This is a genomic window from Pseudomonas sp. TWI923, from assembly GCF_039673365.1.
GTDB classification, from domain to species: domain Bacteria; phylum Pseudomonadota; class Gammaproteobacteria; order Pseudomonadales; family Pseudomonadaceae; genus Aquipseudomonas; species Aquipseudomonas sichuanensis.
This window is the reverse complement of record NZ_JBDJLM010000017.1, coordinates 1-57,671: the sequence shown is the minus strand read 5'-3', so window position 1 is coordinate 57,671 and position 57,671 is coordinate 1. Positions and strand designations below refer to the sequence as shown.

The following is a 57,671-nucleotide window of genomic DNA, read 5'->3' as shown; positions in this document are numbered from 1 at the left end:
GGGCTGACCACCTGCAGGGTCTGCAGTTGCGCCTGGAAGCGCTGGCGACGGTCCTTGAGCACTTCGCGCATGGCCCGTGGCAGGCGTTCGCCAAGGCTGTCCAGGCGTTGCTTGAGCAGCTTCAGCGAACGGCCTGGGTGTTGCGCGGCCAGGCGGGTGTCGAGACGGCCCAGGCGCTCGTGGCGGCGTTGCAGGCTGAGCATGAAGGCGCGGCGCATGCGCATGTCCAGGTCATCCAGGCGCTGTGCCTGCTGGCGCAGGCGCTCGCCCGGGTGGCGCAGGCGCCGGGCCAGGCCATCGACGCGCAGGCGGTCGTGGGCCAGGCGGTTCTGGATGCGCAGCAACAGGCGCCGCTGCAGGCTGTCGAGGCGCTGTTGCAGGCCGCTGCTGTCGGGAGCCAGCAGTTCGGCGGCCGCCGACGGGGTGGGGGCGCGCACGTCGGCGACGAAGTCGCTGATCGACACGTCGGTCTCATGGCCCACGGCACTGACGATAGGCGTCACGCACGCCGCCACGGCGCGGGCCACGGCTTCTTCGTTGAAGCACCAGAGGTCTTCCAGCGAGCCACCGCCACGGGCCAGGATCAGCGCATCGAAACCCTGGCGGTCGGCCAGCTGCAGGGCGCGGACGATCTGCCCGATGGCCTCGCGGCCCTGTACCGCGGTGGGGATCAGGTTCAGCTCGACCTGCGGCGCACGGCGGCCGAACACGCTGATGATGTCGCGGATCACAGCGCCGGTGGGCGAGGTGATGATGCCGATGCGTTGCGGATGCACCGGCAAGGGTTTCTTGCGCTCGGTGCTGAACAGGCCTTCGGCGCCGAGTTTTTCCTTAAGGGCCTCGAAGGCCAGGCGCAGGGCGCCGTCACCGGCCGGTTCGACGGTGTCGAGGATCAGTTGGTAGTCGCCACGGCCTTCGAACAGCGAGACTTTGCCGCGCACCTTGACCGCCAGGCCGTCGCGCAGCGCCTGGCGCACGCGCAGGGCGTTCTGGCGGAACAGCGCGCAGCGGATCTGCGCGCCGCTGTCCTTGAGGGTGAAATACAGGTGGCCGGATGCCGGGCGGGCGAGGTTGGAAATCTCGCCTTCCACCCAGACGCTGCGGAACACGTCCTCGAGCAGTACGCGGGCGCGGCCGTTGAGTTGGCTGACGGTGAGGACCTCGCGGTCCAGGCCGAGTCGTTCGAAAGGGTCTCTGATCATGCCGGGCATCATAAAGGAGCCATCGCGCGGATGCACTGTGCCGGCTGCTGGCACGCCCAACCTTGGGAGCATTTCCGGCTGCCGGCCCCGACACCCGGCGATGCAGTCTGGGCGCCTGATTCCATGAGGAGATCCGCCATGTACCCCATAGACGCCCACACCTACCGCTCCAAGGCTTCCAACCGACGGGTGCGATTCCTCGTGCTGCATTACACAGCCGTCAATTTCAACGGCTCGATCAATGCGCTGGTCAACGGCACTCAGGTCAGCGCCCATTACCTGGTGCCCGACCCGTCCGATCCGAGCTTCGCGAGAGCAGGTTTTGACGCGATGCGCACCTTCAGCCTCGTCGACGAGAACGAGCGCGCCTGGCACGCAGGTGTCAGCGGCTGGGCAGGACGCAGCAACCTGAACGATACGTCGATCGGCATCGAGATCGTCAACCAGGCGTCGGCGAGCAACGGCCAGCTCATGTTCCCGCCCTATCACCCCCAGCAGGTGGAAGCCTTGATCCAACTTTGCCAGGCGATCCTGCAGCGCTATCCGGATATCACGCCGACCCAGGTGGTCGGCCATAGCGACATTGCCATTGGCCGCAAGAGCGACCCTGGCGCCGCTTTCCCCTGGCAGGCCCTGCACCAGGCCGGTATCGGTGCCTGGTACGACGAGGCACGCAAGGCGCACTACCAGCAGCGGTTTGCGGGTTGCCTGCCGCAGCTCGAGGTCGTCCTCGACAAGCTGCGTACGTACGGGTACAGCTTCCCGACCAGCCCCGGTCCGGCCCAGGTGCGAGCCTTGCTCAGGGCGTTCCAGCTGCATTTCCGGCCGGGCAACTTTGACGGTGTGCTCGATGCCGAGACCGCGGCGATCGCCTTTGCGCTGGTGGAGCGCTACATGCCCTGATCGCCCTGTGGCGAGCGCAGGCTGTCCAGCAGCTTTCTCGACAGCGCTCCCGCGTCGCGTCGGCAGGCCAGGGCCACGGTGCTCTGGCAGGCCTCGGTCAGCGGCACGAAGGTGACCGAGGGCGGGGCAATCTCGCGCATGCTCAGGGGCAGCAACGCCACCCCGAACCCGGCCTGGATCAGCTGCAGTTGCGTGGTCTTGCGCGACACCACCTGCGCCGCCTGCGGGAAGAATCCCTCGTTCATGCACAACGACGCCGACAGGTAGCTCAACCCGCCGCGCTGACGATGGGGTATGGAAATGAAGCGCTCCTCGCGCAGTTGCCCCAGCCGAACACTGCCGGCCGTGGCCAGTGGGTGGCTTGCCGCCACCGCCAGCAGCAGAGGCTCGTCGAACAGCGCATGCAGCTCCACGCCTTCGTGCTGACGCAGCACCGGCAGGCGCAGCAGGCCGATCTCCAGGCGGCCTTCGGCGATGTCTTCCAGTTGCGCCTCCGACGATTGCTGGGCGATCTCCAGGGAGACGCCGGGGTTGTTCTCGAGGTAGCTGCCGAGGCGCTGCAGCAGCTGCCCTGTCAGCGGCACGGTACTGGAGTGGTTCAGCCGCAGGTTGCCGCGCAGGCCCTGGCCCACCTCGCGGGCCAGGCGTTCGGCCTTGTCCAGGTCGGCCAGCAGGCGTCGGGCGCGGTCGAGGAAGGCCAGCCCAGCGGCGGTCAGCCGTGGCTGGCGGGCGGTGCGTTCGAACAGCGCGGACCCCAGGTGCAGCTCCAGTTCCTTGATCTGACGGCTGAGGGCCGACTGGGCGATGTACAGCCGCTCGGCGGCGGCACTGAAACTGCCGGCCTCGGCGATTTCGACGAAATAGCGCAGTTGGCGGATCGAGGTCATGTCATGCCTTTTTCAGATGGCTCATGGCGTAAAGGCATATTAGTCGGCATGGCTTGTCGCTGGCTAACCTTCTGGGGTCTCCCGAGGAACTGCCGCAATGCTCGCTCAACTGTCGTTTTCCATGCTCGACTGGCTACCCATCCTGCTCGGTGTGGGGGTGGCCTATATCGTCTTCGGCATCGCTGGCTTCGGCACTGCGCTGGTCGCCGGCCCCGTGCTGATCCATTTCATGCCATTGTCGCGGATCGTTCCGTTGCTGGTGCTGCTGGACTTCGTCGCCGCCCTCGGCAACTTGCTGGCGTCGCGGCGCGACGTGGTGCGCGGCGAACTGCTGAGGCTGCTGCCGTTCATGGCCGTGGGCTGCACGCTGGGCGTGGTGTTCCTGCTGCGCCTGAAGTCAGATGTGCTGCTGTTGCTGATGGGGCTGTTCGTCACCGCTTACGCGGTCTACGGCTTGGCGGTGAAGGTGAGGCCGGCGAGGCTGTCGGGCGTCTGGGCGGTGCCCATGGGCACGGTGGGTGGGTTGTTCGGCGCCATGTTCGGCAGTGGTGGTTTCCTATACGCGATCTACCTCAGCGCACGGCTGGAGGCCAAGGAGCAGGTGCGGGCGACCCAGGTAGCCCTGATCAGTTGCAGCACGGTGGTACGCCTGTCGCTGTTCCTCATCGCCGGGGTGTATGCCGACGCTAGCCTGTTGCTGTTGGCCGCCTGCCTGTTGCCGGTGATGTTCGTCGGTACCTGGCTGGGCCGACGGCTGACCCTGAGGCTGTCCCGCGAAGCCTTCGTGCGCCTGGTCACCTGGCTGGTGCTGGCCAGCGGCCTGGCGTTGATCGGTCGCTACCTGAGCGCGTGAGCGTTAGAATTGCGCCATTACCGCAGTCCGCAGGCGCGTTTCGTTCATGAACACCCAAAGCATCATCGTCCCCAAACTGTCCACCGTGCCGTCCCACGAAGCCCGCTCAAGGGCCATCCTGCGCTGGCTGGTGCGCGAGAAGATCGTCGAGGAGCAACTGACCACCTGTGGGCGTACCGGCAACCGAATGGGCCATGCCCTGGCCGAGGGCGCGCGCAAGGTGGCCCTGCACCCGGAGAAACTGCCCTTCGGCGAGCAGGTCAACGGCCTTGAGGTGGTGCTCAAACGGTGCATCTACACCCCCACCGACGGTTTCCTCGAAGAAGCTGGCTGCCCGGAGTGCCGGCGCGAGGTCGGCGAGCCGCTGTTCGAGAGCCTGGAGGAGTGGACACCGGGGGTGAGCGACAACTTCACCTGCCCGTTGTGCGGCTTCGAGGACGACATCAATGGCTTTCTTTACCTGCAGCCATGTGCCTTTTCCAACCTGGGGTTCATCTTCAACAACTGGGGCGAGGCCGGGTTTACCCAGGCCTTCCTCGACAGCTTTGCCGACTGGCTCGATCAGCCGGTGGCGGTGGTGCAGGTGAAACTGCCACAAGGCTGACCGAAGGCCCTTATTTTGCATTGAGCGGCGCGCCGTGGATGAGTATAATGGCGCGCTTCCATTTTTCCCTCCCGGGAGCCCCCGCGATGCTGCGTATCAGCCAAGAAGCCCTGACTTTCGACGATATCCTCCTTGTACCTGGTTATTCCGAGGTACTGCCCAATGAAGTCAGTCTCAAGACCCGTTTGACTCGTGGCATCGAGCTGAACATTCCCCTTGTTTCCGCCGCCATGGATACCGTGACCGAAGCGCGTCTGGCCATCGCCATGGCCCAGGAAGGCGGCATCGGCATCATCCACAAGAACATGACCATCGAGCAGCAGGCCGGCGAAGTGCGCAAGGTCAAGAAGTTCGAGGCTGGCGTGGTCAAGGACCCGATCACCATCGACGCCGACGCCACCGTGCGCGACCTGTTCGACCTGACCCGCCTGAACAACATCTCGGGTGTTCCGGTGCTGGCCAACGGCGACCTGGTAGGCATCGTCACCTCCCGTGACGTGCGCTTCGAAACCCGCCTGGACGCCAAGGTCCGCGACGTGATGACGCCTAAAGAGCGCCTGGTCACAGTGCGCGAAGGCGCCGACAAGAACGAAGTCCGCGAGCTGCTGCACAAGCACCGTCTGGAAAAAGTCCTGATCGTCGACGACAAGTTCGCGCTCAAGGGCATGATGACCGTCAAGGACATCGAAAAAGCCAAGGCCTACCCACTGGCGAGCAAGGACGACCAGGGTCGCCTGCGCGTCGGCGCTGCCGTCGGCACCGGCAAGGACACCGGCGAGCGCGTTGCCGCCCTGGTCGCTGCCGGCGTTGACGTGGTGGTGGTCGACACCGCCCACGGTCACTCCAAAGGCGTGATCGACCGCGTACGTTGGGTCAAGGAAACCTACCCGCAAGTGCAGGTGATCGGCGGCAACATCGCCACCGGCGCTGCTGCCAAGGCCCTGGCCGAAGCCGGCGCCGACGCCGTCAAGGTCGGTATCGGCCCAGGCTCGATCTGCACCACCCGTATCGTTGCCGGTGTCGGCGTGCCGCAGATCAGCGCCATCGCCAACGTCGCCGCCGCGCTGGAAGGCACGGGTGTGCCACTGATCGCCGACGGCGGCATCCGCTTCTCCGGTGACCTGTCCAAGGCCATCGTTGCCGGTGCTTCCTGCGTGATGATGGGTTCGATGTTCGCCGGTACCGAAGAAGCCCCGGGTGAAGTCGAGCTGTTCCAGGGCCGTTCGTACAAGGCTTACCGCGGCATGGGCTCGCTGGGCGCCATGGCGCAGGCGCAAGGCTCCTCCGACCGTTACTTCCAGGACTCCTCGGCCGGTGCCGAGAAGCTTGTTCCTGAGGGGATCGAAGGCCGCGTGCCATACAAAGGCGCCCTGTCGGCGATCATCCACCAGCTGATGGGCGGCCTGCGTTCGTCCATGGGCTACACCGGTAGCGCGACCATCGAAGAGATGCGTACCAAGCCGGAGTTCGTGCGCATCACCGGTGCCGGCATGGCCGAGTCCCACGTGCATGACGTGCAGATCACCAAAGAAGCCCCTAACTACCGCGTAGGCTAAGGCTTCCAGCAATTACCGAACGGGGCTGTCACAAACAGCCCCGCGTCGTTTCCGATTTCCACTGACGAGATTAAGTCATGGCCCTCGACATTCACGCTCACCGCATCCTGATCCTCGATTTCGGTTCCCAGTACACCCAGCTGATCGCCCGCCGCGTGCGCGAAATCGGCGTGTACTGCGAGCTGCACCCGTTCGACATGGACGATGAAGCGATCCGCGAATTCAATCCGCGCGGCATCATCCTCGCTGGCGGCCCCGAGTCGGTCCACGAAGCCAACAGCCCGCGCGCGCCACAGGCCGTGTTCGACCTGAAAGTGCCGGTGCTGGGCATCTGCTACGGCATGCAGACCATGGCCGAACAGATGGGTGGCAAGGTCGAAGGTTCCGAGCTGCGCGAGTTCGGCTATGCCCGCGTTGACGTGGTTGGCAAGAGCCGCCTGCTCGACGGTATCGAAGACCACGTCGACGATGACGGCGTACTGGGCCTGGACGTGTGGATGAGCCACGGCGACAAGGTCACCCAGATGCCGGGCAACTTCAACGTGCTGGCCAGCACCCCAAGCTGCCCGATCGCCGGCATGTACGACGATGCCCTGGGCTACTACGGCGTGCAGTTCCACCCGGAAGTGACCCACACCAAGCAGGGCGGCCGCATCCTGTCGCGCTTCGTCCAGGACATCTGTGGCTGCGAAGCCCTGTGGACCCCGTCGAACATCGTCGAAGACGCCATCGCCCAGGTGCGTGAGCAAGTCGGTTCGGCCAACGTCCTGCTGGGCCTATCCGGCGGCGTCGACTCTTCCGTGGTTGCCGCGCTGCTGCACCGCGCCATCGGCGACCAGCTGACCTGCGTATTCGTCGACAACGGCCTGCTGCGCCTGCACGAAGGCGATCAGGTGATGGCCATGTTCAAGGAGAACATGGGCGTCAAGGTGATCCGCGCCGACGCCGAGAAGCAGTTCCTCGACAACCTGGAAGGCGAAGCGGACCCGGAGAAGAAGCGCAAGATCATCGGCCGCACCTTCATCGACGTGTTCGATGCCGAAGCCAGCAAACTGGACAACATCCAGTTCCTCGCCCAGGGCACCATCTACCCCGACGTGATCGAGTCGGCCGGCGCCAAGAGCGGCAAGGCCCACGTGATCAAGTCGCACCACAACGTCGGTGGCCTGCCGGAGGAGATGAACCTCAAGCTGGTCGAGCCGCTGCGTGAGTTGTTCAAGGACGAAGTGCGCAAGATCGGCCTGGAGCTGGGCCTGCCGTACGACATGGTCTACCGCCACCCGTTCCCGGGCCCGGGCCTGGGCGTGCGTATCCTTGGTGAAGTGAAGAAGGAATACGCCGACATCCTGCGTCGCGCCGACCACATCTTCATCGAAGAACTGCGCAAGGCCGACTGGTACCACAAGACCAGCCAGGCCTTCGTGGTGTTCCAGCCAGTCAAGTCGGTGGGTGTCGTCGGCGATGGCCGTCGCTACGCCTGGGTCGTGGCGCTGCGCGCCGTCGAGACCGTGGACTTCATGACCGCACGTTGGGCGCAGCTGCCGTACGAGCTGCTGGAAACCGTCAGCGGCCGCATCATCAACGAAATCGCCGGTATCTCCCGCGTCACCTACGACGTGTCGAGCAAGCCGCCTGCCACTATCGAGTGGGAATAAGTTGAGCCACAAGGGCGCCGCAAGGCGCCCTTGTCGTATCTGGCCTCAGCCCGCGCGGTTGATCACTGCCTCACAACGCACCGGGAAGTTCACCGAGTTGGCGATGAAGCATTCGTGATGGGCGTCTTCATGCAGGCGCAGGGCGACTTGCGGATCCGAATCGTTGCTCACCACCACCTGCGGGCGCAGCACGATCTCCGTGAAATGCCCCTTGCGTTCGCCATCGCCTTCGACCATTCGGCCCTTTGGGTTGTCGACGTACGCCAGCACATTCACGTTGTTCACCGCGCACAGGTGCAGGTACCACAGCTTGTGGCAGGCTGATACCGAGGCGAGCAGCAGGTCTTCGGGGTTCCAGCGGCTGCGGTCGCCACGAAAAGCCGGGTCGGCCGAGCCGGGCAGCGCTGGCTTGCCCTGGGCCTCGACACTGAAGTCCCGTTGGTAAGCGGTATAACTGGTGGTGCCCTGGCCGGTGTTGCCGGTCCAGTTCACGGTCAGCGCGTAGGTATGCTCTTTCATGACCCCCTCCTTGTGAGTGCGTATGGCCGGAGGATAATTGCACATCACTCGCCTGGCTTGGGGTCTTTTGCAAACAGCGCCTTCTGGTACGCGTCGTAGGACAGCAGGCGGTTCTTCAGGGTCGTGAACGCGTCGCCTTCGACCGGCTGAGGGTTCTTTTCCTGTGGGTCGTTTTCGAGGTGGTAGCGCACCAGGGTATCCGGGCTGTATTCGTAGATGTACTTGTACGGGTGCTCCACCAGTGCCGAGGACAACTGGTCGAAGAACGTCGACATGTAGAACACCCGCTTGCCGTGGTCCCTGAGCAAGCTGATGCCTTGCACGTTGAACGGCGCGTCGGCCACCGCGAAGAAGTCGGCAATGGTGGGGGCGATGTCGGTCTGCTGGCTGGTAGTCGAGATCGGCTTGGCCAGGGGCTTGCCCTTGGCCCAGAAGATCAGCGGCACGGTCACTTCTTCTTCGTGCATGGACGAGTTGTGAATGAACAGCCCGTGTTCGCCGAACGACTCGCCATGGTCGCCCACCAGCACGAACAGGGTGGAGTCGAGCAGGCCCGCCTTGTCGTACCCCTCGAGCATTTGCCCGATCAGGGTGTCGGTGGTCTCGATGCAGGTTTCGTACTTTTCCAGCGCTGACTGCGAGGCGGACGTGCCCGTGCAGTCGTAGGGGTAATGCGCGGCGCTTGGGAAGTACAAGGCGATAAACCCTTTGCCGGTTTTGCTGATGGCCTGCAGGTGGGGAATGCTGGATGTGTACAGCAGCTCGTCACTGTCGCCAAAGCTGCTGTTGTTCTGCGCCAGTGTGTTGGCGGGCGCGATGTCGGCGACGGCATAGGCGTTGGCCACACCGATGGACTTGAGGAAGCCGTCCATGTTCTCGAACTGCAGGAAGAGTGAGCTGAAGGCGATAGCCTGCATGTTGTTTTTCTGCTGCAGTTCATGGATCACGCCGGGCTGGTGCAGGGGCATCGCCTCTTTGATTTCAACGCCGGGGTAGGCGTGCTGCCCGGTGAAGATCGAGTAGTAACCCTTGGATGAATGGGGCACCGTCACATACGACTTGAACAGCATGCCCTCGCGCGCAAGCCTGTCGAAGGTGGGGTAGCGCTGGGCGGTGCGGACATCGGCGCCGAAAATGCTGTTCCAGCGCACCGACTCCATGACGATGTACACCAGGTTCTTGAAGTCTGCTGCGGGCGCGGTGTCGAGTTTGGGCAGGGTATTGATGGCGGACACGGGGTAAGCGGGTTGTTCGAAGGGCAGCAGGTTGGGGTGCAGGCTCGCATTCACCTGGGTGGCGTTCTGCAGGGCTGAGACCAGCGAGCGGGTGACGATGTTGTCGTTCAGGTCATAGCGGGCGTCCTTGGCGAAGATCGCCCCCAGCAGCAGGCCGCACAGCAATACGACCAAGCCCAGCGTGCGTGCCCTTGCCGGCGCGGCAGGCGGGCGTTTGAACGCCTGGTAGGTGGCCAGGCCCACCAGCCCCCAAGCAGCCAGGTAAGCCAGGAACAGCACGAATACGATGAAGCGGAAGGTCAGGCCAAAACCTGCCAGCTGGTTGAGGAACACCGGCGCCCCCGACGTCAGGTTGCTGGCATTCTCAAGGCTGTATTGGATCAGCGGCCAGTCCAGCGGTTTGAGCCAGAGCTCCCTCACACGCATGTCGATGAGCAACAGGAGCAGCAGGGCGCCGGCCAGGAACGCGACCAGGAAGAAACTGTACTTGCGCCTGCGCAACGTGGTGATGGCAAGCAGGTAGACCAGCGCGGCCAACAGCAGGTCCTGCAGCAGGTACAGGGCGATGCTGGACGGGCTGGTGTCGATCCAGCGATTGGCGAAGTAGTCGATCAGGATGATCTTCGGCACCAGCAACAGAGATAAGGCGAGCAGTAGGGCGATGTGCAGCGGCCAAGTCCTTTTCCACATGGTTTCAAGCCCCAGTTCGTCGAAGGGATGAATGTGCTCAACGGGCGTTGGGCAGGCCGTCGCTGGCAGGCCTCGATTGCAAGAACTTAAGCAGCCGGCCCAGAACTGCGCAAGGTCGACGAGCCGTCGTGAGGCTGGTGCCCGACTCGGAGGATGGGTACGACAAGTGCGCTATGCAGCACACTTGTCGGCATTGCCCGGTTTATTGGTCCTCAAGTGCCGATGTAGTGCATTCCGCGCAGCGCGAGGAAGGTGTGCAGGTCGGCGAGCTGCGGCAGCCGACGTTCATGTAGCGATCCCCATTCCGGTCGTTCGATGTAGATATAGCGGCCTTCGCGTTTGATCAGGGTGCGTCGCAGGGTCATGTCACGGCCTCTGCTGACCACAACCGAATTGCCACCTTCATGCTCGAGGGTGTAGTCACCTGGGCGTGGCAGTAGCGTATCGAAGTCCTTGGTGGCCGGGCGAGACGAGTCCACGGCCGCCCGCAGGCGCAGGTCGCTCTTGACCCGCAATACCTGGCCGTCGCTGATGTCGAGTCCAGGATCGGTGTCGAAGCTGTCCGGCTGGCCTACCGGTACATCCTCGACACGCAGGCCAACGGCACCTTCCGTTTCGGCAAGCCCTGCGACGCCTTCGAATGTGCTGGCATGCGTGTTGCCCACCAGGGCCACCCACCTCCCTGGACCGCGTACCGCCTGATCGGCCTGGATGATACGGTGAGCGTAGAAATTCATCATTTGCTGGCGCGCCACCTTGGACGGCGCGGTGGACCACTGCTGTCTGTAGCTCGCCATGCAGTCGATGGATTGGATCCGCACGCCGTTCTTTTGTGCCGCTACCAGTACCTGGCGGAATGTGTAGCGGCCCGAGGGGTCGGTAAAGTGGCCTCTGTCCTGGCTGCTGACATAGGTATCCAGGTCCGGGCTCATCTGGCCGGTGCGGTTGAATATGTCGAGGTCGGCCTGCTGGAAATCGATCTGGTAGTGTTCCATGTACAGCGTTTTCACTTTCAACTTGCGCAGCAAGCTCATGTTGTCGATCAGCAAGCGCTTGCTGCCGATACCGCTGTGGGCTTCCCCGACGACCAGGCCATTGGTGTTGTCATAGATCTGTCTGAACAGGTCTTTGGGTGTCGAATTGGCGACAGGCTCAGGAATCCGTGGTCGCGGCGGCAGTTCAGGCGCCTGCATGAACCTGGCCGCGTCAGCCGCCAATTGCTCGCGCAATTCGAGGAAGTGTTGAATGGCCGTATTGCGCTGTGGATTTGTGATGTCCAGCCGGTCGCCAGTGAGCTCCAGGTCGGTGACCGCTCTCAAGAGCGGGCGCTGGTTCGCCGGAACCTCATAAGGCGTCTCGGGAAGTGCAGGCAGGCTGGCCCCGTTGCCGGTGCGCCCCCAGACTTTCAGTCGCGAGAGCCCGCCTCCATTGAGACCCAGGCGTTCGAGGGGATACCACTGACCATCGGCTGCCAGGCGAATGCCTTGGCTCTTGTAGAAGGAGAACGGGTTTTCGGGATCGACGATGGTCCAGGTCTTCAGCTCGTTCACATAGCGCACCTGGTAGGGCAGCTCGTCGACCAGCACGTAGAATTGACCGTCCTGGGTGTAGACGCCTTCGAGCACGCCGGAGCCGGGTTCGCCGGTGAGCAGTACGTTGGTTTCGAAGGGGGCCAGCAGCTCCCAGCTCTCACCCGGCCAGAAGGGGCGAGGCACCCAGGCATGCAGGTCATCCGCCTCAATGGCGCGATCCTCTTCCTGGGCTTGCGTCTCGCCTTGCTCGGCTGAAGCGGCGTCTTCTTCGATGCTGCCTGCTTCTGCGGCCTCGGCAGACTCTCCCAGCTCCGCCAGAGGTTTGCCAGGGGCGCCGCGTAGGAAGGTGGCATTGAACAACGTGTTGATGGCGGCGAAGATCGCGCCTGTGACGCCGGCCTTGCGGTCGCGCGTGGTATGACCATTGATCGCCTGGTCGATGTTCAGGCCGGTCTCGGCCAGGCCCGCGCCGACCACCGCCAGCGCGACGGGCCAGTCCACAGCCGCCATAGGCCCGAACACCTGCGCGAATGCTTTCAGGTAGCCGATCCACATTTGCTTGCGCAGGTCGCTATTGGCGCGCAAGGAGAAATACGCATCATCCAGCATGCGCTGGTGAGCCTTGTCCCGTAGCCAGCTGAACGCGTCGCCCTGGATCGTCAGGTTCAGCGTATTCAGGCCCGAGTAGTCGCTTCTGCCCCAGCCTTGGTACAGCAGGTCGACCAGGTGGTTGAGCCCGACATTGCTGTCGCCTTCTTCGCGATCGGCAAGCGAGAAGTGCCCCATGAAGCGGACGCGGTTCTCGGCCTGGTTGTTGTGATTGAGCACCCACCAGAACAGTTCGTTGCTGTCCGGGAATAGCTGCAGGGCATCGACTTCGCCGGGTAAGTAGAGCAATTGCCGACCGTCTTGCATTTCCACCCGCAGAATATCGGTTGCCACATGGCCGCCGATATCCAGGGCGCACAGGCGAATTTCTGGGCTTGGGGCGACTTCCTGCTGCAACTGTTCCTGGGTGGGTGGCCAGAACTGTCCGCCAACGAGGGCCTGCGAGACCTCGCCGCAGCACCGGGCAAGCGCCGAACCCGGGTCGTGGGCGCACACTTCCAGCACCTTGCTCAGGAAGTTGGCTTTAGCCAGGGTGCGGAACTGTGTCGACTGCCCGGACCAGAACGCGCTGAGGTGCTTGTTGAAGTCGGCGGCAAAATCGATGCTCCAGAAGTAGTCCATGACTTGCCTGGCATCGAGCCTCACTTCGTTGTGTTCGTCGTACACACCCTTGTCCGGCCCATCGCTGTAGAAACCGACCAGGTAGCCGAGCAGGTCGGTATTGTCCTGCTCGCTGACGTTGAAGCGATGCATTACCAGCTGAGGCAAGGTCAGCGACTGGTAAGGGGTTTCGAAATGCTGCCATCCATTGAACGTCCTGGGGCTGCTGACGGCCCTTTTGAATCGATGCAGAAAAACTTTGTCGGGGTCCAGCGAGCGCAAGCCGTTGCGTTCGAGGACCTGCTGCGCGACATGGCGCGCCATTTCGCGCATGTCCGGGCAGTCTGCGATCAGCTGGCTTGCCAGGTCGTGCAGGGCTTTTTGTTCATTGGTATGCATGGGGTCGAGTGACATTGCTTTTATCCGTGTGGGAGGTACGGATGTCAGCCTGTCGGAAGCGTAGCCATGCTGGTGGTACATATTGCTTGGGGCCTGGACAGGCTCGGGCTTAAATGTGTCCTTTCACTTAATATTTCGCAAATGCAGGTGTATCGTATTCGCCCTTCATCGCCGGCCGTTGCCGGTGTGTTGATTGTGCAGAAACGAGGTACCCGCACCGATGTCCTTTACCCGTCGACAAATGCTCAAGGGCCTGACTGGCCTGGTGGTGGTAGGCCTGGGCGCCGGGGGCGCGGCGCGCTACTGGCTGGGCAAGGTCGAGGATGACAACGCCGGGCACGACTACGAGCTGATCGCTGCCCCCCTGGATGTCGAGCTGGTGCCGGGTTTCAAGACCGAGGCCTGGGCCTTTGGCCCGTCGGCGCCGGGTACCGAGCTGCGGGTACGTCAGGGCACCTGGTTGCGGGTGCGCTTCATCAACCACCTGCCGGTGGAAACCACCATTCATTGGCACGGCATCCGCCTGCCGCTGGAAATGGACGGGGTGCCTTATGTGTCGCAGTTGCCGGTCAAGCCGGGCGAGTACTTCGACTACAAGTTCAAGGTGCCGGATGCGGGCAGTTACTGGTACCACCCGCACGTCAGCAGCTCCGAGGAGCTCGGCCGTGGGCTGGTCGGCCCGCTGATCGTCGAGGAGCGCGAGCCGACCGGCTTCGCGCATGAGCGCACCCTCAGCCTGAAAAACTGGCATGTCGATGAGCAGGGCGCCTGGATGCCGTTCAGCGTGCCGCGCGAGGCTGCCCGCAATGGCACCGCAGGCCGGCTGATCACCATCAATGGCCAGGCCGACTCGGTCACCGAGCTGCCGGCCGGGCAGGTGGTGCGGGTGCGCCTGCTGAACCTGGACAACACCTGGACCTATCGCCTCAACCTCAAGGGCAACTGCGAGGCGATGATCTACGCCCTCGATGGCAACCCGGTCACGCCGCGCCCTCTGGACGACGATTACTGGCTCGGGCCGGGCATGCGTATCTGCCTGGCCATCCGTATCCCAGAGGCGGGCGAGGAGGTTTCCCTGCGTGACGGCTTCGTGCGCCTGGGTACCCTGCGCTCGGTGGCCAGCAACCAGGCGCCGGGCGACTGGCCCAAGGCGCTGCCGGCCAACCCGATTGCCGAGCCGGACCTGCAGAACGCCGAGAAGCTCAACTTCAACTTCGAATGGGTCGGCAAGGTCTCGGTGAACACCGACAACGGCAAGCCGCCGAGCCTGTGGCAGATCAACGGCCAGGCCTGGGACATCACCGACAAGACCTGCGCCGACCGACCGATCGCCACGCTGCAGAAGGGCAAGAGCTACATCTTCGAGCTGAAGAACATGACCCAGTACCAGCACCCGATCCACCTGCATGGCATGAGTTTCAAGGTGATCGCGTCCAATCGCCGCAAGATCGTCGAGCCGTGGTTCACCGACACCTACCTGCTGGGCAAGAACGAGCGGGCCCAGGTGGCATTGGTGGCCGATAACCCGGGGACCTGGATGTTCCATTGCCATGTCATCGACCACATGGAAACCGGCCTGATGGCCGCGATCGCGGTGGTCTGATGCGCCCGCAGATCATCGATCGCAGCCGCGATCAGGAATTCATGCGCCTGGCGCTGCAACTGGCCGCCGAAGGCGCGAGCCTGGGCGAAGTCCCGGTGGGGGCGGTGCTGGTGCAGCACGGCCAGGTGATCGGCCAGGGCTTCAACCGGCCGATCATCGACAGCGACCCCAGCGCCCATGCCGAGATGGTTGCCATCCGCGCTGCGGCGAAGTCCGCCAGCAACTACCGGCTGCCGGGCAGCACCCTGTACGTGACCCTGGAACCCTGCAGCATGTGTGCCGGGCTGATCGTCCATTCGCGGGTGGCGCGGGTGGTGTACGGGGCGCTGGAGCCCAAGGCCGGCATCGTGCAGAGCCAGGGGCAGTTCTTCGGGCAGGGCTTTCTCAACCATCGGGTGATGGTCGAGGGCGGGGTGTTGGCCGAGGAGTGCGGGGCGATTCTGAGTGAGTTCTTCAAGGCCCGTAGGGCGAAGGGGTAGCTCTGGCAGTCTTGTGTCGCCTGTGCCGGCCCTTTCGCGGGTAAACCCGCTCCCACAGGCGCCATGGGAAGCCGGGATTACATCGCCGGCGACTGCTCCGCCGGCTTGTCCTTGTTCACCCCTGGCACATGCAGGTTGCCTTCGGCCACCTGGCCCTCGAGCTGCGGCTGGGTCACCCAGGTGAGGATGTCGTAGTAACGACGGATGTTGGCCACGAAGTGCACCGGCTCACCGCCGCGGGCATAGCCGTACTTGGTCTTGCTGTACCACTGCTTCTGCGACAGGCGCGGCAGCATCTTCTTCACGTCCAGCCACTTGTTCGGGTCGAGCTTTTCGCGCTTGGCCAGGGTACGGGCGTCTTCCAGGTGGCCGCTGCCGACGTTGTAGGCGGCCAGGGCGAACCAGGTGCGGTCGGGCTCCTTGATGCTGTCGTCGAGCTCTTCCTTGATCTTCATGAAGTACTTGGCACCGCCCTGGATGCTCTGCTTGGGGTCGAGGCGGTTGGACACCCCCATGGCCTGGGCGGTGCGCTGGGTGAGCATCATCAGGCCGCGCACGCCGGTCTTGGAGGTGACCTCCGGTTGCCACATGGATTCCTGGTAGCCGATGGCCGCCAACAGGCGCCAGTCCACTTGCTCGACCTTGGCGTAGCTCTTGAAGTGCTTCTCGTACTTGGGCAGGCGTTGCTGCAGGTGCTGGGCGAAGGTGTAGGCGCCCACGTAGCCGAGTACATCGACGTGGCCGTAGTAACGGTCTTTCAGGCGCTGCAGGGTGCCGTTCTTCTGCGCCTTGTCGAGGAACTCGTTGACCTCGTTGAGCAGGCTGTTGTCGTCACCGGCGGCCACCGCCCAGCGTTGGTCGCGGCTGTCGCCCAGGTCGAAGGCCACGCGCACGTTGGGGAAGTAAACCTGGTTCATCGCCAGCTCATTGGAGTCGACCAGGGTCAGATCGATCTGGCCTTCGTCGACCATGCGCAGCAGGTCGACCACTTCGACGGCGTCGGACTCTGCGTATTCCAGCCCTGGGTTCTGCTTTTTCAGTTCCGCCAGCTGGTCGGCGTGGCTGCTGCCCTTGAGCACCATGATCTTCTTGCCCACCAGGCCTTGGGCATTGGTGGGGCGCGAACGGCCATTGCGGTAGATGACCTGGGGCGTGACCTCAAGGTAGGGGTGGGAGAACTTCGCCTGGGTGGTGCGCCGCTCGCTGCTGACCAGGCCGGCGGCGGCCAGCACCGGGCCGGACGGCTTGCCCAGCTGGTCGAACAGTTGGTCGAGGTTGTCGGCGGTCTCGATCTGCAGCTTCACCCCAAGGTCGTCGGCAAAGCGCTTGACCAGCTCGTACTCGAAGCCGGTTTCGCCGTTGCGGTCCTGGAAGTAGGTGGCCGGGCTGTTGCGGGTAATCACGCGCAATACGCCGTCCTCCTTGACGCGTTCGAGGGTGCTGGGTTTTTCAACGCAGGCACCGAGCATCAGGAAGAGTCCGGTTGCGAAGAGCCATTTGGCGCAACGCTGGCGCAAAGCAGTGTGGGCGAACATAGCGTGCAGTATACGCAAAGGACTGCTGGCGCCATATCTCGACAATGGTTGGCAGGTCTGCTAGCTGACCTGAACTGCAAGTGACAGGCTGCAGGCTGCAAGCAAAAAGCAGGGCATGCATGCTCGCTTTTTTCTTGTGGCTTGGAGCTTGCAGCTTGCAGCTGCTTTTTTGACCCCGAGGTCCGGTTCCACCGCCCGGCAGCATTGGCTTAGAGCGGGTGCCGAAAGCCTGCAAACTAGGCTAGAATGCACGGCCTCTAAGCACACCCCTTCCTGAGGCTGTCCCGACGATGTTGATCCTGCGCGGCGCTCCTGCCCTTTCTGCCTTTCGCCACGGTAAATTACTCGAGCAACTGAGCCAGAAAGTCCCCGCTGTTACTGGTTTGTATGCCGAATTCGCCCACTTCGCCGACGTCGACGGCGAGCTGACCGCCGACCAGCAGCAGGTGCTGGGCCGTCTGCTCAAGTACGGCCCGAGCGTGCCGGTGCAGGAGCCGACCGGCCGCCTGTTCCTGGTGGTCCCGCGTCTGGGCACCATCTCGCCCTGGGCTTCCAAGGCCAGCGACATCGCCCACAACTGCGGCCTGCAGTCGATCCAGCGCCTGGAGCGCGGCATCGCCTACTACGTCGCCGGTGAACTGTCCGAGGCCGATGCCCAGCTGATCGCCGCCGAGCTGCACGACCGCATGACCCAGCGCGTGCTGGCCAAGCTGGAGCAGGCAGCCGACCTGTTCAGCCATGCCCAGCCCAAGCCGATGACCTCGGTCGACATCCTTGGCGGTGGCCGCGCCGCCCTGGCCCAGGCCAACATCGACCTGGGCCTGGCCCTGGCCGAGGACGAGATCGATTACCTGGTCAACGCCTTCCAGGGCCTCAAGCGCAACCCGAACGACATCGAACTGATGATGTTCGCCCAGGCCAACTCCGAGCACTGCCGCCACAAGATCTTCAATGCCAGCTGGGACATCGACGGCGAGGAGCAGGAAAAAAGCCTGTTCGGCATGATCAAGAACACCTACCAGATGCACAGCGAAGGCGTGTTGTCCGCTTACAAGGACAACGCCTCGGTGATCGTCGGTTCGGTGGCCGGTCGCTTCTTCCCGAACCCTGAAACCCGCCAGTACGGCGCGGTGCAGGAGCCGGTGCATATCCTGATGAAGGTCGAGACCCACAACCACCCGACCGCCATCGCCCCGTTCTCCGGCGCCTCCACCGGCTCCGGCGGCGAAATCCGCGACGAAGGCGCTACCGGTCGCGGCGCCAAGCCCAAGGCTGGCCTGACCGGCTTCACCGTGTCCAACCTGCGTATCCCAGGCTTCGAACAGCCATGGGAAAAAGCCTATGGCAAGCCGGAGCGCATCGTCGACGCGCTGGACATCATGATCGAAGGCCCACTGGGCGGCGCCGCGTTCAACAACGAATTCGGTCGCCCGGCCCTGACCGGCTACTTCCGTACCTTCGAGCAGAGCATCAACACCCCCCACGGCGAAGAAGTGCGCGGCTACCACAAGCCGATCATGCTCGCCGGCGGCATGGGCAACATCCGTGAAGACCACGTACAGAAGGGCGAAATCACCGTCGGCGCCAAGCTGATCGTGCTCGGTGGCCCGGCCATGCTGATCGGCCTGGGCGGCGGCGCCGCCTCGTCGGTGGCCACCGGTGCCAGCTCGGCTGACCTGGACTTTGCCTCGGTACAGCGCGAAAACCCGGAAATGGAGCGCCGTTGCCAGGAGGTCATCGACCGCTGCTGGCAGCTGGGTGACAAGAACCCGATCGCCTTCATCCACGACGTGGGTGCCGGCGGTATCTCCAACGCCTTCCCCGAGCTGGTCAACGATGGCGGCCGCGGCGGGCGCTTCGAACTGCGCAACGTGCCCAACGACGAGCCGGGCATGGCCCCGCACGAAATCTGGAGCAACGAATCCCAGGAGCGCTACGTGCTGGCGGTCAGCGCTGAGGACTTCGAGCGCTTCCAGGCCATCTGCGAGCGCGAGCGTTGCCCGTTCGCCGTGGTTGGTGAGGCGACTGAAGAGCCGCACCTGACCGTCAGCGACAGCCACTTCGGCAACACCCCGGTGGACATGCCGCTCGACGTGCTGCTGGGCAAGCCGCCGCGCATGCACCGTTCGGTCACCCGCGAAGCCGAACTGGGCGATGACTTCGACCCGAGCAAGCTGGACCTGGACCAGGCTGTGCAGCGCGTGCTGAACCACCCGGCCGTGGCCAGCAAGAGCTTCCTGATCACCATCGGCGACCGCACCATCACCGGCCTGGTCGCCCGCGACCAGATGGTCGGCCCGTGGCAGGTCCCGGTGGCCGACTGCGCCGTCACTGCCACCAGTTTCGACGTCTACACCGGCGAAGCCATGGCCATGGGCGAACGTACTCCGCTGGCACTGCTGGATGCCCCGGCGTCCGGCCGCATGGCCATCGGCGAGACCATCACCAACCTGGCCGCCTCGCGCATCGAAAAACTGTCCGACGTCAAACTGTCGGCCAACTGGATGTCCGCCGCTGGTCACCCGGGTGAAGACGCGCGCCTGTACGACACCGTCAAGGCTGTGGGCATGGAACTGTGCCCGGAGCTGGGTATTACCATCCCGGTCGGCAAAGACTCGATGTCGATGAAGACCAAGTGGAGCGATGAGAGCGGCGAGAAGAGCGTTACTTCGCCGATGTCGCTGATCATCACTGGCTTCGCCCCGGTCACCGACATCCGCCAGACCCTGACCCCGCAACTGCGCATGGACAAGGGCGAGACCGACCTGATCCTGATCGACCTGGGCCGCGGCAAGAACCGCATGGGCGCCTCGATCCTGGCCCAGACCTACGGCAAGATCGCAGCCCAGGCACCAGACGTCGACGACGCCGAAGACCTCAAGGCGTTCTTCGCCGTGATCCAGGGCCTGAACGCCGATGGTCACCTGCTGGCCTACCACGACCGTTCCGACGGCGGCCTGATGACCACCGTGCTGGAAATGGCTTTCGCTGGCCACTGCGGCCTCGAGCTGGAACTGAACACCCTGACCAGCAAGCGTGAAAAGGTTGCTGCCATCCTCTTCAACGAGGAGTTGGGTGCGGTGATCCAGGTGCGTCAGGACGCCACCGGTGAAGTGCTGGCACAGTTCAGCGCCGCCGGGCTGGGTGAAGACTGCGTCGCGGTGATCGGCCAGCCGATCAACAATGGCGAAGTCCTGATCAACTTCGAAGGCATCGAGCTGTTCAAGGGCGATCGTCGCCTGCTGCAGCGCCAGTGGGCCGAAACCAGCTACCAGATCCAGCGCCTGCGCGACAACGCCGACTGCGCCGACCAGGAATTCGACCTGCTGCTCGAGGAAGACAACCCTGGCCTGTCGGTCAAGCTGGGTTACGACGTCAACGATGACATCGCCGCGCCGTACATCAAGAAGGGCGTACGCCCGCAAGTGGCAATCCTGCGCGAGCAGGGCGTCAACGGCCAGGTCGAAATGGCTGCCGCCTTCGACCGCGCAGGCTTTGCCGCCATCGACGTGCACATGAGCGATATCCTCGCTGGCCGCGTGGACTTCGAAGCCTTCAAGGGCCTGGTGGCCTGCGGTGGCTTCTCCTACGGCGATGTACTCGGTGCCGGTGAAGGCTGGGCCAAGTCGGCGTTGTTCAACGCCCGTGCCCGCGATGCCTTCCAGGCGTTCTTCGAGCGTACCGACAGCTTCGCCCTGGGCGTGTGCAACGGTTGCCAGATGATGTCCAACCTGCACGAGCTGATCCCGGGCACCGAGTACTGGCCGCACTTCGTGCGCAACCGCTCGGAGCAGTTCGAGGCACGCGTGGCCATGGTCGAGGTGCAGAAGTCCAACTCGATCTTCCTGCAGGGCATGGCCGGTTCGCGCATGCCGATCGCCATCGCCCACGGTGAAGGCCATGCCGAGTTCGCAAGTGAAGAGGCACTGCTGGAAGCCGACCTGTCCGGTTGCGTGGCCCTGCGCTACGTCGACAACCACGGCAAGGTCACCGAAGCCTACCCGGCCAACCCGAACGGCTCGCCGCGCGGGATCACCGGCCTCACCAGCCGTGACGGTCGCGTGACCATCATGATGCCGCACCCTGAGCGTATGTTCCGCGCCGTGCAGAACTCCTGGCGCCCGGACGAGTGGCAGGAAGACGCGGCCCTGATGCGCATGTTCCGTAACGCGCGCGTCTGGGTGAACTAAGGGTGCACAAGCTCGCCTTCTTCGTCCCCGACAGCCATGTCGAGGTGGTCAAGGCCGCTGTGTTTGCCGCCGGTGGCGGACGCATCGGCGACTATGACCACTGCGCCTGGCAGACCCTCGGCCAGGGCCAGTTCCGCCCGTTGGACGGCAGCCAGCCGTACCTCGGGCAGGCCGGCCAGGTCGAGGTAGTCGAGGAGTGGAAGGTGGAGCTGGTGGTGGCCGACGGGCTGATCATGCAGGTCGTCGACGCGCTCAAACGCAGCCATCCGTATCAGACACCGGCTTTTGAGGTCTGGCAGTTGCTGGACCTTTGAGCCGAGGTTTGAATGGGCCCCAAAAGGGTGGGCATAGGCTAATGCCAGTCAGATAGCGCTTCATTGCACTTATTTGGGCTGCTCTGCAGCCCTTCGCGGGTAAACCCGCTCCCACAGGTTTCGCGCCAGCTTGAGGCTTTGCGAGATCCTGTGGGAGCGGGTTTACCCGCAAAGGGCCGCAAAGCGGCCCAAATTGGCTTAACTGACCGACATTAGGCCATAGGCCCACCCTTTTTTTGTGCTCAAAGGTTATTGCAATCAAAAGAACGGGAAGAGATTTCTGAAACTTTCGCTGGTCTTGATCGGCGTGTAGTTCTTGTTCTCATCAAGCTCGCGCAGATGTTCCCGTGCATGTTTCTCGTAATTGTCACGCAGCTCGTCGAACAGGCTGGAAGAGGCTCCCCGCGCAATTTCCTGTTCATGGGTACTTGCCCATTCGGCGACGATTTCATCCTGCCAGTCGGTGTCATAAGGGTGCTGAATGAAGGCGATTGCCTCTTCTGAGGGCGGCAGTGCCAGCTCACCCCTCCAGTACGCCTGCATGTGACCGCCCAGCTGTCTGACTGCCTCTTTGGCGAGCAACATCGCCAGTTCGTGGAAGGGGTGGGTGTCGTGATCCTTGGCCAGCTGTGAGTGGGTCGGGTCTACGCCCGGCGTAGTGTTGGGGTCATCACCAAATTCTGTCTGGAAATCGTCCACCAGGTCGCCGAGTTTTGTCAGCAGTGACTGGAAGACCTGGTTGCAGTAATGGCCGACCACCCGCAACGGCAGGGTCACTGCCCAATACACATGATGGGCAAAGCGGAACAACGGGTTATCGGCGAGATTGTCGCGCAGGGCCAGCAGTCGTTCCAGTGCATTCAGCCACATGGGATTTTCCTGCTCGCGGAGCAGAATCAACATCACCTTCTCGGCATCGCTACGGTAGCCACGTTCAATGTCCTCGAACGCCGGAGGGTTGGCGGGGAACATCATCTTGGCCAACGGTTCGGCGACACTGGCGAGGATGTCGAATCCGCTGAACAGGCCGGTAACCACCGGCAGGCCATGTTCACAATCGGTTTCTGTTGTCCAGGGCAGTACGTCCTCATAGCCAAGCTTGCGCAAGCTGAGCTCGACGAAGTTGGAATGGGCGAAATAGTCTTCGACGATATGCAGGGCCTCGCCGAAATGCCGCAGGCGATCTGTTTTTTCGTCGGAGTACCCAGCCCTTTGAATGTGGTGATGCAGGTTGATGATCGGCCTATCCATGTAGACCTTTCTCGATAGAGCGCGGTAGACCATGGTCGCGTCATCACCTGGCTTGACCGGCGCTTCGAAATCCTCGTCGATTTCCCTGGGGTCGAGGGGCATCTCGCTATGGTCGGTGGGGTTGTCGATGTGTTCCGAAGGGCGATACACACCGAGCAGCTCGGTAGTCACCCTGTAGGCTTCGCGCCCCTCCTCGGTGTTCTGCAGGCCGTTGAACGCTTTGAGTGCCAACAGGTCGACGATCTGGGTGAGGACGTCTCTGGAGATTTTCCTGGGGAATTGCTTGGGGGCATTTTCGGGGCGAACGAGCTTGGGGTCGATCAGTTGCGAATGGTCGCGTAGCCAGTTGCCGAAGTAGACAGCCTGGACTTCCTGCGCACTGAAACCGACTTCCCTCAGCACCTGCGCGATCGTTTCGTGGCCATCTTCGCCTGCGGCGAACCGTGGTTGTGGCCCGACACGACGCAGTTCCGGGATCACTGCTTCGACAGGGGGCGCGTCGCTCACATCCAGTGCCAGTGTCAGTTCTTCCCCGGCAACGGTGAAATAGCCGAACACCGTGCCGTTCTCGGGTGAGCTGTCGATGAAGGTCATCATGCTGGCGTATCTGCCGGCAACTTGCTGCGTTTGTTCGGGTGTTTCTGGCGACAGATCGTCCTCGCCCATGGCGTGGCGCTCGATCTGGATCAGGTTCGCCAGATGGCTACCAAAGGCGCCGAGCAGGGCCAACAGGAATTCGGGTGTGTCTTGTGGGTTGGCGAGCACCCGGTCGATGGCCGACTGGTCGATGAAGATGACATGCAAGTCGTTGTCGTAGCGGGTGATGGTGTCTTGCTGCGTCACCACCTGGTATGCAGGGTTGGCGAGGGTGCCTTCAAGTATGTCGGTGCGCAGCTTGAGATAGACCTCAGCCGGTACCTCCAGGCCAAACACCGGCATGAAGGTGAGCAGGAAGTCGAGCTCCGGGGTAACCATGGCAAATTCGCCAAGCTGGTCGTGAGCGAAAGAACTCTCGAAAACGGGGGCGTCTTCGTCGTGCATCGTGGCGTTGTTCATTTCGTGCATGTCGCGTCCTCTCATCAAATGTGTAGGACGTTCAGCGTGATGGTTCACAAGCGCCGGAAGAATATGGAACTGGGACCTACAGTGACGCGGGAAATATCTTTCTTGGTGTTCCTCCAGGTCTGAGTCGGCTGGCTGCAGCAACTGACGATTCAGCCGTCAGTTGCTGCCATGTGGCCTGTTGCAACCGATTTGCCGCGTCTTTCAGGCGATGCCGATCTCCCCGCCGTCGTTGCGCTGGATGACCACGGTCGAAGAGCGTGGGCGCACCTTTTCACCCGTCGGCGTGGCATCGGTGGCTATCCCGCTGGCTGGCCAGTTTTCCGGGTGCTGGATGTTGACGAACAGGGTCTTGTTATCCGGGGTGAAGGCGATGCCCGTCACCTCGCAGCCATTGGGCCCGACGAAGAAGCGACGCAGGTCCGCCTGGTTGCTGGGGTTGACCGGAATCTGCTTGCCGCTGCCATCCACCAGATCGGTGGGGATCACCGCCAGCAACTGGTCGTTGGTGTAGCTGGTCACGCTCTGTTCGCCGTTGTCGGTCTCGAACCACAGCACGCCACGGCTATCGAAGCGCATGCCGTCGGGGCTGGCGAACTGGTTCATCTCGGTCAGGCCGGAGCGGTTGATGTCGGGGCCGCCTGCGGCGTTGGCGCCGAACACGAAGATGTCCCAGGTGAAGCGCTGGTGATCGTCGCTTTCGTGCCAGCGGATGATGTGGCCGTGGCGGTTGGGGCCGCGCGGGTTGGCCGCATCGACCTTGTCCGGGCTGCGCGCGCTGTTGTTGGTCAGGGTGAGGTAGGCGTCGCCATTGAGCGGGTTGACCGCGGTCCACTCGGGGCGGTCCATTGGCGTTGCGCCCACGGCGTCGGCGGCGCCACGGGTATTGAGGATGATGCCCGCCAGGTCGCCATACCGTGCCCCCAGAGTGGCGCCGTCGGTCGTGGCGGTTACGGCATCGAGCAGAAGCCACACACCCTTGCCGTCGGCATCGAACCGCGCCACGTAGAGCTTGCCCTTGTCCAGGTACTTGGCGCCGGTGGCCAGGCGGTCGGCAGGCTTGGCGTCGGCCGGGTCCCATAGCGCGTCCGAGACGAACTTGTACAAGTACTCGTTGTTGGAGTCGTCGCCGGTGTACCAGACCAGCGGCTTGCCGGCCACGGCCAGGCCCGGGCAGCAGCCCTCGTGGCGGAATCGGCCCAGCGCGGTGCGCTTCACCGCCCGGGTGGCGCTGTTGTAGGGGTCGATTTCGACGATGTAGCCGTAGGTGCTGGCCTCGTTGCGGAAGTCGTCGCTGGCGCTTGCACCGCTTGGGGTGAGGTTGAAACGGGCGAATTCGTCGTCGAACTCACTGGCGTCACCGGCAGCACTTTCCCAGCTGTATTGGCCCGTGGTGGCGGAGACGCCGATACGTACCTGGTCGGCGGGGCGCGTGGCGGTGTTGACGAAGATGCCCGGCCAGTTCTCCTCGCAGGTCAGGTAAGTGCCCCATGGGGTGTAGCCGTTGCCGCAGTTGTTGTTGGTGCCACGGCATTGCGTGCCACTGGGCGAGAAGCGGGTCCTGACGTGCTCTGTGCCACGCAAGGGGCCGGCAATGTCCATCACCGTGGCGGTGGTGAAGCGCCGGTTCAGCGGGTCGTTGTCGACCACCTGCCAGCGCCCGCTGACCTTGCGGATGCGTACCACGCCGGCGCCGTGGGCGTTGATCTCCTTGCGCACCTCTTCGGCCGGGCGTTTGCCGTCGACCGTGGTAGGGCCGGCGGGGTGCAGGGCGGCGGTGTCGATGTATTCGAAGTTGATCGCCAGCAGGCCGTCGTCGGAGCTGCCATCGATGGGGAAGAAATGCATGCCGTCATGGTGCATGCCCATGGCATTGGCCTGGTCGGCGGCGCTGTTGCTGCCGTCCGCTTGCCAAGGTTTGCCGCTGCTGTTGAGCGGCGTGCCCCAAGGCGCCAGTACATAGGCGCTGTAGCCGGCGGCGACGACGCAGGCGTCGGTGCGCGAGCCCTTGATCGATTGGAAGCCAAGTTTGGGTGTGGCAGGTTTCGGCGTGGGGGCAGGGGTGCTGGCGCCGCTGTCGAAGCAGCCGGTCAGGCCTGCGCCGGCGATCATGGCGATCGCCGCGCCAAGGCCGCCGCGTACCACGGCCCTACGGCTCAGATAGGCGTCCATGACGCTGGCCATCGGCAGGTTGCCGCTCAGGTTGCGGTCCAGGTTGTCGCCGCTGTCTCGACTCATCAGGTGTCCTTTTTTATCCGAGTTGAAGCAAACGCAAACTGTAGGTCGCAAATATGACGATCAGTTTGCAGAATGGTTACCGGGGCGCGGGGCCCCGGCGATTGCTGCGCATGCTTTGTTTCTGCATGTTTAGCCGTGATGGCTACGGCTTGCCGTCGATTCGTGATGCCCACTCGGCATCACGGCTGTGGCCACTGGTACGCAACAGGCCCAGGTCAAGCGGGTTGTCGCCCTCGGCGGCGCCTTTGCCTCTGGTGCTTTCGAGCACCGCGGTACCCAGGTCGATCGGTGAGTTGGACGCGTCCAGCGACAGGTCGCGGCGATAGTCACGACCGCTCAAGGTCTCGCGGGTGACGCTGCTGCCGCCCAGATCGACGCGGCCTTCGCTGGCCAGCAGCCTGGCACCGATCAGGCGGGTATCGCCTGCCACTTTCAGGTCGATGCCCTGGGTGCCGGCGAGGGTGGTCTGCCGGGTGACGGTGTCACGTTGTTGATGGCTGACTTCCACCTTGAGCGTCGGCGACAAGGCGGGCTCCGACTTGGCCAGCAATTTGCCCGCCTTGTCGCGCACCTTGCCGCCAGCCGGCCCGGCCAGTGCGCTGACCGCGTTGATATGGCCCTGCGGGTTCTTTTCCTGGCTGAGGCGCCCGTCGACCTTCAGTGCGAGGCTGTCGACTCGGTCCTTGCGGCTGGCGACCAGCAAGTCACCGCCCACCTTGCCACGGATGCGCTCGGCATCCAGGCGCGCGCCTTCGATACGTGAGTCGCCACGGCTGTGCAGGTCGATTTCCCCGGCGTTCAGGGTGCTGTCGTGCCAGGTCTGGTTGTCGCGTCTGTCGAGTGCCACCTGCACCCGTCCGTGCAGGGCGCGCACATCCTTGTCGCGGGCTTCGCCACGGTTCAGCTTGAAGCCGGCCCCGGCGGTGATATCGCGATTGTTGCGGTGCTCCTGCTGGCTCGATGCTTCGATCAGCAAACCGCCATTCCTGGCATCCAGGCCGATCCGCGCGGCACTGGCCTGCAGCCCCTGAACCTGCAAGGCGACGTCATCACGGGCCAGGCTTGTGAACTGCAGCGCAGCCTTGCTGGTGAAGCGGGCATCCACGGCCTGAAGGTCATGTTCATCCACCTTGGCACTGGTGAAATGCCCGCCCAGGTTACCGCCCTTGCCTGCACCGATTGTGCCGGCGATTTCCAGCCCGCCACCGAGGGTGGAACCGCTGGCCTCATGGCTTTCACTGGCGGCGCCAACGGTCAGCAGGCCGTCGCTGTGCAGCGTGATATCCCCGTTGGCATCGATGCGCGTGCCCTCCAGGTGCAGGTTGGAGGCGCTGCTGAGCTCGACCGCGCCTTTGGCGTCGACCTGGGCCACTTGCGCCTTGGTGTCTTCGCCTTGCCGCCAGCTGTGATCGAGGTAGCCACGCAGGTCGAGGCCTTGGCTGCCGGGGCGGTTGCCGCCCTTGGCCCAGAGGCTGGCGTCCAGCTGCGATTTGTTCTGCGTGGTGCTGTCATGGGCCGCAGCCAAGGTCAGGTTGCCGGTGCTGGCCAGGTTGACCGCGCCATCGCCACCGTTGAAGCGCGTCCCTTCATACCGCCCATCGCTGCCCAGTTGTACCTGGATACCGGTTTGCCCATGCAGGCTGCCGGGGCGGGCGAGGGTAGTGGTCTGCTCATGCGCCAGGGTGCCGCCTTTGCCTTCGAGGCGGCCGTTGATGTCCTGCCCGGTGCTGGTATCCACGCGCAAGCCGCCGTCGACTGCCAGGCGTCGCACTTCGTGCTGCTGCTCGTCGCTTGCCGCAAGCAGTTGATGCGTGTCGGCCTGGATCTGCAACGGGCCGCTGCTGGCGCTGTAGTGGGTGCCTTGGTCATCGATACGCTTGGCGTCGATACGCACCGTGGCGCCACTGAAAGTGCTGGCCTGGGCGCTGCTGCTGGTGTCGGTCTGGGCGCGGGCAAGGTGGTTTACGTTCAGGTCGGCGCCGACACTGGGTGGCGCCAGCGCGTCTTCGATGCCGGGCTGTTGGAAGCGCGCGGCTTCATCGCCGTTGACCAGGCGTTCGACAGGCCGGGAAATATCGCGGTACTCGAGGCTCGCCCCCAGGCTGCCCTGCCAGTGGTTGCTGTGCTGTTCGCGGGCCGTGCTGTTGTGCGCGGCACCATTGTCGATGCGCGGGGCGTTGACCAGCAGTGTACCTGCGGCCTCGACACTGGCCGCTTCGGTGGCCAGGTGCGGGGTGTCGATGCGCAGGTCGCCAGCGGCCTTGAGTTCGCTGCGTTGCAGGGTGCTGCTGGTTTCGCGCTGGCTGTCCTGCTTGCGGTGGCCGTAGAAGGCACTGCCGATGCGGTCGATGCCACCGGTCAAGGCAAGGCCGCCGCCGCTGCGAGTGTCGGTCGTATGGTTGTCCTCGGTATGGCGCGCGGCGTCGAGAACCACCTTCTGCGCCTGCAGGTTCAGGTCCCCGGAATTGGCCATCACCTGTGAGCCGGTGACGTGCAGCTGTCCGCCACTGTGCAGGTCAACGGCAGCGCCGCTCAGCGTGCTGGCGACCTGCTGCGTTGCCGATTGCCGCTCGTCGACCTGGGCAACCTCATAGCCGACCCTGGCGTCGTACTGGCGCGAGTCCGGTTTGCCGTCCTGCGCCAGCCGGGTTTGCTGGGCGCTGGCGGTCAGATAGCGATGTTGGCTGGAGCGTTCACTGCTGTGGGTGGCTTGTGCACTTTCGATGTCGAGGTTGCCCTTGGCATCGAGCTCCAGTTTTTGCCCGGCACTGAGGGTAGCCCCTTGCACCTTCAACTCATCGGCGCTGGCCAGGCGCAGGTTGCTGGTGGAGCGCAGGTCGCTCTGCAGCACCTGTTGCGTGTTCTGCCGGGTTTCGCTGCTCTTGCCGAGCAGACCGAACACTTTGCTGTCACTGGCGTTTTGCTGCGATTGGCGGGTGCTCTTGGCGGCCTCGACCGTCAGCGAGGCCTTGTCGCTGTACAGCACGGCGTCGCCGCCACTGCTGACCGTGCTGCCGCGGATGGCCATGCTGTCGGCACTGACAGTGAGCTTGCCTTCGGCGCGCAGGCTGCTGCCGCTGGCCTGGCTGCCCTGGGTCTGGTCGCCGTTGCGCTTGCCGAAGAAGGTGCCGGACACCAGGTCGCCGCGGTAGTCGCGCTGGTTGCCACTGTCCTTGAGCGCCTGCTCGCCCACCTCGACCTGGCGTGCCTGCAATTGCAGGTCGCCCTGGCTGTGCAGGGTGCTGGCGCGGACCCGCAGGGCATTGCCGGCGCTGGCCACGATCTGCGCGCCTTGGAGGCTGCTGGGGCTGGCCTTTTCGCGGTATTGCTGGCTGTCGCTGTCGCCGCGCCAGAGGTGTTTGCGATGGCGCACCTGTTCGTCGACGCTGCTGCTGTCGACTGCGGCGTCGATTGCCAGGTCGGCGCCGCTGTGCAAGGCCAGCGTGCCTCCGGCCTGCAGCTGGGCGGCGCTCAGTTGCAGGTCGTCGCGGGCGGCGAGCGTGAGGTCGTCACTGGCCTGCAGTGCCGAGCCCTGTTGCGCAAGGTCGGTTTGGGTGCGCTCGCGGCTGTAGGTTTCGCTGGTGACGAACCACCATTTCTTGTCCCAGGCTTCGCGGTCTCGCTGCACCTCTTCGCGGGTGGCGGCATCCAGGGTCAGCGTCTGCCCCGAGCGGGCGTCGATGCCCTCGGCCTGGCCACGGGTGGCGGTCAGTTGCAGGTCGCCGGCGGCGTCCAGGGTCAGGGCGCCGCGGGTGCTGGTCAGACTGGCCTGGTGCTGCCCGGTGCCTTGCACGCGCAGGTCGCCGGCGGAGCGGATGGTCAGCCCGTCATCGGCATGCAAGGCCACGTCGCCGACTTTGACGCCTGCGCCTTCGGCGCTGCTCAGCACGCGGATGCGCCCGGCACGCATGGCCCCGAACAGGCTGGCGTCGATGCTGCCCGGGGTGCCTGGCAGGTGCTTAAGTACCTCGCCGCTGGCAGCGTCGAGGCGCTGGCGGCCGACCCTCAGGTTCAGCTCGCCCTTGGCCTCGAGCGGCCCGACGCTTTCGATACGCGGGGCGATAAGGTCCAGCGCGCCTTCCTTGTTGGACTGCCCTCCCGCCAGTACCTGCAGCGCGCCCTCGGCCTCGAGCGTATCCAGGTACTTGAGCTGCTGGTCTTCGATGACCGGGGTGCCGACCAGCATACCGGCGCGGGTGGTGTTGATGAAGCTGCCGCCGTTGAGGGTGATGCCGTTGGGGTTGGCGAGGATGTAGTCGGCCGCACGGCCGAAGATTTCCTGTGGGCCCTCAATCAGTGAGGCGTTGCGGCTGATCACTTCGTTGAGGATGGTCGAGGCGGCCTGGCCCTGGAACTGTGGGTTGGCCGCCAGGGCGCCGGCCAGTTGCGACTGGCCGGCGTGCACGGCGTTGTTCAGGACCAGGCCCTGGTTGCCGACGTTGTAGTCGAGGAACTGGTTGTGCGACAGGCCGCTGGCGTTGGGCGCAACGATATCGATCACCGGGACGCCGTGCGCCTCGCTGACCAATGGCGTGCCGCCCGGGCCGGGGGCAGGTTGCAGCGGGCCAGCGGCCAGCAGCGTGGGCGAGGCGCACAGACAGAGGAACATCGCCCAGCGCAGCCGGTCAGGGTGCAGCGGGCGGGGATGTTCGGACGGTTTCATGGTGGTGCTCTCCTTTCGGTGGATGAATCAGAGGTTCAAGGTCCACTCCAGGCCCCAGAAGCCGGGCTCGAGCGCGTGGCGCGGGCGATCGCTGGCGTACAGGGCGCGTTGGTAGTCGAGGCGTATGCGGTTGCCGGGCAGGCTCAGCTCCAGGCCCAGGGTGCCGCCGGCCATGCGCTGCGAAGGGCTGCCGTGGTCGAAGCGGGTCCAGCCCAGGTCCAGGCCCAGGTAGGGGCGCAGTTGCACGGCGGTGGATGAAAGGAGGTCGAAGGGGTAGCTGAGGGTATTGCGCCAGACGGCCCCGCTGGCGCCGGAGACGGTGCGCTGGCGCACGCCGCGGACACTGTTGTTGTCACTGAGCAGCAGCTGCTCGATGGCGGGCAGCGGGTCGGGGCTGTATTGCAGGTTCAGCTCGCTTTGCCAGCGCCAGGGATGCCCGGGCGGTCCCTGGGCCAGGTACAGCAGGCTGGCGCGGTACTTGCGAAAGTCGGGTTTCGGGGCGCCGGGGCGCAGCGCGCCGCGGTCGGCGCCGAGTGCGTCGAGGCCTTGGCTGACCCCTAGCGAGGCGCTCCAAAGCCCATGCTCCAGCCACAGCAGGTTGAGGCCGGCGTCGAGGGTGGTGAGGGTCGGGCTTTGCACCGCCAGGCGCTGGCGTTGCAGGTAGTTGTTCAGGCGTTTGTGGTCCAGGCGCAGGCCGGCGCTGAGCATGCCCTGCTGGTTGCGCCACAGTACCCGCTCGCCGCTCAGGCCCTGGAACTGGCTGCCTCCGCTGGCCTGGCGTCCGCCGGGCAACGGTGAGTGATAGCGCAACTGGCTGGCGTTGAGCGCGAAGGACCAGGGGCCGTAAGGGATGCTGTAGTACAGGCTCACCCCCTGGCTGGCGCCGGGCGCCTGCAGCACGGTCGAGAACAGCGCCACCCGCAGGTCGTCGTTCAGCCCCAGCGGGCTGTCCAGGCCGAGCCCGAGGTTGAGGCGCTGACGGCCGGTCAGTGGGCTGCCGCGGTTGTCGAAGCGGCTGTCCAGGTGCCAGCGGGCGCCGACCTGGTGTGGGACTATGCGCACGCGCGTCGCTCCGGCCACATCGCCGGGCAGCAGGTCGGCGCCAAGCTCGTAGGCCCGCAGGCGATTGAGCTGATCCAGGCCTTGCTCCAGGTCAGGCAGGTGCAGTGGCTGGCCGAGCAGGCCGGGGAAGGCACCGCGCAGCGACAGCGGCAGCTCGTCGCCGGCCAGTTCGATGGCTTCGACAAAACCTTCGACGATCAGGATGTCCAGTGGCAGGCCGGGCTGCGGTGCCTGCAGCAGATAGGGGCGCGCAAGTGGATAGCCGGCCTGCACATAGCGTTCGGTCAGCGCCCTGAACAGCCGGTTGACGGCCGCCACGTCCATGCAGGGCAGTACCAGCGGGCGCAAGGTGCGTTCGAGGTCGCTGGCCGAGAGGCGGCGATTGCCGCTCACGCGCGCCCCCGACACTGGCCAGCAGGGGCTGCCGGCATCGTCTGGCGAAGTGCCTCGCGGCATGCGGCTGGATGGCTGGCGGTACTGCCAGCGTTGCAGCCGCTGGCGCTGTTCCAGTTCGCGTATCGATTGCTGCTGGTCGCGCAGTTGCAGGCTGGCCGGGTCTTCTGCCGCGGCAGCCGGTACGCTGCACAGGCTCAGCAGCAGGCAGGCGAGGTACAGCGGGATGGCACGACGGAGGTTGGTCGGCATGGCGAAATCCGGCAATTCGTGTACGAAGGAAGTACTCGTTTGCGTGGATTCTATGAATCTGCCTAGCCGATTAGATGCGGTCTCGCGCCCATCTGAATGTCAGATGGGTGGTGAGAAAATGTAGGGTGTTTCCTAAGAAATTGCGTCGACGGGGCGGTCGCTCAAGGGCGAATTTCGATCAATGTACCGTCCTTGACCATGCTCCACACCTCACGCATGTCGTCGTTACGCATGGCGATGCAGCCCTCGGTCCAGTCGAGGGTGTGGAAGTACCACTCTGGGTATTCCTCGTTGATCGGGGTGCCGTGGATCATGATCATGCCGCCGGCATCCACCCCTTCACGGCGGGCCTTGGCCGCGTCGCTGATGTTCGGGTAGGAGATGTGCATGGCCAGGTTGTAGCGGTCGCTGACCTTGCGCCAGTCGAGCCAGTACAGGCCCTCGGGGGTTTTCTTGTCGCCCTCGCGCACCTTGGCGCCCTTGGGTTGCTTGCCCAGGGAAATGCGGTAGGTCTTCAGCGGTTCGCCACGGCTGATCAGTTGCAGGCGGCGTTCGGACTTGAGCACCAGCACTTTGTCGATCAATGGCCCTTGCACCACGGCGCTGGCGGGTGAAACGGGCTGCACGACCGGTTGTGGCTTGCGAATGATGGTTTCGGTGAACGCGGCATGCGACACCGAGGCGACACTGAGGCAGAAAAGGGCAAGCAACCAGCGCATGAAACCGTATCCCTGAAAACTTAAGTGGTGGATGACGCGACATTCATCGGCGGCAGGTATTCATGGCCTATCGGGTAGTGCTGCCTGACGCGGTCGCGATAGTAGCATTCTAGTGTGCGTGTGACGGTGCGGAAAGCCAGCTCATCCCACGGGATCTCGTGTTCCTCGAACAAGCGCACCTCCAGGCTCTCGACGCCGACGGCGAAGTTCAGGTCGGCCAGTTCCGCGCGGAAGAACGCGTGCACCTGGTTGATGTGCGGCAAGTCGAACAACTGGTACAGGCTCATTTGCGTGACCCGGGCGCAGGCCTCTTCGACGGTTTCGCGACGAGCGGCGTCGTCGAGGGTCTCGCCGTTCTCCATGAAACCGGCGGGCAGGGTCCAGAAGCCGCGGCGTGGCTCGATGGCGCGGCGGCACAGCAGCACTTGGCTGCCCCAGGTGGGCAGCACACCGGCAACGATGTTGGGGTTCTGGTAATGGATGGTCTGGCAATGCTCGCACACATACCGTGGGCGGCTGTCGCCCTCGGGGATTCGCTGGATGACCGGCTGGCCGCACGCGCTGCAGAATTTCATGCTTTCATCATTCCTGTGGGGTCTGGCTATCTTGGCGCGCGCGGTCGGCCCACTGCAAGCAGCCCGGGGCAGGGCTTGGGTGCCCGCAGGCTTTGGTGCATCATGCACGGCAGGCCTTGGAATCGAGAGTGCGTAATGCTGGACGAGCTTCTTCGCCGAATGAGCAACCACACCCCTGCATCATTGCAGGTGGACAGCCGTTTTCCGGAAGCAGCGGTGCTGTTACCCATCACCCGCAGCGATGAGCCCGAGCTGGTGCTTACCCTGCGTGCCAAGGGCTTGTCCACCCACGGTGGCGAAGTGGCGTTCCCTGGTGGGCGGCGCGATCCGGAGGACCCGGACCTGGTGTTCACGGCTCTGCGCGAAGCAGAAGAAGAGATCGGCCTGCCGCCTGGTCTGGTCGAGGTGATTGGCCCGCTCAGCCCGCTGATTTCATTGCATGGCCTGAAGGTGACTCCATTCGTCGGGCTGATCCCCGATTACGTCGAGTACCACGCCAACGACGCGGAAATTGCCGCTGTATTCACGGTGCCGCTGGCATTCTTTCGCCAGGACCCGCGCGACCACACCCACCGTATCGATTACCAGGGCCGCAGCTGGTACGTGCCCAGCTACCGCTACGGCGACTACAAGATCTGGGGGCTGTCGGCGATCATGATCGTCGAGCTGGTCAACCTGCTGTTCGATGCCGGCATCAGCCTGCATAAGCCGCCAGAGCGTTTCATCCAGAACTGAGCGGGGCACACCCCGCCACCGGCGTTCAACCGTGAGGAGCGACACATGAAATACCGCCTGGGCGACCTGCGGGTCGAGACCCATCCCACCAGTTGGGCCGCACCCAATGCCACGCTGATCGGCAAGGTGCGCCTGCAGGCGCGTGCCAGCGTGTGGTTCGGCGCGGTGCTGCGCGGCGACAACGAGCTGATCGACATCGGCGAGGACAGCAACGTCCAGGACGGCACGGTGATGCACACCGACATGGGCTCGCCGCTGACCCTCGGCAAGGGCGTGACCATCGGCCATAACGCCATGCTGCATGGCTGCACGGTGGGCGACTACAGCCTGATCGGCATCAACGCGGTGATCCTCAACGGTGCGCGCATCGGCAAACACTGCATCATCGGCGCCAATGCATTGATCCCCGAAGGCAAGGAAATCCCCGACGGCTCGCTGGTAATGGGCTCGCCTGGCAAGGTGGTGCGCGAGCTGACCGAGCAGCAGCAGCGCATGCTCGAAGCCAGCGCTGCGCATTACGTGCACAACGCCCAGCGTTACGCCCGTGAACTGGTGCCCGATGAAGACTGACGAACGGCCCGTGGCCTCGCCCTGCGTCAGCATTTGCGCCCTGGACGAGCAGGATATCTGCACCGGGTGCCAGCGCACGGTGAGCGAGATCACCCGCTGGGGGCGGATGGACAATGACGAGCGCCGGGCGGTGCTGAAGCTGTGCCATGAGCGCGCAGTAAAGGCCGGGCTCGTCCTGTAGGAGCGGCCTTGTGTCGCGATGGGCTGCGCAGCAGCCCCCTGCAATATTGCTGGCGAAGCAGAAATCCTGGGGCTGCTGGCGCAGCCCATCGCGACACAAGGCCGCTCCTACAGGGACGGCGTTGCCTGTCGAGGGGGCTAGCGGTACTCTGTGCGGCTTGCCCAACATCCAGATAGCCCATGTTCTACCTCATCGCCTATATCAGCAGCGTGGTGCTGATCAACTACGCCTTCTCCAGCGCACCGCACCTGGATGTGATCTGGTCCGCCTGGGGCGGGTTGGTGTTCATCCTGCGCGACATGGTGCAGACCCGCTACGGCCATGGCGCGCTGCTGGCCATGCTGGCGGCGCTGGTGCTCTCGTATGCCACCTCCGAGCCTGCCATCGCCCTGGCCAGCGCTACGGCGTTCTTCGTCTCCGAACTGATCGACTGGCTGGTATTCAGCGTCACCCGCCGGCCCCTGCGCGACCGCCTGTGGCTGAGCTCGGCGCTGAGCATCCCGGTGGATACCTTCATCTTCTTCGGCATGATCGGCGCGTTGACCCCCGTGGTGATCGGCACGGCGCTGGCGTCGAAGTTCGCCGGAGTCACCGCGGTATGGCTGATCATGGCCTGGCGTGCCCGGCGCGCGATGGTCGTATCCTGATGTAGAATGCGGGTCCAATTTTCAGCGGGCAGCAGCCAGCGTGGCGCGGCCCCGGACGCCTTCGAGGACCTGAAATGACCCGTATCGGAACCCCATTGTCGCCTACCGCGACCCGTGTACTGCTGTGCGGCTGCGGCGAGCTGGGCAAGGAAGTGGTGATCGAGCTGCAGCGCCTGGGCGTCGAGGTGATCGCCGTCGACCGCTACGCCAATGCCCCGGCCATGCAGGTCGCGCACCGCAGCCACGTGATCAACATGCTCGATGGCGTGGCCCTGCGCGCGGTGATCGAGGCGGAAAAACCGCACTACATTGTCCCCGAGATCGAGGCCATCGCCACCGCCACGCTGGTGGAGCTTGAGAACGAAGGCTTCAATGTCGTCCCCACCGCCCGCGCCACCCAACTGACCATGAACCGCGAAGGCATCCGCCGCCTGGCCGCCGAAGAGCTGGACCTGCCGACCTCGCCTTACCACTTCGCCGACACCTTCGAGGACTACAGCAAGGCCGTCGCCGACCTTGGCTACCCATGCGTGGTCAAGCCGGTGATGAGCTCGTCGGGCAAGGGCCAGAGCCTGCTGCGCAGCGCCGATGACTTGCAGAAGGCCTGGGACTACGCCCAGGAAGGCGGCCGCGCCGGCAAGGGCCGGGTGATCATCGAGGGCTTCATCGACTTCGAATACGAAATCACCTTGCTGACCGTGCGCCATGTGGGCGGCACCACCTTCCTTGAGCCGGTCGGCCACCGTCAGGAGAAGGGCGACTACCAGGAGTCCTGGCAGCCTCAGGCGATGAGCCCGAAAGCCCTGGCTGAGTCGCAGCGGGTGGCCCAGGCGGTCACCGACGCCCTGGGTGGGCGTGGCCTGTTCGGCGTCGAGCTGTTCGTCAAGGGTGACCAGGTGTGGTTCAGCGAAGTGTCGCCGCGCCCGCACGACACTGGCCTGGTGACCTTGATTTCCCAGGACCTGTCGCAGTTCGCCCTGCACGCCCGGGCGATTCTCGGCCTGCCGATTCCGGTGGTGCGCCAGTTCGGCCCGTCGGCTTCGGCGGTGATCCTGCCCGAAGGTCAGTCGCAGCAGACCGCCTTCGCCAACTTGAACGCCGCTTTGAGCGAGCCGGACACCGCCATCCGCCTGTTCGGCAAGCCTGAGATCAATGGCACCCGCCGCATGGGCGTGTGCCTGGCGCGTGATGAGTCTGTTGAAGCTGCACGGGCCAAGGCCACCCGCGCTTCGCAGGCGGTCAAGGTCGAGTTCTGATCTGAGATTGCTGGGGGCGCTCTGCGCCCCTTTCGCGGCACAAGGCCGCTCCTACAGAGGGTATGCGATCCCTGTAGGAGCGGCCTTGTGCCGCGAAAGGGCTGCAAAGCAGCCCCAGCTTTCTCAAAGCTCGGTATTGCGCGTCTCTTTCAGGCACAACACGGCAATCAGGCTGATCATCGCTGCCGCCGACACATACCCCCCCACCCAGCTCAAGCCCCCCATGCTCACCAGCTTCTGGGCAAAGAACGGTGCCGCCGAGGCGCCGACGATGCCACCCAGGTTGTAGGCCGCCGAGGCGCCGGTGTAGCGCACGTGGGTCGGGAACAGCTCTGGCAGCAAGGCGCCCATCGGCGCGAAGGTCACCCCCATCAGGAACAGCTCGATGCTCAGGAACAGTGCCACGCCCGTGGTCGAGCCCGAGGTGAGCAGCGGCTCCATGGCGAAGCCCGAGGCGATGGCCAGCAGCGCACCAACGATCAATACCGGCTTGCGCCCGTAGCGGTCGCTGAGCCAGGCCGACAGTGGCGTGGCCAGGGCCATGAACACCACGGCGAAGCACAGCAGGCCGAGGAAGGTCTCGCGGCTGTAGCCCAGCGTCGTCACGCCGTAGCTCAGCGAGAACACCGTGGAGATGTAGAACAGCGCGTAGCACACCACCATCGCCGCCGCGCCCAGCAGGGTCGGCAGCCAGTACTGGGCGAACAGCTCGACCACCGGCATCTTGACCCGCTCCTGGCGCGCCACGGCCTTGGCGAATACCGGGCTTTCCTCGAGTTTCAGGCGCACGTACAGGCCAACCAGCACCAGCGCGGCGCTGAGCAGGAACGGAATGCGCCAGCCCCAGTCGCGGAACTGCTCGTCGCTGAGCACCAGGGCCAGGGTGAGGAACAGGCCGTTGGCGGCCAAAAAGCCGATCGAAGGGCCCAGTTGCGGGAACATGCCGAACCAGGCGCGCTTGCCTTCGGGGGCGTTCTCGGTGGCCAGCAGCGCCGCGCCACCCCATTCGCCGCCCAGGCCCAGGCCTTGGCCGAAGCGCAGGATGCAGAGCAGGACCGGCGCCCACACGCCGATGCTGTCATAGCCCGGCAGCACGCCAATCAGCGTGGTCGAAACCCCCATCAGCAACAGCGAAGCGACCAGGGTCGACTTGCGCCCGATACGGTCGCCGAAGTGGCCGAACAGCGCCGAGCCCAGTGGTCGGGCGAGGAACGCGATGCCGAAGGTGAGGAAGGCCGCGAGCATCTGCGCGGTGCCCGACCCGGACGGGAAGAACACCGGCCCGATCACCAGGGCGGCGGCGGTGGCGTAGACGTAGAAATCGTAGAACTCGATGGCAGTGCCGATGAAACTGGCGGTGGCCACCCGCGCAGGCGAGTTGACCGGGGCCGCCGAGGCAGGTTCGGCGTAGGTGCTGCTGGTAGTCATGCGTAGGTCCCTGACAGTCGATGCTCCATGGGGCACGGCCCATGTGGCGGGCACACGGGAGCCGGAGCGTATTGTTATGAGTCGCGTGACTGACGATAGCCCAGGGGGTAGGGAGGGGCGGGCGCTGTTCGGGGTGGTGACGCAGGGCCGTGGGGCGTGTCAGTGATGCGGACTGGCCGTGGGGCGCCGGGTGCGGGTAGCAGGCGGGACGGCAGGGCTGGGTAAGCGTTGGCCGAGTATAACTATCGGGTCAGGGTCCAGACCAGCACCTTGCTGGCGCAATTGTCCTCGGTTTCGAGGATTTCCAGGCGATAACGGCCGATCTTCAGGCATACCGCCGTTGCCGGGATGCTTTCCAGCGCCTCGGTGACCAGGCCGTTGAGGGTTTTCGGCCCGCCATCACAGGGCAGGTGCCAGCCGAGGGTGCGGTTGATCTCACGCAGCGAGGCGGTGCCTTCGATGATGAAGCGGCCATCGCTCTGCGGGTGCACGTGCGGGTTGTCGAGGCTGTGTTCGTCTTCGAATTCGCCGACGATCTCTTCGAGGATGTCTTCGAGGGTGACGATGCCCAGCACTTCGCCGTATTCGTCCACCACCACGCCCATGCGCCGCTGTTGCTTGTGGAAATTCAGCAATTGCATCTGCAGGGGCGTGCTTTCGGGGACGAAGTAGGGCTCGTAGCAGGCGGCCTGGAGCTTTTCGAAGGTCAGTTCGGCGCGCGGCAGCAGGTGGCTGATCAGTTTGGTGTTGAGTACCGCTTCCACCTGGTTGATGTCGTTGTGATAGATCGGCAGGCGGGTGTGGCGGCTGACGATCAGCTGCTCGACGATGCGCTCGATGGGGTCGTCGAGGTTGATGCCGTCGACTTCGCTGCGCGGTACCAGGATGTCGTTGACGGTGATCTTGTCCAGGGCCTGCAAGCCCTCGAGCAAGCCGTTGCGGGACGGGTCATGCTGCTCATCGTCATCGAAGTCGTCTTCCTGCGGGTGCAGCGCCACCGCGATGGGCTGCACGCGGAACGGGCGCAGGATCAACCGGGCGCAGCCATCGAGCAGGCAGGCCAAGGGTTGCAGTGCGGCCAGCGGGACCTTGAGCAGGCTGGCGCCAAGGCTGATGAATGCCTGCGGATTGCGTCGGGCCAGGCGTCGCGGCAGGTATTCGGCGAGCACCAGCAGGGCTGCGGTAGCGGCCAGCCCGGCCAGCCAGAAACCGTGTTCGCCGCTGTAGCGCTGGCCGATCAGGCAGGCCAGGCCCAGCACCAGCAGCTTGCCGAGGCTGGCGCAGAGCACCAGGGCCTGGGCGGGCAGGGTCGGGTCGGCGTGGCCGTTCTGTTGCTGGCGAGCGCAGTCCACGGCGGTGAACAGCGCCGACCACAGCAGTGCCAGTACCAGTGTGCCGAGCAGCGGGGCGTACGGCAGGGTATCCATGGGCGGCCGTCAGATATGCAAGATGAATTCGCGGACCAGCTTGCTGCCGAAATAGGCCAGCATCAGCAGGCAGAAACCGGCGAGGGTCCAGCGGATCGCCTTGTGGCCACGCCAGCCCAGGCGGGTGCGGCCCCACAGCAACACACTGAACACGATCCACGCCACGCAGGCCAGCAGGGTCTTGTGCACCAGGTGCTGGGCAAACAGGTTGTCGAGGAACAGCCAGCCGGAGATCAGCGACAGCGACAGCAGCCCCCAACCGGCCCAGAGGAAGCCGAACAGCAGGCTTTCCATGGTTTGCAGCGGCGGGAAATTGCGGATCAGCCCGGACGGGTGCTTGTGCTTGAGCTGGTGGTCCTGCAGCAACAGCAGCAGGGCCTGGAACACGGCGATGGTGAACAGGCCATAGGCGAGGATCGACAGCAGGATGTGCGCGAGGATGCCCGGCTCTTCATTGATCAGCGGCACCGTGCCGGGCGGGGCGAACTGCGCCAGCAGCGCGGTTATAGCACCCAGCGGGAACAGCAGCACCAGCAGGTTCTCCACTGGAATGCTCAGGCAGGCGATCAGCGTCAGGCCGATCACCGCCACGGCGATCAGGCTGGCGGCGCTGAAGAAATCCAGGCTCAGGCCCAGCGGGGTGATCAGCTGGAAGAACAGCGCGCCGCCCTGGGCGAGCACCGCCAGTGCGCCGAGCACACCGAGCAGCCGCTTGTCGGCGCGGGCGCCACGGGCCAGGCCGGTGGCCTGGTAGACGGTCGCGGCCACATAAAGGAAGGCGGCGATCAGGTTGGGGATGAGGCTGGGTGAAGAGAGCATAAGTCCTGGCAGGCAAGCCTTAAAGGGACGGAGTTTGGCATAGAACGCGGTGGGCAAGGAAGACTGCGGATCAATCGCGGGGCAAGCCCGCTCCCACAGGGGCTGTGGGGCATTGTGGGAGCGGGCTTGCCCCGCGAATGGCCGGTGGTCCCGAGCAAGGTGTGCGGCGGCGGCAGTCTTCGCTATAATCGCCGCCTTGTTGTGCCCAGCGCGTGTGCATTTCCACCTGGGCGCCTGAAAAACCTCGGCTTCACTGGGCCTGAAAGGATCACCATGTTCGAAAACCTGACCGACCGCCTGTCACAGACGCTGCGCCATGTCACCGGCAAGGCCAAGCTGACCGAAGACAACATCAAGGACACGCTGCGCGAAGTGCGCATGGCCCTGCTCGAGGCCGACGTTGCCCTGCCGGTGGTCAAGGATTTCGTCAACAGCATCAAGGAGCGCGCGGTCGGCACCGAAGTGTCGCGCAGCCTCACCCCGGGCCAGGCCTTCGTCAAGATCGTCCAGGCCGAGCTGGAGCGCCTGATGGGCGCGGCCAACGAAGAGCTGACGCTCAATGCCGCACCGCCTGCAGTTGTGCTGATGGCCGGCCTGCAGGGTGCCGGTAAGACCACCACCGCCGGCAAGCTGGCGCGGCACCTGAAAGAGCGCAAGAAGAAAAGCGTGATGGTGGTGTCCGCCGACGTTTACCGCCCGGCGGCGATCAAACAGCTGGAAACCCTGGCCAACGACATCGGCGTGACCTTCTTCCCGTCCGACATCAGCCAGAAGCCGGTGGACATCGCGCAAGCAGCGATCCGTGAAGCCAAGCTCAAGTTCATCGATGTGGTGATCGTCGACACCGCCGGTCGCCTGCACGTCGACGCCGACATGATGGACGAGATCAAGGCGCTGCACGCCGCGGTCAAGCCGATCGAAACGCTGTTCGTGGTCGATGCCATGACCGGCCAGGATGCCGCCAATACCGCCAAGGCCTTCGGCGACGCACTGCCACTGACCGGCGTGATCCTGACCAAGGTCGACGGTGATGCCCGTGGCGGTGCCGCACTGTCGGTGCGCGCCATCACCGGCAAGCCGATCAAGTTCATCGGTATGGGCGAGAAGACCGAAGCCCTCGAGCCGTTCCACCCTGACCGGATCGCTTCGCGCATCCTCGGCATGGGTGACGTGCTCAGCCTGATCGAGCAGGCCGAGCAGACCATCGACAAGGCCAAGGCCGACAAGCTGGCCAAGAAGCTGAAGAAGGGCAAGGGCTTCGACCTCGAAGACTTCCGTGATCAGCTGCAACAGATGAAGAACATGGGCGGCCTCGGCGGGCTGATGGACAAACTGCCGAACATGGGCGGCGTCAACCTGTCGCAGATGGGCAATGCCCAGGGCGCGGCCGAGAAGCAGTTCAAGCAGATGGAGGCGATCATCAACTCCATGACCCCGGCCGAGCGTCGCGACCCTGACCTGATCAGTGGTTCGCGCAAGCGCCGCATCGCCCTGGGTTCCGGTACCCAGGTGCAGGACATCGGCCGGCTGATCAAGCAGCACAAGCAGATGCAGAAGATGATGAAGAAATTCTCCGCCAAGGGCGGCATGGCCAAGATGATGCGCGGTCTTGGCGGCATGCTGCCGGGCGGCGGCATGCCCAAGATGTAATCGAATTTGGCGGGCTGCCTTCCATGGGAAAGCTGCCCACCAGCCCCCGCCTCGGCGGGAACACGGCCGCCGAAAGGCGGCTCAATCAGCAGAACTGAACGGTGGGGCGCAGCCTCGCCGAAAAAGGCATTTGCAAATGTCCGTGTATTCCCCGAGAATATGCGGCCTTTTGGGCACGCGTGTGCCCATTGGGCATTCAGTTTTGCAGCACCGACTATAGGAACGATGTTCACATGGTAACCATCCGTCTTGCCCGTGGCGGCTCGAAAAAGCGCCCTTTCTACCACCTGACCGTGACCAACTCGCGTAACGCCCGTGACGGCCGTTTCGTTGAGCGCGTTGGCTTCTTCAACCCGATCGCATCGGGCGCCGAAGTCAAGCTGTCGGTCAACCAAGAGCGCGTCACCTACTGGCTGAGCCAGGGCGCACAGCCGTCTGAGCGTGTTGCTCAGCTGCTGAAGGAAGCTGCCAAGGCTGCAGCCTGAGCAGTATGAACGCGACGCCAGAAAAGGCTGACGACCTCATCGTCGTTGGCAAGATTTTTTCGGTTCACGGCGTTCGCGGCGAGGTGAAGGTGTACTCCTTTACCGATCCGATTGAAAACCTGTTGGATTATCCGCGCTGGACGCTCAAGCACGAAGGCAAGGTAAAGCAGGTCGAGCTGGTCAGCGGTCGTGGCTCCCAAAAGGGCCTGGTCGTGAAATTGAAAGGCCTCGATGATCGTGATGAAGCCCGGCTTCTGAGTGGTTACGAAATCTGCATTGCGCGGAGCCTTTTGCCCAACCTGGCAGCCGACGAGTACTACTGGTACCAGTTGGAAGGCCTGAAGGTCATCAATCAGGACGAACAGCTGTTCGGCACGATCGATCACCTGTTGGAGACCGGCGCGAACGATGTAATGGTGGTCAAGCCTTGCACAGGCAGCCTGGATGATCGCGAGCGACTGTTGCCCTATACGGAGCAATGCGTGCTGGCAATCGACCTCGAAGCGGGTGTGATGCGAGTCGAATGGGACGCGGACTTCTAAACGATGGGTAACCTTCGCGTAGACGTCATCACGTTGTTCCCCGAGATGTTCTCGGCCATCACTGAGTACGGCATTACCAGCCGTGCGGTGAAACAGGGGTTGCTGCAAGTGACCTGCTGGAACCCGCGGGACTACACCACTGATCGCCACCACACCGTGGATGATCGGCCGTTTGGCGGTGGTCCGGGCATGGTGATGAAAATCAAGCCTCTGGAAGACGCCCTGGTCAACGCCAGGCAAGTCGCCGGAGCAACGGCAAAGGTGATCTACCTTTCGCCGCAAGGCCGCAAGCTGACTCAGCAAGCGGTCAAAGGCCTGGCCGAACAGGAATCCTTGATCCTGATCGCCGGTCGTTATGAAGGCATCGACGAGCGGTTTATCGAGGCTCATGTCGATGAGGAGTGGTCGATTGGCGACTATGTGCTTTCCGGTGGCGAGCTGCCGGCCATGGTACTGATCGATGCGGTTACGCGGCTGCTGCCCGGAGCTTTAGGGCATGTGGACTCGGCGGAGGAAGATTCTTTCACCGACGGTCTGCTGGATTGCCCGCACTACACCCGACCTGAGGTGTATGCGGATCAGCGTGTACCCGACGTGTTGCTTAGTGGCAACCATGCACACATCCGGCGTTGGCGGATGAAGCAGTCCCTTGGTAGGACCTTCGAACGACGCGCCGATCTTCTGGAAAGTCGCTCGCTTTCTGGAGAAGAGAAGAAGCTGCTCGAGGAATACCTCCGCGAGCGGGACGATAGTTAAACGTATCGATGGTGGATCGCGTTATCCATCTTAGGAGCACAGCATGACCAACAAGATCATCCAGCAGCTCGAAGCCGAGCAGATGAGCAAAGAGATCCCGACCTTCGCACCAGGCGACACCATTGTCGTCCAGGTTAAAGTGAAGGAAGGCGACCGCTCGCGTCTGCAGGCGTTCGAAGGCGTCGTTATCGCCAAGCGTAACCGCGGTCTGAACAGCGCCTTCACCGTGCGCAAGATCTCCAGCGGCGTTGGCGTAGAGCGTACCTTCCAGACCTACAGCCCACAGATCGACAGCCTGGCCGTGAAACGTCGTGGTGACGTGCGTAAAGCCAAGCTGTACTACCTGCGCGACCTGTCCGGCAAAGCCGCTCGCATCAAGGAAAAACTGTCCTGAGTGCAGTTTGACCGGTGGCCTCGGCCATCTTGCGAGAGAAAAAGCAGCCTTCGGGCTGCTTTTTTGCTTTCTGGCCTTATCGCGGGGCAAGCCCGCTCCCACGAACCTTGCACTGCCGCGTGGGAGCGGGCTTGCCCCGCGATGAGGCCGCCAGCCCCATCACCTTTGCGAGCCCCTCATGACCGCCTCCCGAGAACAGGAAATCCTGCGCCGCACCGAACTGTCGGAAACCCGTGTGACCAAGGCGGTGTTCCCCAACACCACCAACCACCACAACACCCTGTTCGGCGGTACGGCCCTGGCGTGGATGGACGAAGTGTCGTTCATCGCCGCCACGCGTTTTTGCCGCCTGCCGCTGGTGACCGTGTCCACCGACCGCATCGACTTCAAGCACCCGATCCCCGCGGGCTCGATCGTCGAGCTGGTGGGTAGCGTGATCAAGGTCGGCAACACCAGCCTGCAAGTGCAGGTGGATGTGTTCGTCGAGAACATGTACCTCGATGGCCGCGAGCGCGCGATCCATGGGGTGTTCAGCTTCGTCGCCATCGACGAGGACAAGCGCCCGGTGCCGGTGCTGCCGCAGGCCGGCTCCCACTAAACGGACTTGCACGGCCACTGTAGGAGCGGGTTTACCCGCGAACACCGGCAGAGCCGGTGCCATCCACCGCGCCGCCTGCTTCGCGGGTAAACCCGCTCCCACACGAATTACGCTGCCCCTTCAGCCTGTGCTTTATTTTCAGGCTCAATCAGCGCCACCAGCGTCCAGCCCGGCTGTGGCTGAAGCGGGTGCTCCGGGGTGGCCACATGCACCCAGCCGTGGTTGTCACGGGCGAACATCAATGTCGCACGCTCACCGTGCAATTGCCGGTAGGCATCCCAGGTAAACGCCTCGGTCAGGGTCGTGCTGTACAGCTCCGCCCCCTGATTCAGCAGCTTGGCCAATTGGTTGTAGGTCAGCGCGCTGGAGCCCAGTGGCTGGCCTCGGTGCTCCTCGCTGGCCCGGTGCTTGTCGCTGCGCTGTTTCTCCAGGCCGCTGGCCAGCACGAACAGCCGGCCATGCCCGAAATCGTGGCGAAACCGGGCGCAGGCCAGGGCGTTGATTTCCCCGGCCGGTGACAGGCCGAGCAGATGACCCAGGCCTACCAGGTCCAAGTGCGCGTCGGCATGTTGCGAGGCTGGGTTGCCGAAGTAGGTGGGTAGGTTGTCCATGCGCGCGGCACGGATGTTCTCCCAGCTCGAATCAGTCAGCAGCACACGGCAGCCAAGTTGTTGCAACGCCTTGGCAATGGCCCTGGCGGGCGGGTTGGCGCCCACCATGAGAAAGCCGCTGGGGGCGGGCTCGGCGACCTTGAGCAGGCGCGCCAGAGGCCTGGCGGTAGCGCTCTGCAGGACCACGGTGCCGATGATCACGGCGAAGGTTAGTGGCACCAGCAGCAGCGCCCCCTCGTGGCCGGCCTCATGCAGGCGGATGGCGAAGATCGCCGATACCGCCGCCGCGACGATGCCGCGCGGGGCGATCCAGGCCAGCAGCGCACGTTCGCGCCAGTTCAGCGTGGAGCCCAGTGTCGAGATGAACACGTTCAGTGGCCGGGCCAGCAACTGGATCACCAGCAGCAGGGCGAGTACCGCAGGGCCCAAACCGAGCATGGCATGCAGGTCCAGGCGTGCCGCCAAAAGGATGAACAGGCCGGAAATCAGCAGCACGCTGAGGTTTTCCTTGAAGTGCAGGATCTGCCGCACATCCACCCCTGGCATGTTGGCCAGCCACATGCCCATCACCGTCACGGCCAGCAGCCCGGACTCGTGGACGATCTGGTTGGCGGCGATGAAGATGCCCAGCACCGCGGCCAGCGAGGCAAGGTTGTGCAGGTATTCCGGCAGCCACTGGGCGCGCATGATCTGCCCCAGCAACCAGCCCCCGGCGGCGCCCAGCGCGCCGCCACAGAAGATCACCCCGGCGAAGGTGCCCAGGCTCTGGATCAGCCCGTCGCCGTCGCTGCGGGCGATGATGAAGCTGTACACCACCACCGCCAGCAGCGCGCCGATCGGGTCGATGACGATGCCTTCCCAGCGCAGGATGTTGGCGATGGTCGCCTTGGGCCGAACCACACGCAGCATGGGCACGATCACGGTGGGCCCGGTGACCAGCGTGAGGGTGCCGAACAGGATCGCCAGCGGCCAGTCGAAACCCAGCAACCAGTGGGTGGCCACGGCGATCACCAGCCAGGTACTCAGGGCGCCGACCGTGACCAGGCGGTGCACCACGCTGCCGATCTCGCGCCATTGCGAGATATGCAGGGTCAGGCTGCCCTCGAACAGGATCAGGGCCACGGCCAGCGACACCAGCGGCATCAAAAGCGGGCCAAACAGCGCTTGTGGCTGCAGCCAGCCCAGCACAGGCCCGGCGAGGATGCCGGACAGCAGCAGGAACAGGATCGCCGGCAACTTCAGGCGCCAGGCCAGCCACTGGCAGGCGAGGGCGGCGGCACCGATGCCACCGAAACTCAGGAGAATCTGCTGTTCGCTCATGCGGGCTCCCTATGCGTGCGCGGTTATGAAAGACTAAGCGCCATTTCGCCGTTTGCCACCGAGTCTTCATGCCCGCCCTCGACCACCCCCTGATTGACCAGTTCCTCGATGCCCTGTGGCTGGAAAAGGGGCTTTCCGACAACACCCGCGCCTCTTACCGCAGCGACCTGGCCTTGTTCAATGGCTGGTTGCAGGAGCACGGGGTGGCGCTGCCCGATGCCGGTCGCGAGCTGATCCTCGATCATCTCGCCTGGCGTTTCGACCAAGGCTACAAACCCCGTTCCACGGCGCGATTTCTCTCCGGCGTACGGGGGTTCTTCCGCTACCTGCTGCGCGAGCGACTGATCGCCGTCGACCCGACCCTGCAGGTGGACATGCCGCAATTGGGGCGCCCGCTGCCAAAGTCGCTGTCGGAAGCCGACGTCGAGGCGCTGCTGCAGGCGCCGGACCTGGGCGAAGCGATCGGCCAGCGTGATCGGGCCATGCTCGAAGTGCTGTACGCCTGCGGCCTGCGGGTGACCGAGCTGGTCAGCCTCACGCTCGACCAGGTCAACCTGCGCCAGGGTGTGCTGCGGGTGATGGGCAAGGGCAGCAAGGAGCGCCTGGTGCCGATGGGCGAAGAGGCGGTGGTGTGGATCGAACGCTACCTGCGCGATGGCCGAACCGAGCTGCTCAACGGTCGCCCCAGCGATGTGCTGTTCCCCAGCCTGCGCGGTGAGCAGATGACCCGTCAGACCTTCTGGCACCGTATCAAGCACCAGGCGCGGGTGGCCGGTATCGACAAGCCGCTGTCGCCGCATACCCTGCGCCACGCTTTCGCCACGCACCTGCTCAACCACGGTGCCGACCTGCGTGTGGTGCAGATGCTGCTGGGCCACAGCGACCTGTCCACCACGCAGATCTACACCCATGTGGCCAAGGCGCGGCTGCAGCAGTTGCACGCCCAGCACCATCCGCGTGGATGAATGATCTTCATGTTCCGCTTACCGGTGCCTGAGGAGCCTTTCTGCGCGGGCCTGTTGTGGTAGGCTTGGACGGTTTGTTGCACGGGCCGACCGTTCGCCACCTCTGAAGCGTGGGCGACGCCCCTCCGGCCCCGTCCGTCTTCAGGAGTACCCCCATGCGTGTCACCCGTATTTTTGCCGCCGCCGCCCTGGCGTTGGTCAGCACCTTTGCCGCCGCTGCTGCCACTGAACCTGCGGCCGGTGCCGAGCAGGCGATCCGCAAGTCGCTGCAGAACCTGGCCCTGGAAGTGCCGGTCGAAAGTGTTGCCAGCAGCCCGCTCAACGGCCTGTACGAAGTGAAGCTGCAGGGCGGTCGCGTGCTGTACGCCAGCGCCGATGGCCAGTTCGTGATGCAGGGCTACCTGTACCAGATCCAGGACGGCAAGCCGGTCAACCTCACCGAGAAGACCGAGCGCCAAGGCATCGCCAAGCTGATCAACGGCATCCCGGCGGCGGAAATGGTCGTTTACCCAGCCAAGGGCGAGACCAAGTCGCACATCACCGTGTTCACCGACACCACCTGCCCGTACTGCCACAAGCTGCACGCTGAAGTACCGGAGCTCAACCGCCGCGGTATCGAAGTGCGCTACGTCGCCTTCCCGCGCCAGGGCCTGGGCTCGCCGGGTGACGAGCAGTTGCAGGCGGTGTGGTGCTCCAGCGACCGCCGCGCTGCGATGGACAAGATGGTCGACGGTAAAGAGATCAAGGCCGCCAAGTGCGCCAACCCGGTCGGCAAGCAGTTCCAGCTCGGCCAGTCGATCGGCGTGAATGGCACGCCCGCCATCGTCCTGGAAAGTGGCCAGGTGATTCCGGGCTATCAGCCGGCACCGCAAGTGGCCAAGCTGGCCCTGGCAGAGCGCAAGTAATCAAATCAATACGCCATCGTCATGGGGTGATGGCATGTTTCACGGTCGGCGCAAGTGTCGGCCGTTCAATGGGGAGTTCACAGTGAAACCGGTCAAAGTAGGCATCTGTGGGTTAGGGACCGTCGGTGGCGGAACCTTCAACGTACTTCAGCGCAACGCCGAGGAGATTGCCCGCCGTGCCGGGCGCGGTATTGAAGTGGCACAGATTGCCATGCGCTCGCCCAACCCGAACTGCCAGATTACCGGTACCCCCATTACCGCTGATGTGTTCGACGTGGCGAGCAACCCCGAAATCGATATCGTCATCGAGCTGATCGGTGGCTATACCATCGCTCGCGACCTGGTGCTCAAGGCCATCGAAAACGGCAAGCACGTGGTCACCGCCAACAAGGCGCTGATTGCCGTGCACGGCAACGAGATCTTCGCCAAGGCCCGCGAGAAGGGCGTCATCGTCGCCTTCGAGGCAGCCGTCGCCGGTGGCATCCCGGTGATCAAGGCGATCCGTGAAGGCCTGTCGGCCAACCGCATCAACTGGCTGGCCGGGATCATCAACGGCACCGGCAACTTCATCCTCACCGAAATGCGCGAAAAAGGCCGTGCCTTCCCCGACGTGCTGGCCGAAGCCCAGGCGCTGGGCTATGCCGAGGCCGACCCGACCTTCGACGTCGAGGGCATCGATGCCGCGCACAAGCTGACCATCCTGGCGTCCATCGCTTTTGGCATCCCGCTGCAGTTCGACAAGGCCTACACCGAAGGCATCACCCAGTTGACCACTGCCGACGTGAACTACGCCGAAGCCCTGGGCTACCGCATCAAGCACCTGGGCGTGGCCCGTCGCACCGCCGAAGGCATCGAGCTGCGCGTGCACCCGACCTTGATCCCCAGCGACCGCCTGATCGCCAACGTCAATGGCGTGATGAACGCGGTGATGGTCAACGGTGACGCTGCTGGTTCCACCCTGTACTACGGCGCCGGCGCCGGCATGGAGCCAACCGCCTCGTCGGTGATCGCCGACCTGGTCGACGTGGTCCGTGCCATGACCAGCGACCCGGAGAACCGTGTGCCGCACCTGGCCTTCCAGCCGGACTCGCTGTCGGCCCACCCGATCCTGCCGATCGAAGCCTGCGAAAGCGCCTACTACCTGCGCATCCAGGCCAAGGACCATCCGGGTGTGCTCGCGCAGGTCGCCAGCATCCTCTCGGAGCGCGGCATCAACATCGAGTCGATCATGCAGAAGGAAGCCGAGGAGCAGGATGGCCTGGTACCGATGATCCTGGTTACCCACGGCGTGGTCGAGCAGCGCATCAATGATGCCATCGTCGCCCTGGAATCCCTGCAGGACGTGGTTGGCCCGGTCGTGCGCATCCGCGTCGAACAGCTCAACTAAGCGGCAAGCTTCAAGCTGCAAGCTGCAAGTAAAGGCAGTGCGGTGTTGGGGCTTGAACAGAAAACATTCGTGGCAAGGTGAGACGCAGAGCACGAGAGCAATGCCAATCGGCTTTAACTTGTAGCTTTCAGCTCGAAGCTTGTCGCTCAAACCAAAGGTTTGTACCCATGCGCTATATCAGTACCCGCGGCCAGGCTCCGGCCCTGAACTTCGAAGACGTGCTGCTCGCCGGCCTGGCCAGTGACGGTGGCCTGTACGTTCCTGAGAACCTGCCACGCTTCACCCAGGAAGAGATCGCTTCCTGGGCCGGCCTGCCGTACCACGAGCTGGCGTTCCGGGTGATGCGCCCGTTCGTCGCCGGCAGCATCGCCGACGCCGACTTCAAGAAGATCCTCGAAGAAACCTACGGCTCCTTCGCCCATGCCGCCGTCGCGCCGCTGCGCCAGCTCAACGGCAACGAGTGGGTGATGGAGCTGTTCCACGGCCCGACCCTGGCGTTCAAGGACTTTGCCCTGCAGCTGCTCGGCCGCTTGCTCGACCACCTGCTGGTCAAGCGTGGCGAGCGTGTGGTGATCGTTGGCGCCACTAGCGGTGACACCGGTTCCGCCGCCATCGAAGGCTGCCGCCGTTGCGACAACGTCGATATCTTCATCCTGCACCCGCACCAGCGTGTGTCGGAAGTGCAGCGCCGCCAGATGACCACCATCCTCGGCGACAACATCCACAACATCGCCATCGAAGGCAACTTCGACGACTGCCAGGAGATGGTCAAGGCCAGCTTCGCCGACCAGTCGTTCCTCAAGGGCACCCGCCTGGTGGCGGTCAACTCGATCAACTGGGCGCGGATCATGGCCCAGATCGTCTACTACTTCCACGCCGCCCTGCAGCTCGGCGGCCCGGCACGTTCGGTGGCGTTCTCGGTGCCGACCGGCAACTTCGGCGACATCTTCGCCGGTTACCTGGCCCGCAACATGGGCCTGCCGATCAGCCAACTGGTGGTCGCGACCAACCGCAACGACATCCTGCACCGCTTCATGAGCGGCAACCAGTACGTCAAGGAAACCCTGCACGCGACTCTGTCGCCGTCGATGGACATCATGGTCTCGTCGAACTTCGAGCGCCTGCTGTTCGACCTGCACGGCCGCAACGGTGCCGCCATCGCCGAGTTGATGGACACCTTCAAGCAGGGTGGCGGCTTCAGCGTCGACCAGGACCGCTGGACCGAAGCGCGCAAGTTGTTCGATTCGCTGGCGGTGACCGACGAGCAGACCTGCGAGACCATCGCCGAAGTCTTCGCCAGCACCGGTGAAGTGCTTGACCCGCACACCGCGATCGGCGTCAAGGCCGCCCGCGAATGCCGTCGCAGCCTGGACACGCCAATGGTGGTGCTGGGTACCGCGCACCCGGTCAAGTTCCCGGACGCGGTCGAGAAGGCTGGCGTCGGCAAGGCCCTGGAGTTGCCGGCTCACCTCAGCGACCTGTTCAGCCGCGAAGAGCGCTGCACGGTACTGGCCAACGACTTGAAGGCCGTACAGACCTTCGTCAGCCAGCACGGTAACCGCGGCAAGCCGCTGTAAGGCACCTGTAATGAAAGAGCCCGTCTTTGGACGGGCTTTTTTGTGAGTGCAATTTTTTTGCGTTTTTTCTCAGGGCTTTTCAGAATTTTCCTGTTTGGCGTTGTCGAAGTGGCTACTAAAGTGCGGGCATCGAACCGCCAGAGCGCCTCGTCGAGGGAAACGTCCATGCATCAATTTCAGGTTCTTATCCACCAGCCCCGTCCTTTCCACCAGATTGTTCTGCACCAGGCATTCAATGCCCAGGGCGTCTACAGCGTGCGGTTGACCGAGGACATGCCGGGTACCCTGGCCTGCCTGAACCAGGAGCGGCCAGTGGATGTGCTGGTGCTCGATCACGACATGCCGATCAGCAGTGCGCAGTCGCTGTTCCGCCACCTGGCGACTGAAGGGGCGGCACAGGCGCTGTTGTTCGTCGGGCAAGGCAAAGGCAATGGCCCGGATCTGGCCCGGGAAGCCCGCAAGCTGGGGTTGTGGGTGCTGGACGAGCTGCCATGGCCGATGTCCACCGTAGCGTTGGGCAAGGCACTTGGGCGTCTGCCAGCACCGATTGGCTAACTGGACAGCTAGGGCATTCAAACTGTCATCTTGCCCGCGCATGCTCACTGCAAGGGCCGGCACTCGAGAACTTTGCGCCAGGCCTGACGGTCAGTTCCTCCAAGCCCATAAGCCAGCGAGTGATACGGATGGAAAGAGTCTGCAGCCTGCTCAACGATGCCCTGACCCCCTACCTGGCCGCACTTGGCGCCGTCGACGCCAGCGGTAATCGCCAACTGACCCTCTACGACCCCCACGGCGGCGTGACCTTGCAGCGTCAGGTGGCTGAGCGCCAGCTGCAGGAGCAGCAGTTGCTGATCGACCTGGTCGATGGCCTGCACCGTGACCTGCAGATTGCCGAGGGCCGCCTGCAGCCCTGTGTGATCGCCGCGTTGCAACATCAACGCCCCACTCAGGGAACCTTTGCCTGACAGCCGCATCAGATTCATCAACGCCAGTTTGACGGTGCTTAGCTCCGGTAGTGTCAGGCTGTCGTGGGAAGCCCGCATTGGCTTTCGCTTGACCCCGGTCGTCTTCCCCAGCGGTCGGGGTTTCTTTTTGCCCGCTTCAGGGCTGCGCTGCCGAGGCGCCGTTGCTGTCGTCGAAGAAGTGACGGGCCTGATGCAGGTAGTCCTCGCGCAGCTCCGGGTCCAGCCAGTGGGCATACAGGGCGGGCAGGGTGTCGCGGCGCAGGGCCGGCAGTAACTGGTCGATGTGGGCGATGGCTTCGCGCCCTTGCGGTGTGTCCGAGCAGCCCACATGCAGGAACTGGTAGTGGTTTACGCCGCTGATGGGATAGAAGCGGTAGTCGTCCAATGAGCCGCCTTGCTGCTCGATCAGGTAGCGCGCCTCTGGCCAGTAGCTGAGCACCAGCTGCAGGCGGCCCAGTTGCTGCATCTGCAGCAGGCTGGCGGTCGCATCGTTGCCGAAGTGGCGGCTGAAGGCGCTGTCGGGCAGTTGGCGCAGGATTTCGTCGACCTGCGCGCTGTAGCTGCGCTCGGCGACGATGCCCAGTTTGAGCCGGGTCTTGTCGAGCAAGGCTTTGAGCTCGACCTGCTGGCCGTCGAGGAAGGGTTCCAGGAATGCCTGGTCCTGCTTGCGCACCACCAGCCCGGTGCTCAGCACCCCCAGCGAAGGCTTGGAGAAATGCACGTACTTGGCGCGCTCGGGTGTCCAGAGCAGGGTCGGGTCGCAGGTGAAACTCGGCTCCATGAGCATCTGGATGCCCCGGGCGCGATTGACCCGCACGATGCTGTGGTCGTACTCGGGCATCTGCGCGATCAGCTTCGGCAGCATCAGGTCCATTACGCCCTGGCCCTTCTCGGCACCTTCGAAAATGGTGAACGGCGGCAGGTCACGGACCAGCCAGAACAGGCGCTCCTTGGCGTGCACCAGCGGCATCGCCAGCAGCAGGCAGAGGATGACGGGCAGGCGCGCAAGGCGCCTGCACCAGGCTGTTGCGCGAGTCAGACCGTGCCCGCCTGGCGCAGGCCGGCGATGGCCGCCGCGTCGTAGCCCAGGCTGGCCAGCACGCTGTCGGTGTGCTCACCCAGGGCCGGGCCTACCCATTCGGTGGCGCCTGGGGTGTCGGAGAGCTTGGGTACGATGCCGGGCATCTTGAACGGCTTGCCGTCCGGTAACTTGGCCTGGAGGAACATCTCGCGGGCAAGGTACTGCGGGTCGCTGAACATGTCTTCGGCCGAAAAGATCCGGCTGGCCGGCACTTCGGCGTCATTGAGTACCTGCATGACGCTGTCGAGCGGCAGGCCGTTGGCCCAACGGTCGATCACCCCGTACAGCTCGTCGCGGCGTGCGTCGCGGCCATCATTGCTGGCCAATGTCACATCGTTTGCCAGGTCGTCGCGGCCGATGGCCTGCATGAAGCGCTTGAAGATCGCGTCGCCATTGGCACCGATCTGCACATGGCGGCCATCGGCGGTGGTGTGGATGGAGGAGGGGGTGATGCCGGGCATGATGTTGCCGGTGCGCTCGCGGATGAAACCGAACACGTCGAACTCCGGGACCATGCTCTCCATCATGGCGAAGATCGCCTCGTACAGTGCCACGTCCACCACCTGGCCCTGGCCGCCGTTCACCTCGCAGTGACGCAGGGCCATCAGCGCGCCGACCACGCCCCACAGGGCGGCGATCGAATCACCGATGGAGATCCCCGTGCGCACTGGCGGGCGGTCCTCGAAACCGGTGATGTAGCGCAGCCCACCCATCGACTCGCCCACCGCGCCAAAGCCTGGCTGGTCCTTCATCGGGCCGGTCTGGCCGAAGCCCGACAGGCGCACCATCACCAGGCGCGGGTTCAGCGCGTGCAGCACATCCCAGCCCAGGCCGAGTTTTTCCAGCACGCCGGGGCGGAAATTCTCGATCAGGACGTCGGCCTCGGCCAGCAGGCGCTTGAGCACCTCGCGGCCTTCCGGATGCTTGAGGTTGAGGGTCAGCGACTGCTTGTTGCGCGCCTGCACGAACCACCACAGCGACGTGCCTTCATACAGCTTGCGCCACTTGCGCAGCGGGTCGCCGCCGTCGGGCGACTCGACCTTGATCACCTCGGCACCGAACTCGGCGCAGATGCGCGAGGCGAACGGGCCGGCGATCAGGGTGCCGAGTTCGATCACTTTCAGGCCGGCGAGGGGTTTGCTGGGCGTGGGCATGGGGCATCCGTGGCAGCTGGGCGTAAACGCAGGTTGTATCACAGCTCGGCAGTGGCAGGTACTGTCGCGGCGCACTCGCGATGCGCAAGGGCCTTCGTCTGCCAGATCGGTTAAACTGTGCGACTTTCTTTTCTACGAAGCCCCGCGCCCATGGCCCAGCCGTCCACCACCTACAAATTCGAACTGAATCTGACCGACCTTGATCGCGGCGTGTACGAGAGCGTCCGTCAGACCATCGCCCGTCACCCTTCGGAGACCGAGGAACGCATGGCCGTGCGCTTGCTGGCCTATGCCATCTGGTACAACGAGCAGCTGTCGTTTGGCCGTGGCCTGTCGGATGTCGACGAAGCCCCACTGTGGGAAAAGAGCCTGGACGACCGCATCCTGCACTGGATCGAAGTCGGCCAGCCGGATGCCGAGCGCCTGACCTGGTGCTCGCGCCGCACTGAACGCACCAGCCTGCTGGCCTACGGCAGCCTGCGGGTGTGGCGGACCAAGGTGGGTGATGCGGTCAAGGGTCTGAAAAACCTGAACATCGCCGCTGTGCCGCAAGAGGTGCTGGAGACCCTGGCCACCGACATGCCTCGTACCATCAAGTGGGACGTGATGATCAGCGAAGGCACCATTTTCGTCACCGACGACCGCGGCCAGCACGAAGTGCAGCTGGAGTGGCTGCTTGGCGAGCGCGGCTGAGCCGCCCCTGACACTGATTACCGAAGACCCCATGCGTATCGAACCCCGCCCCCTGCCGTCGACCCTGCCATTCCTGGGCAACCTGCCGCCCTTGCTGACCCGCCTGTACGCCGCCCGTGGCGTGCAGTCCGAAGCCGAACTGGACAAAGGCCTGGCCCGGCTGCTGCCGTACCAGCAGCTCAAGGGCATCGAGGCGGCGGTGGACCTGCTGGTCGAAGCCCTCGATCAGCGCCAGCGCATCCTCATCGTTGGCGACTTTGACGCCGACGGAGCCACCGCCAGCACCGTCGGTGTGCTGGGGCTGCGCCTGCTGGGCGCGGCGCATGTTGATTACCTGGTGCCCAACCGGTTCGAATACGGCTACGGCCTGACCCCCGAGATCGTCGAAGTGGCGTTGCAGCGCCAGCCGCAGCTGCTGATCACCGTGGATAACGGCATCTCCAGCGTCGAAGGCGTGGCAGCGGCCAAGGCGGCCGGGCTCAGGGTGCTGGTCACCGACCACCACCTGCCGGGCCAGCAGTTGCCCGATGCCGATGCCATCGTCAACCCGAACCAGCCAGGCTGCGCGTTCCCGAGCAAGTCGCTGGCGGGCGTGGGGGTGATCTTCTACGTGCTGATGGCCCTGCGTGCGCGCTTGCGCAGCCTCGGCCGCTACGACAGCCAGCCGCAGCCGAATATCGGTGAACTGCTCGACCTGGTCGCGCTGGGCAGCGTCGCCGACGTGGTGCCGCTGGATGCCAACAACCGCATCCTGGTGCACCAGGGCCTTGAGCGCATCCGCGCTGGCCGCGCCCGCCCCGGGCTCAAGGCGATCCTCGAGGTGGCCCGCCGCGACCATCGGCGCATCACCTCCACCGACCTGGGTTTCATCCTCGGCCCACGGCTCAACGCCGCCGGGCGCCTGGACGACATGAGCCTGGGCATCGAATGCCTGCTGTGCGATGACGCAGCGCTGGCATTGGACATGGCCCAGCAACTGGATGGCCTGAACCAGGACCGCAAGTCCATCGAGCAGGGCATGCAGCGCGAAGCCCTGGCGCAGCTCAAGGACCTGCCGGTCGAATCGATGCCCTATGGCCTGTGCCTGTTCGATGCCGATTGGCACCAAGGGGTGATCGGTATTCTGGCCTCGCGCCTGAAGGAGCGTTACCACCGCCCGACCATCGCTTTTGCCGATGCCGGGGAGGGGATGCTCAAGGGTTCTGCGCGTTCGGTGGCGGGGTTTCATATCCGTGATGCGCTGGATGCGGTGGCGGCGCGCCACCCGGCGTTGATCAGCAAGTTCGGTGGGCATGCCATGGCGGCGGGGTTGTCGTTGCCCGAGGCGAACTTCCCGGCGTTTGCCGAGGCGTTCGACGAGGAGGTTCGTCGGCAATTGCGGGAGGAGGACCTGACGGGGCGGTTGCTGTCGGATGGGGCCTTGGCGGTCGAGGAGTTTCATCTGGACCTGGCGCGGGCTTTGCGTAATGCCGGGCCTTGGGGGCAGCACTTTCCTGAGCCGTTGTTCCATGGGGTGTTTCAGCTGGTCGAACAGCGGGTTGTCGGTGAGCGGCATCTGAAGGTGGTGCTCAAAAGCGAGTGTGGTTCGGTGCGGTTGGATGGGATTGCCTTTGGGATTGATCGGGAGGTTTGGCCGAATCCTACGGTGCGGTGGGTGGAGTTGGCTTACAAGTTGGATGTGAATGAGTTTCGTGGGAATGAGAGTGTGCAGTTGATGATTGCTCACATGGAGGCGCGGTGACTGGCCTTTGGTTAGTTGGTTAGTTGGTTGGTTGGTTGGTTGGTTGGTTGGTTGGTTGGTTGGTTGGTTGGTTTTTGTAGTTGTATGCGCATTCATTTGTGATGTCGACGCGTAGTCACCTTTCCGCCCTTACGGCGGGTTACTTTGGTCTTGGCCAAAGTAACCAAAGCCGCTCGCTCCCATCATACGGCCCCTACGCTGCGC

At 64.2% G+C, this 57,671-nt stretch carries 46 protein-coding genes (1 of these 46 running past the window's edge); 28 read left to right on the top strand and 18 right to left on the bottom strand.

Annotated features, from left to right (window positions below; genetic code table 11):
* Positions 1–1,202: the 5' portion of an exodeoxyribonuclease VII large subunit gene (xseA, locus tag ABE459_RS09970; RefSeq protein ID WP_323830265.1), read on the bottom strand. It extends 178 nt beyond the left edge of the window; 1,202 of the gene's 1,380 nt are visible here — the first part of the coding sequence; it begins with the start codon at positions 1,200–1,202; its stop codon lies off the left edge, out of view.
* Between the two features lie 138 nt (positions 1,203–1,340).
* Here xseA and ABE459_RS09965 point away from each other — a divergent pair, with 138 nt between their 5' ends.
* Positions 1,341–2,105 carry an N-acetylmuramoyl-L-alanine amidase gene (locus ABE459_RS09965; RefSeq protein WP_323830264.1) on the top strand — a complete coding sequence of 255 codons (765 nt, stop codon included), beginning with the start codon at positions 1,341–1,343 and terminating at the stop codon, positions 2,103–2,105.
* Here the strand turns inward: ABE459_RS09965 and ABE459_RS09960 are convergent.
* Positions 2,093–2,992 carry a LysR substrate-binding domain-containing protein gene (locus tag ABE459_RS09960; RefSeq protein WP_323830263.1) on the bottom strand — a complete coding sequence of 300 codons (900 nt, stop codon included), beginning with the start codon at positions 2,990–2,992 and terminating at the stop codon, positions 2,093–2,095. The genes ABE459_RS09965 and ABE459_RS09960 overlap by 13 nt on opposite strands.
* 97 nt (positions 2,993–3,089) lie before the next feature.
* Here ABE459_RS09960 and ABE459_RS09955 point away from each other — a divergent pair, with 97 nt between their 5' ends.
* The 4 genes from ABE459_RS09955 to guaA all read left to right on the top strand — a co-directional run bounded on the left by ABE459_RS09955 (position 3,090) and on the right by guaA (position 7,660).
* A complete protein-coding gene (locus ABE459_RS09955; protein ID WP_323830262.1) occupies positions 3,090–3,845 on the top strand; it encodes a sulfite exporter TauE/SafE family protein in 756 nt (251 codons plus the stop codon).
* Between the two features lie 46 nt (positions 3,846–3,891).
* Positions 3,892–4,449, top strand: coding sequence for a sugar ABC transporter ATPase (locus ABE459_RS09950; protein WP_125465274.1), 558 nt, complete (start codon positions 3,892–3,894; stop codon positions 4,447–4,449).
* An 86-nt stretch (positions 4,450–4,535) separates the two neighbouring features.
* Positions 4,536–6,005, top strand: coding sequence for an IMP dehydrogenase (guaB, locus tag ABE459_RS09945; protein ID WP_125465273.1), 1,470 nt, complete (start codon positions 4,536–4,538; stop codon positions 6,003–6,005).
* Positions 6,006–6,082: 77 nt separating this feature from the next.
* Positions 6,083–7,660, top strand: a complete 1,578-nt coding sequence (gene guaA, locus ABE459_RS09940) for a glutamine-hydrolyzing GMP synthase (RefSeq protein WP_346648021.1) — start codon at positions 6,083–6,085, stop codon at positions 7,658–7,660.
* Positions 7,661–7,705: 45 nt separating this feature from the next.
* On the opposite strand, the gene ABE459_RS09935 is transcribed toward guaA, so the two are convergent.
* From ABE459_RS09935 to ABE459_RS09925, 3 genes are all read right to left on the bottom strand, one after another.
* Positions 7,706–8,179: an OsmC family protein gene (locus tag ABE459_RS09935; protein ID WP_323830261.1), complete on the bottom strand. Its 474-nt coding sequence runs from the start codon at positions 8,177–8,179 to the stop codon at positions 7,706–7,708.
* A gap of 44 nt (positions 8,180–8,223) precedes the next feature.
* Complete coding sequence (locus ABE459_RS09930; protein WP_323830260.1) at positions 8,224–10,104, bottom strand: sulfatase-like hydrolase/transferase; 1,881 nt, start codon at positions 10,102–10,104, stop codon at positions 8,224–8,226.
* 212 nt (positions 10,105–10,316) lie between these two features.
* On the bottom strand, positions 10,317–13,259 hold the full coding sequence (locus tag ABE459_RS09925; protein ID WP_346648020.1) for a membrane-targeted effector domain-containing toxin: 2,943 nt from the start codon (positions 13,257–13,259) through the stop codon (positions 10,317–10,319).
* Positions 13,260–13,464: 205 nt separating this feature from the next.
* Here ABE459_RS09925 and ABE459_RS09920 point away from each other — a divergent pair, with 205 nt between their 5' ends.
* Positions 13,465–14,847 carry a multicopper oxidase family protein gene (locus ABE459_RS09920; protein WP_125859980.1) on the top strand — a complete coding sequence of 461 codons (1,383 nt, stop codon included), beginning with the start codon at positions 13,465–13,467 and terminating at the stop codon, positions 14,845–14,847.
* Positions 14,847–15,326 (top strand): tRNA adenosine(34) deaminase TadA, encoded by a 480-nt coding sequence (gene tadA, locus ABE459_RS09915; protein ID WP_323830258.1) that lies wholly within the window; start codon positions 14,847–14,849, stop codon positions 15,324–15,326. The genes ABE459_RS09920 and tadA overlap by 1 nt, the downstream gene beginning before the upstream one ends.
* A 77-nt stretch (positions 15,327–15,403) precedes the next feature.
* On the opposite strand, the gene mltF is transcribed toward tadA, so the two are convergent.
* Positions 15,404–16,861, bottom strand: a complete 1,458-nt coding sequence (gene mltF, locus ABE459_RS09910; protein ID WP_323830257.1) for a membrane-bound lytic murein transglycosylase MltF — start codon at positions 16,859–16,861, stop codon at positions 15,404–15,406.
* 290 nt (positions 16,862–17,151) lie between these two features.
* Between mltF and purL the strand changes: the two genes are divergently transcribed.
* Positions 17,152–21,051 carry a phosphoribosylformylglycinamidine synthase gene (gene purL, locus ABE459_RS09905; RefSeq protein ID WP_323830256.1) on the top strand — a complete coding sequence of 1,300 codons (3,900 nt, stop codon included), beginning with the start codon at positions 17,152–17,154 and terminating at the stop codon, positions 21,049–21,051.
* A 2-nt stretch (positions 21,052–21,053) separates the two neighbouring features.
* A complete protein-coding gene (locus ABE459_RS09900; RefSeq protein WP_125465265.1) occupies positions 21,054–21,365 on the top strand; it encodes an NGG1p interacting factor NIF3 in 312 nt (103 codons plus the stop codon).
* 258 nt (positions 21,366–21,623) lie between these two features.
* On the opposite strand, the gene ABE459_RS09895 is transcribed toward ABE459_RS09900, so the two are convergent.
* From ABE459_RS09895 to ABE459_RS09870, 6 genes are all read right to left on the bottom strand, one after another.
* Positions 21,624–23,681 (bottom strand): HET-C-related protein, encoded by a 2,058-nt coding sequence (locus tag ABE459_RS09895; protein ID WP_323830255.1) that lies wholly within the window; start codon positions 23,679–23,681, stop codon positions 21,624–21,626.
* 201 nt (positions 23,682–23,882) lie between these two features.
* The gene (locus ABE459_RS09890) at positions 23,883–25,916 is read right to left on the bottom strand and encodes a PhoX family phosphatase (RefSeq protein WP_323830254.1); all 2,034 of its coding nucleotides are present in this window, start codon (positions 25,914–25,916) and stop codon (positions 23,883–23,885) included.
* A 142-nt stretch (positions 25,917–26,058) separates the two neighbouring features.
* Entirely contained in the window at positions 26,059–30,579 is a 4,521-nt protein-coding gene (locus tag ABE459_RS09885; protein ID WP_323830253.1) for a hemagglutinin repeat-containing protein, read from the bottom strand.
* A 27-nt stretch (positions 30,580–30,606) separates the two neighbouring features.
* Entirely contained in the window at positions 30,607–32,286 is a 1,680-nt protein-coding gene (locus ABE459_RS09880) for a ShlB/FhaC/HecB family hemolysin secretion/activation protein (RefSeq protein ID WP_323830252.1), read from the bottom strand.
* A 161-nt stretch (positions 32,287–32,447) separates the two neighbouring features.
* Positions 32,448–33,005 carry a L,D-transpeptidase family protein gene (locus ABE459_RS09875; protein WP_125465260.1) on the bottom strand — a complete coding sequence of 186 codons (558 nt, stop codon included), beginning with the start codon at positions 33,003–33,005 and terminating at the stop codon, positions 32,448–32,450.
* Positions 33,006–33,025: 20 nt separating this feature from the next.
* On the bottom strand, positions 33,026–33,580 hold the full coding sequence (locus ABE459_RS09870) for an NUDIX hydrolase (protein ID WP_323830251.1): 555 nt from the start codon (positions 33,578–33,580) through the stop codon (positions 33,026–33,028).
* A 135-nt stretch (positions 33,581–33,715) separates the two neighbouring features.
* Between ABE459_RS09870 and ABE459_RS09865 the strand changes: the two genes are divergently transcribed.
* The 5 genes from ABE459_RS09865 (at position 33,716) to purT (ending at position 36,969) form a co-directional block, all read left to right on the top strand.
* Positions 33,716–34,315, top strand: a complete 600-nt coding sequence (locus ABE459_RS09865; RefSeq protein WP_125465258.1) for a CoA pyrophosphatase — start codon at positions 33,716–33,718, stop codon at positions 34,313–34,315.
* Between the two features lie 45 nt (positions 34,316–34,360).
* Positions 34,361–34,885, top strand: a complete 525-nt coding sequence (locus ABE459_RS09860; protein ID WP_125465257.1) for a gamma carbonic anhydrase family protein — start codon at positions 34,361–34,363, stop codon at positions 34,883–34,885.
* Positions 34,875–35,066, top strand: a complete 192-nt coding sequence (locus ABE459_RS09855) for a DUF1289 domain-containing protein (protein WP_125465256.1) — start codon at positions 34,875–34,877, stop codon at positions 35,064–35,066. Before ABE459_RS09860 ends, ABE459_RS09855 begins: the two co-directional genes overlap by 11 nt.
* Before the next feature lie 179 nt (positions 35,067–35,245).
* Positions 35,246–35,713 (top strand): VUT family protein, encoded by a 468-nt coding sequence (locus ABE459_RS09850; protein ID WP_125465255.1) that lies wholly within the window; start codon positions 35,246–35,248, stop codon positions 35,711–35,713.
* Positions 35,714–35,787: 74 nt separating this feature from the next.
* Positions 35,788–36,969: a formate-dependent phosphoribosylglycinamide formyltransferase gene (gene purT, locus ABE459_RS09845; protein WP_110993295.1), complete on the top strand. Its 1,182-nt coding sequence runs from the start codon at positions 35,788–35,790 to the stop codon at positions 36,967–36,969.
* A 123-nt stretch (positions 36,970–37,092) separates the two neighbouring features.
* Here the strand turns inward: purT and ABE459_RS09840 are convergent, their stop codons facing one another.
* The 3 genes from ABE459_RS09840 to ABE459_RS09830 form a co-directional block, all read right to left on the bottom strand.
* Positions 37,093–38,397 carry an MFS transporter gene (locus tag ABE459_RS09840; protein WP_323830250.1) on the bottom strand — a complete coding sequence of 435 codons (1,305 nt, stop codon included), beginning with the start codon at positions 38,395–38,397 and terminating at the stop codon, positions 37,093–37,095.
* A gap of 242 nt (positions 38,398–38,639) precedes the next feature.
* Positions 38,640–39,824 (bottom strand): transporter associated domain-containing protein, encoded by a 1,185-nt coding sequence (locus ABE459_RS09835; protein ID WP_323830249.1) that lies wholly within the window; start codon positions 39,822–39,824, stop codon positions 38,640–38,642.
* Between the two features lie 9 nt (positions 39,825–39,833).
* Positions 39,834–40,643, bottom strand: coding sequence for an inner membrane protein YpjD (locus ABE459_RS09830; protein WP_323830248.1), 810 nt, complete (start codon positions 40,641–40,643; stop codon positions 39,834–39,836).
* A 273-nt stretch (positions 40,644–40,916) separates the two neighbouring features.
* Between ABE459_RS09830 and ffh the strand changes: the two genes are divergently transcribed.
* From ffh to ABE459_RS09800, 6 genes are all read left to right on the top strand, one after another.
* Positions 40,917–42,293, top strand: coding sequence for a signal recognition particle protein (gene ffh / locus ABE459_RS09825; RefSeq protein ID WP_125465251.1), 1,377 nt, complete (start codon positions 40,917–40,919; stop codon positions 42,291–42,293).
* A gap of 233 nt (positions 42,294–42,526) precedes the next feature.
* Positions 42,527–42,778 (top strand): 30S ribosomal protein S16, encoded by a 252-nt coding sequence (rpsP, locus tag ABE459_RS09820; RefSeq protein WP_011535318.1) that lies wholly within the window; start codon positions 42,527–42,529, stop codon positions 42,776–42,778.
* Between the two features lie 5 nt (positions 42,779–42,783).
* Positions 42,784–43,320: a ribosome maturation factor RimM gene (gene rimM / locus ABE459_RS09815; RefSeq protein WP_125859954.1), complete on the top strand. Its 537-nt coding sequence runs from the start codon at positions 42,784–42,786 to the stop codon at positions 43,318–43,320.
* A gap of 3 nt (positions 43,321–43,323) precedes the next feature.
* Complete coding sequence (gene trmD / locus ABE459_RS09810; protein WP_110993301.1) at positions 43,324–44,076, top strand: tRNA (guanosine(37)-N1)-methyltransferase TrmD; 753 nt, start codon at positions 43,324–43,326, stop codon at positions 44,074–44,076.
* 43 nt (positions 44,077–44,119) lie between these two features.
* Positions 44,120–44,470 carry a 50S ribosomal protein L19 gene (gene rplS / locus ABE459_RS09805; protein WP_023629812.1) on the top strand — a complete coding sequence of 117 codons (351 nt, stop codon included), beginning with the start codon at positions 44,120–44,122 and terminating at the stop codon, positions 44,468–44,470.
* Positions 44,471–44,648: 178 nt separating this feature from the next.
* Entirely contained in the window at positions 44,649–45,068 is a 420-nt protein-coding gene (locus tag ABE459_RS09800) for an acyl-CoA thioesterase (RefSeq protein WP_323830247.1), read from the top strand.
* Between the two features lie 107 nt (positions 45,069–45,175).
* On the opposite strand, the gene ABE459_RS09795 is transcribed toward ABE459_RS09800, so the two are convergent.
* Positions 45,176–46,999 carry a sodium:proton antiporter gene (locus ABE459_RS09795; RefSeq protein WP_323830246.1) on the bottom strand — a complete coding sequence of 608 codons (1,824 nt, stop codon included), beginning with the start codon at positions 46,997–46,999 and terminating at the stop codon, positions 45,176–45,178.
* Positions 47,000–47,067: 68 nt separating this feature from the next.
* Between ABE459_RS09795 and xerD the strand changes: the two genes are divergently transcribed.
* The 6 genes from xerD (at position 47,068) to ABE459_RS09765 (ending at position 52,798) form a co-directional block, all read left to right on the top strand.
* Positions 47,068–47,964 (top strand): site-specific tyrosine recombinase XerD, encoded by an 897-nt coding sequence (xerD, locus tag ABE459_RS09790; RefSeq protein ID WP_125465247.1) that lies wholly within the window; start codon positions 47,068–47,070, stop codon positions 47,962–47,964.
* Between the two features lie 155 nt (positions 47,965–48,119).
* On the top strand, positions 48,120–48,869 hold the full coding sequence (locus tag ABE459_RS09785) for a DsbC family protein (RefSeq protein ID WP_323830245.1): 750 nt from the start codon (positions 48,120–48,122) through the stop codon (positions 48,867–48,869).
* 82 nt (positions 48,870–48,951) lie between these two features.
* The gene (locus ABE459_RS09780; protein ID WP_125465245.1) at positions 48,952–50,256 is read left to right on the top strand and encodes a homoserine dehydrogenase; all 1,305 of its coding nucleotides are present in this window, start codon (positions 48,952–48,954) and stop codon (positions 50,254–50,256) included.
* A 167-nt stretch (positions 50,257–50,423) separates the two neighbouring features.
* Positions 50,424–51,833, top strand: a complete 1,410-nt coding sequence (thrC, locus tag ABE459_RS09775) for a threonine synthase (protein ID WP_125465244.1) — start codon at positions 50,424–50,426, stop codon at positions 51,831–51,833.
* Positions 51,834–51,998: 165 nt separating this feature from the next.
* A complete protein-coding gene (locus ABE459_RS09770; RefSeq protein ID WP_125465243.1) occupies positions 51,999–52,388 on the top strand; it encodes a histidine kinase in 390 nt (129 codons plus the stop codon).
* Between the two features lie 128 nt (positions 52,389–52,516).
* Complete coding sequence (locus ABE459_RS09765) at positions 52,517–52,798, top strand: DUF3509 domain-containing protein (protein ID WP_125465242.1); 282 nt, start codon at positions 52,517–52,519, stop codon at positions 52,796–52,798.
* Between the two features lie 136 nt (positions 52,799–52,934).
* Here the strand turns inward: ABE459_RS09765 and ABE459_RS09760 are convergent, their stop codons facing one another.
* Positions 52,935–53,768: a TIGR02285 family protein gene (locus tag ABE459_RS09760; protein ID WP_323830244.1), complete on the bottom strand. Its 834-nt coding sequence runs from the start codon at positions 53,766–53,768 to the stop codon at positions 52,935–52,937.
* 65 nt (positions 53,769–53,833) lie between these two features.
* On the bottom strand, positions 53,834–55,033 hold the full coding sequence (locus tag ABE459_RS09755; protein ID WP_323830243.1) for a CaiB/BaiF CoA-transferase family protein: 1,200 nt from the start codon (positions 55,031–55,033) through the stop codon (positions 53,834–53,836).
* A 150-nt stretch (positions 55,034–55,183) separates the two neighbouring features.
* Between ABE459_RS09755 and ABE459_RS09750 the strand changes: the two genes are divergently transcribed.
* Entirely contained in the window at positions 55,184–55,726 is a 543-nt protein-coding gene (locus ABE459_RS09750) for a YaeQ family protein (RefSeq protein ID WP_110993311.1), read from the top strand.
* Between the two features lie 31 nt (positions 55,727–55,757).
* Positions 55,758–57,467 carry a single-stranded-DNA-specific exonuclease RecJ gene (recJ, locus tag ABE459_RS09745; protein WP_323830242.1) on the top strand — a complete coding sequence of 570 codons (1,710 nt, stop codon included), beginning with the start codon at positions 55,758–55,760 and terminating at the stop codon, positions 57,465–57,467.
* The last annotated feature ends 204 nt before the right edge of the window (positions 57,468–57,671 follow it).

Bases quoted from the DNA above. Each gene is read 5' to 3' on its own strand.
- ABE459_RS09965 (WP_323830264.1), top strand. From the start codon at position 1,341: ATGTACCCCATAGACGCCCACACCTACCGCTCCAAGGCTTCCAACCGA.
- ABE459_RS09960 (WP_323830263.1), bottom strand. From the start codon at position 2,992: ATGACCTCGATCCGCCAACTGCGCTATTTCGTCGAAATCGCCGAGGCC.
- ABE459_RS09955 (WP_323830262.1), top strand. From the start codon at position 3,090: ATGCTCGCTCAACTGTCGTTTTCCATGCTCGACTGGCTACCCATCCTG.
- ABE459_RS09950 (WP_125465274.1), top strand. From the start codon at position 3,892: ATGAACACCCAAAGCATCATCGTCCCCAAACTGTCCACCGTGCCGTCC.
- guaB (WP_125465273.1), top strand. From the start codon at position 4,536: ATGCTGCGTATCAGCCAAGAAGCCCTGACTTTCGACGATATCCTCCTT.
- guaA (WP_346648021.1), top strand. From the start codon at position 6,083: ATGGCCCTCGACATTCACGCTCACCGCATCCTGATCCTCGATTTCGGT.
- ABE459_RS09935 (WP_323830261.1), bottom strand. From the start codon at position 8,179: ATGAAAGAGCATACCTACGCGCTGACCGTGAACTGGACCGGCAACACC.
- ABE459_RS09930 (WP_323830260.1), bottom strand. From the start codon at position 10,104: ATGTGGAAAAGGACTTGGCCGCTGCACATCGCCCTACTGCTCGCCTTA.
- ABE459_RS09925 (WP_346648020.1), bottom strand. From the start codon at position 13,259: ATGTCACTCGACCCCATGCATACCAATGAACAAAAAGCCCTGCACGAC.
- ABE459_RS09920 (WP_125859980.1), top strand. From the start codon at position 13,465: ATGTCCTTTACCCGTCGACAAATGCTCAAGGGCCTGACTGGCCTGGTG.
- tadA (WP_323830258.1), top strand. From the start codon at position 14,847: ATGCGCCCGCAGATCATCGATCGCAGCCGCGATCAGGAATTCATGCGC.
- mltF (WP_323830257.1), bottom strand. From the start codon at position 16,861: ATGTTCGCCCACACTGCTTTGCGCCAGCGTTGCGCCAAATGGCTCTTC.
- purL (WP_323830256.1), top strand. From the start codon at position 17,152: ATGTTGATCCTGCGCGGCGCTCCTGCCCTTTCTGCCTTTCGCCACGGT.
- ABE459_RS09895 (WP_323830255.1), bottom strand. From the start codon at position 23,681: ATGCACGAAATGAACAACGCCACGATGCACGACGAAGACGCCCCCGTT.
- ABE459_RS09890 (WP_323830254.1), bottom strand. From the start codon at position 25,916: ATGAGTCGAGACAGCGGCGACAACCTGGACCGCAACCTGAGCGGCAAC.
- ABE459_RS09885 (WP_323830253.1), bottom strand. From the start codon at position 30,579: ATGAAACCGTCCGAACATCCCCGCCCGCTGCACCCTGACCGGCTGCGC.
- ABE459_RS09880 (WP_323830252.1), bottom strand. From the start codon at position 32,286: ATGCCGACCAACCTCCGTCGTGCCATCCCGCTGTACCTCGCCTGCCTG.
- ABE459_RS09875 (WP_125465260.1), bottom strand. From the start codon at position 33,005: ATGCGCTGGTTGCTTGCCCTTTTCTGCCTCAGTGTCGCCTCGGTGTCG.
- ABE459_RS09870 (WP_323830251.1), bottom strand. From the start codon at position 33,580: ATGAAATTCTGCAGCGCGTGCGGCCAGCCGGTCATCCAGCGAATCCCC.
- ABE459_RS09865 (WP_125465258.1), top strand. From the start codon at position 33,716: ATGCTGGACGAGCTTCTTCGCCGAATGAGCAACCACACCCCTGCATCA.
- ABE459_RS09860 (WP_125465257.1), top strand. From the start codon at position 34,361: ATGAAATACCGCCTGGGCGACCTGCGGGTCGAGACCCATCCCACCAGT.
- ABE459_RS09855 (WP_125465256.1), top strand. From the start codon at position 34,875: ATGAAGACTGACGAACGGCCCGTGGCCTCGCCCTGCGTCAGCATTTGC.
- ABE459_RS09850 (WP_125465255.1), top strand. From the start codon at position 35,246: ATGTTCTACCTCATCGCCTATATCAGCAGCGTGGTGCTGATCAACTAC.
- purT (WP_110993295.1), top strand. From the start codon at position 35,788: ATGACCCGTATCGGAACCCCATTGTCGCCTACCGCGACCCGTGTACTG.
- ABE459_RS09840 (WP_323830250.1), bottom strand. From the start codon at position 38,397: ATGACTACCAGCAGCACCTACGCCGAACCTGCCTCGGCGGCCCCGGTC.
- ABE459_RS09835 (WP_323830249.1), bottom strand. From the start codon at position 39,824: ATGGATACCCTGCCGTACGCCCCGCTGCTCGGCACACTGGTACTGGCA.
- ABE459_RS09830 (WP_323830248.1), bottom strand. From the start codon at position 40,643: ATGCTCTCTTCACCCAGCCTCATCCCCAACCTGATCGCCGCCTTCCTT.
- ffh (WP_125465251.1), top strand. From the start codon at position 40,917: ATGTTCGAAAACCTGACCGACCGCCTGTCACAGACGCTGCGCCATGTC.
- rpsP (WP_011535318.1), top strand. From the start codon at position 42,527: ATGGTAACCATCCGTCTTGCCCGTGGCGGCTCGAAAAAGCGCCCTTTC.
- rimM (WP_125859954.1), top strand. From the start codon at position 42,784: ATGAACGCGACGCCAGAAAAGGCTGACGACCTCATCGTCGTTGGCAAG.
- trmD (WP_110993301.1), top strand. From the start codon at position 43,324: ATGGGTAACCTTCGCGTAGACGTCATCACGTTGTTCCCCGAGATGTTC.
- rplS (WP_023629812.1), top strand. From the start codon at position 44,120: ATGACCAACAAGATCATCCAGCAGCTCGAAGCCGAGCAGATGAGCAAA.
- ABE459_RS09800 (WP_323830247.1), top strand. From the start codon at position 44,649: ATGACCGCCTCCCGAGAACAGGAAATCCTGCGCCGCACCGAACTGTCG.
- ABE459_RS09795 (WP_323830246.1), bottom strand. From the start codon at position 46,999: ATGAGCGAACAGCAGATTCTCCTGAGTTTCGGTGGCATCGGTGCCGCC.
- xerD (WP_125465247.1), top strand. From the start codon at position 47,068: ATGCCCGCCCTCGACCACCCCCTGATTGACCAGTTCCTCGATGCCCTG.
- ABE459_RS09785 (WP_323830245.1), top strand. From the start codon at position 48,120: ATGCGTGTCACCCGTATTTTTGCCGCCGCCGCCCTGGCGTTGGTCAGC.
- thrC (WP_125465244.1), top strand. From the start codon at position 50,424: ATGCGCTATATCAGTACCCGCGGCCAGGCTCCGGCCCTGAACTTCGAA.
- ABE459_RS09770 (WP_125465243.1), top strand. From the start codon at position 51,999: ATGCATCAATTTCAGGTTCTTATCCACCAGCCCCGTCCTTTCCACCAG.
- ABE459_RS09765 (WP_125465242.1), top strand. From the start codon at position 52,517: ATGGAAAGAGTCTGCAGCCTGCTCAACGATGCCCTGACCCCCTACCTG.
- ABE459_RS09760 (WP_323830244.1), bottom strand. From the start codon at position 53,768: ATGCCGCTGGTGCACGCCAAGGAGCGCCTGTTCTGGCTGGTCCGTGAC.
- ABE459_RS09755 (WP_323830243.1), bottom strand. From the start codon at position 55,033: ATGCCCACGCCCAGCAAACCCCTCGCCGGCCTGAAAGTGATCGAACTC.
- ABE459_RS09750 (WP_110993311.1), top strand. From the start codon at position 55,184: ATGGCCCAGCCGTCCACCACCTACAAATTCGAACTGAATCTGACCGAC.
- recJ (WP_323830242.1), top strand. From the start codon at position 55,758: ATGCGTATCGAACCCCGCCCCCTGCCGTCGACCCTGCCATTCCTGGGC.